We start from the raw sequence: 55,150 nt of genomic DNA, 5'->3' as shown, positions 1-55,150 counted from the left end.
CGACAGCTGGTCGGGGAGCAGGGCGGCTCCAGAATCCCCCTCCCGCTTGTGGGGAGGGGTTAGGGGTGGGGGTAATACCGGAGGTGACGAACGAACTAGAGCGCATCGAAGGCTCCCATGCGTTTGGCGCCCCAGAGGTAGAAGCCCATGATGACGATGGGGACCACCGTGAAGGCGGCGGCGAGCGGGATGTTGCCGGCGGTGCCCTGCTGGGCATAGACGGCCTGGCCGATGAACAGCCGCGACGTGCCGATGATCTGCGGGATGATGTAGTCGCCGAGCGTCAGCGAGAAGGTGAAGATCGAGCCGGCGACGATGCCCGGCAGGGCGAGCGGGAAGATGACGTTCCTGAAGGTCTGGCCGGGCGAGGCGCCGAGGTCGGACGAGGCCTCGACGAGATTGCCGGGCACGCGCTCCAGCGCCGCCTGGATCGGCAGGATCATGAAGGGCAGCCAGACATAGACGAAGACGATGAAGGTGCCGGTGAAGGAGACCGACAGCGAGTTGCCGCCGACGATCGGCAGCGACAGCCAGCCGTCGAGCAGCCACGACAATTGCAGCTTGGCGAACAGCCAGGTGAGGATGCCTTCCTTGGCGAGGATCAGCTTCCAGGCATAGACCTTGACCAGGTAGCTCGACCACAGGGGCAGCATGACGCCGAGATAGAACAGCGCCTTCCAGGTGCCGCGGGCATAGCGCGCCGCGTAGTAGGCGATGGGGAAGGCGAGGGCCGCCGAGGCGAGCGTGACCAGAACGGCCATCGTCACGGTGCGGACGATGATGTCGACATTGGCCGCCTGCAGCAGGTCGCCGTAGGTCTTGAGGGTGAACTCGCGGTTGATCAGGCCGGAGTACTCGTCGATCGAGAAGAAGCTCTGCGCCAGCAGCGCCAGAAGCGAGCCGATATAGACGATGCCGAGCCAGAGCAGCGGCGGCGCGAGCATGAGCAGCAGGAGCAGCTTCGGCCGGCGCCACAGCAGGTCCGACAGCGCCCCGGCGATGCCGCCCCGCTTGGGCAGGATCGCCGCAGAGCCCGTCGCACCGGTCACGGCCTGGACGCTCATGCCTGCTCCTCCATCAGGTGGAGCTGGTCGCGGCTGAAGGCGAGCACGACGTGCTCGCCGTCGTCGGGGACGGAAGTCCCGGCGGGGAGGGAGGCATGCAGCCTGAGGCCGTCGGCTTCCAGCGCGAGCTTGGTCGCGGCGCCCAGATAGTGGCGCGACAGCACGCGGGCGGCAACGCCGTCGCCGCTCGCCTGGCGCAGCACGCGGATTGATTCCGGACGCAGGCTGCCCCAGCGGCGCTGGCCCGAGTGGCGCTGCACGAAATCCGGCGGCAGCACGTTGGACGAGCCAACGAAGTCGGCGACGAAACGCGAGGCCGGGCGCTGGTAGATCTCCTCGGGCGTGCCGACCTGCATGATGCGGCCGTCGTTGAAGACGGCGACGCGGTCGGCCATCGACAGCGCCTCGCCCTGGTCGTGGGTGACGAAGACGAAGGTGATGCCGAGCGCCTTCTGCAGCGCCTTGAGCTCTTCCTGCATGTTCTCGCGCAGCTTGAGGTCCAGCGCCCCGAGCGGTTCGTCGAGGAGCAGCACCTTGGGCTTGTTGACGAGCGCGCGGGCGAGCGCCACGCGCTGCCGCTGGCCGCCCGAAAGCTGCCCCGGCTTGCGGCCGCCGTAGCCGGGCAGCTGCACCAGCTTGAGCGCGTCTTCGGCCTCGCTCAGGCGCCGTTCCTTGCCGACGCCCTTGACCATCAGCCCGTAGGCGACGTTGTCGAGCACGTTGAGATGCGGGAACAGCGCGTAGTCCTGGAACACGGTGTTGACGTTGCGACGGTAGGGCGGCACGCCCTCGGCGCGGTCGCCGAAGATCGAGATGCTGCCCGACGTCGGCTGCTCGAAGCCGGCGATGAGCCTGAGGCAGGTGGTCTTGCCGGACCCCGACGGCCCCAGCATGGCGAAGAACTCGCCCGGCTTGATTTCGAGGTCGACCGCGTCCACGGCGCGCACGGCGCCGAAGTGACGCGAGACTTTCTGGAATGAGACAGCTGGGGTCATGTCGTTGTCCGACTCTTCAGATGCAGAGGGGCGCCGCCCCTCATCCGCCTGCCGGCACCTTCTCCCCGTAAACGGGAGAAGGACGAGGCGGGCGACGCTCACGCCCGCCTCTCCCCGTTTACGGGGAGAGGTTAAGGGTGAGGGGCAGCGCCGCGCGGTGGAAGGTGAGCGTTACCGCCCGCCGATCACGCCGATATAGTCCGACACCCAGCGGTAATAGGGCACGCACTGGTCGTTCTGGCTGGCGCATTTCGACACCGGCGTCTTCCAGAACCTGATCTTGGCGAAGTCCTCGAAGCCGTTGGTCTTGCAGCCTTCCCCGCCGAGCAGCTCGTTGTCCTTGCAGGCTGCCGGCACGGCCGGGTTCGAGCCGAACCAGGAGGCGAGGTCGCCCTGCAGCTTCGGATTGAGCGAATGCTCCAGCCACATATAGGCGCAGTTCGGATTGGCGGCCTCGGCATGCATCATGGTGGTGTCCGCCCATCCGGTGGCGCCTTCTTCCGGGATGGTCGAGCCGATGGGCTGCTTTTCGGTGCCGAGCAGGTTGACCTGGAACGGCCAGGAACTCGACGCCACCACGCCCTCGTTCTTGAAGTCGTCGATCTGGATCATGGCGTCGTGCCAGTAGCGGCCCACCAGCGTGCGCTGCTGGCGCAGGAGGTCGAGCGCCGCCTTGTACTGGTCCTCGTTGAGCTCGTAGGGATCCTTGATGCCGAGCTCGGGCTTGTGCGCCATCAGGTAGTTGGCGGCGTCGGCGATGTAGATCGGGCCGTCGTAGGCCTGGACGCGGCCCTTGTTGGACTTGCCGTCCGGAAGCGTCGTTTCCTCGAAGACCACGCTCCAGCTCTTGGGCGCTTCCTTGAAGACGTCCTTGTTGTACATCAGCACGTTCGGCCCCCACTGATAGGGCACGCCATAGTGCTTGCCGTCGACGGTGAACCAGGGCGCGTCCTTGAGGCGCTCGTCGACCGTCGACCAGCTCTTGATGAGGTCGAGATTGATGGGCTGGACGCGCTTGCCGGCGACGAGCCGCAGCGATGCGTCGCCCGAGGCGGTGACGAGATCGAAGCCGCCCTCGTTCATCAGCGCCACCATTTCGTCCGAGGTGGCAGCCGTCTTGACGTTGACCTTGCAGCCGGTCTGCTTCTCGAATTCCGTGACCCAGTCGTAGTTCTTGTCGGTCTCGCCGCGCTCGATATAGCCGGGCCATGCGATGATGTTGAGCTGGCCTTCGCCCTTGCCAACCTCCTTCATCATCTCCTGCGCCAAGGCCTGACCGGAAAAGCTGCACGCCAACGCAATGGCCGTGCAGGATTTCAGAAATGATTTCATGTCGATCCTCCCATCAGGGACCGCTTCCATCGGCGGTGTTGCCCTGGATGAAGGGTGCTGCGAAAGCGCCGGTTTCGCAAATTCATTTGAAAGAAAGTCGATATCGGTTTTTCCGATAGCTGTACGATGTCGTCTACGGGTGGCGAGCACCACTTTAGATGGCGCCTGTTGTCACGGCCCTGCTGCGTCAAGCCGAAAGCAGTAGACCCTTGGTTGCCGCAGTATCCCTTTGCGTCAATTCTCAACTTCCGGCGCCAGAGCTATCGTGTTGCCGCGATACCCCTGTCGGAGCGCAGAAATCGGCGTCTCCGGACGCCGCTATTTGCGACTGCAACGGGCCGAACTGCAGGCGCATGCAATGAGGGCAGTTTCGACGCTTGGTGCCCTTGGGCTGGTGGCATTGGCTGCGAGCCTGCTTTGTGCGTGCCTGTGGCGCGGCGCCTCCCGCATCGGCGCCAAAGGGGCGTGGGGCTCGGCAGCTACCTCTCCAGCACGTTGGGCAAACGTCGCAACGGCCTTCGTGCGTCCGACATCCGGCCCCATTGGCCGGGAATACGAGCTGACGGCGAAGCAGCTTGCCGCGTCCGGCGATCGGCTGTTCTGGAACAACATCCAGATCCTGCGGCTGATCGGCGCCTACGGCATCGTCTACGTCCATCTCGACCTAATCTTCGCCGACCTCGGCGCCGGCACGCGCATCGTCGAGGTCCTCCGCTTCGGAACCGATCTCTTCCTCGTCGTCTCCGGCTTCCTCTCTGCGCATGTGCTGGGTCGCTCCGGCAAGCCGGCCGGGATCTATCTTCGCGACAGGGCCATCCGCATCCTGCCGCTGTACTGGCTTTTCACCGTACTCGCCTATTTCGCCAAGAACACGGCGACCAGCTATGGTGCCCCCACCCTGAGGGAGCTGGCCATGTCGCTGGCCTTCATCCCCTACGGCCCGTATCCGATCCTGCATCCCACCTGGACGCTCGTCGTCATCGTCGAGTTCAGCCTCGTCATCGCCGCCTTCCAGCTGGCGAGCGTCAGGCATGGCGTCTATCTGGCGTCGGTCTTCGTGGTCGCGCTGGTGCTCGTCGGAGAGGCGTGGCCACCCGAGAGTCCCGCCCTCGTCGCCTACACCAATCCGATCCTCATCGACTTCGCCTTCGGCGTGATCATCTACCGGCTCACCTCCGTTGGTGCCGTCGCCTTGCTGCCGGGGCGAAGGGGCCTCGCCGTCGGCGCCGCGATCATCCTGGCGAGCGCTGCCGCCGTCCTGGCGCGGCCGTTCCTGTGGCCGGACCTGCCGCGGCTGATCGCCCTGGGCGTGCCGGCATCGGGCATCCTGCTGGGCACCGTCGTGCTCGAAAGGGCAGGCTATCTGGTGCGATCGGTGCCGGTGAACTTCGTCGCCAAGGCGACCTTTGCGATCTATCTCTGCCACCAGTTCGTCAACGGCGCATCGGCGAAGATCGTTGCCATGCAGCCGTCGTCGCGCGCGTTTCCGATCTTCGTGCTGGTTGCGGCCCCGTTCATCGTCACGGCCGTCGCCATATTCGTCTTTGCCTATGTCGAAGCGCCGATGACGCGGTTCCTGAAAGCGAGGCTCACCTGACTGCCCGGCGGCTTGTCGGCGGTGGTCGTCAAAGCCGCTGGCGGACCGTGCGCTGGGCCTGGGCGATGCCGATGAAATCGCGCGCGGCGGCCGGCAGCGACGAGCCGCGCCGCCACACCATGCCGACTTGCACGACCGGGAGCGAGCCCGACACGTCGCGGGATTCGATGCGGTCCCCTTCGAGCGACCACGGCCTGTAGACGAGGTCGGGCAGCAGTGCCACGCCCGCGCCGGTCGCCACCAGCGAGCGCACCGCCTCGACCGAGCGGGTGCGGAAGGCGACATGCGGCTTGGCGCCGATGGCCGAAAGCAGCTTGCCGGTGTTCTCCTCGATCTCATCGACCGACAGCATGATCAGCGGCTCGGTGGCGATGTCGCCGACGCTGATGATCTCGGCGGAGGCCAGCGGATGGCCGAGCGGCAGCCAGAGCCGATAGGCCGAGACCTCGAGGATCTCCGACTGCAGCGCCATGCGGTCGCGCAGATTGGAGGTCACCATGACGGCGACGTCGAGCTTACCGCCGACCAGCAGGTGCTCGAGATAGTCGCCATTGTCCTCGATGGCCGAAATGTCGACTGCCGGATGGGCGCGGCGGTAGCGGGCGAGCAGGTCGGACAGCACGTAACCCGCGACCAGCGATGTGACGCCGAGCTTGAGCTGGCCGGTGGTCGCGGCCTGGCCGCCGAAGAAGGTGCGCCGCGCGTCGGACACGTCGGCCAGGATCTTGGTGGCGTGGCGCAGGAACTGGTGGCCCTTGTGGGTGATGTTGAGGCCGCGCGGATGGCGCTCGAACAGCTCGACGCCGAGATCGGCCTCCAGTTCCTTGATCGCCTCGGTGACCGACGACTGCGAAATCGACAGGTTATGCGCCGCGCGCGAGATCGTGCCCTGTTCGGCGACGGCGACGAAGAACTGCAACTGGCGAAGCGTGAAGGCCATGGCGCGGACTAAACAGGGCGGCAGGGGTTTTGGGAAGAGGGCAGGCCATTCCCTCGCGCCTCCATCAGCAGTAAGACTATGTGCTGGAAACGAATGGAGGATTGCAATGCATCGCCGCCAGTTTCTCGCATCCGCGGCCGCGACCGCCGTACTTGTCGCCGCGACACCAAGCTGGGCCCAGGACACGCCGCAGGCCGTCGTCGAGGCCTATCTCGCCGCCTGGAACGCGCATGACTCGGCCAAGGCGGCCGCGCACTTCGCCGACAACATCGTCTATTACGACGCCTCGGTCGGCAAGCCCGTCGAGGGCAAGGAGGCGGCCAAGACCGGCGTGATCGACAATTTCCTGAAAGCCGTGCCGGACGCCGTCTGGAAGATGAAGGGCAAGCCCGTCGCGCAGGACGACCGGGTGTCGTTCGAGTGGGAGTTCTCGGGCACCAACTCGGGTGACTGGTCCGACGGCACCAAGGCGACCGGCAAGACGTTCTCCATCACCGGTGCCTCGATGTTCTCGGTCAAGGACGGCAAGATCGCCAGCCAGAGCGACTACTACGACGCGCTCGGTTTCTACAAGCAGCTCGGGCTGATGTAGCCGCTCAGGCGATGCCGTACTGCGTCATCAGCGCCGCCATGCGTTCGGCGGCGAGGTCGGGCCGGTCGAGCACGTTGGCCCGGTCGGCGAGGCGGAAGATGTCGGCGTAGTGGACGGCACCTCGCGCGGACTGCATGCCGGCCGGCATGGTGAAATGGCTCTGGTGGCCGTTGAGCCAGGCGAGGAAGACGACGCCGGCCTTGTAGTACTGCGTCGGCGCCTCGAAGATTTTCCGCGATAGCGGCACCGTCGGCTCGATGCTGGCGCGGAAGGTGGCGAGGTCGCCTTTTGCCAGGGCCGACAGCGCCTTTGAGGCCTGCGGGGCGACCGCGTCGAAGATGCCGAGCAAAGCGTGGCTGTGGCGGGTGCCGTCGCCCTCGATCAGGGCGGCGTAGTTGAAATCGTCGCCGGTGAAGCAGATCACGCCGTCGGGCAGGCGGCGGCGCAGCTCGACCTCATAGGCCTGGTCGAGCAGCGAGATCTTGATGCCTTCGACCTTGTGCTCGTGGTCGGCGATGATCGAAAGCACCGTCTCCAGCGTGTCCTCGAAGCGGTCGCCGCCCCAGTAGCCCTCGAGCTCGGGATCGAACATGTCGCCCAGCCAGTGCAGGACGACCTTGTCCCTGGCCTGGCCGAGGATGCGGCCGTAGACCTTGCGATAGTCGTCGGGCGACTGCGCCACATGCGCCAGCGCCCGGCTGGCCATCAGAACCGCGCGGCCGCCGTGCTTTTCGATGAAGCCGAGCTGTTCCTCATAGGCGGCGACCACGTCGTCGAGCGAACGCGCGTCGCGCCTGTCGAGCTGGTCGGTGCCTGCGCCGCAGGCGAGATCGGCGCCGGGTACGGTGCGCGCTTCTGCCAGTGAGCGGCGGATCAGGTCCTGCGCGCCGGCCCAGTCGAGCCCCATGCCGCGCTGCGAGGTGTCCATCGCCTCGGCGATCCTGAAGCCGAGCGACCAGAGATGATGGCGGAAGGCCATGGTCGCATCCCAGTCGATGGCCGGGCTGTTCCACGGTGTGGCATCAGTCCATGGGTCGGAGACGACATGGGCGGCTGCATAGGCGATGCGGTTGAAGACGGGGGCGGTCGCCGGCCGCTCGGTGGGAGTGCCGACAAGAGCGTAGGTCTCGATCGAGCGGTCGGCTCGCGGAAGCTTCACTGGCCTGGCCATGGGTTCCTCCCTGATCGGCTGCATCTCGTAATTTAGAACGTTCCAAATTTCAAGTTGGAATTTTGCGCCTGTCTTTGCGGGGATGGCGCGCCCGGCTCGAATCCTGACAGGCGTGAGCGGTCGTGTCCTTGCACGATGCGATAAATCGTTTGAAACTCGACATTGTGCACAATTTGAGCATTTCGGAGGCCGTGCATCGACACGTGCAGCTTGCGGGAAAACGACCATGCAAGAGGGCTTCCGTGCTTGACAGTTTGGAACGTTCCAATTATTGGACTCGCAAAACGGGCCGGAGATGCCCGACCTGCAAGCCCTTCTGGGAGGATGGCGTTGAAGCAGCCGAAGGTGACAGTCGTCGATGTTGCGCGCGCCGCCGGCGTGTCGAAGTCGACCGTGTCGCTGGTTCTCCAGGGCAGTTCGCTGGTCAACGAGGCGACCCGCGCCAGGGTGGGCGCCGTCATCCGCGAGCTCGGTTATGTCTACAACCGCAGCGCCGCCAACCTGCGCCAGTCGAAATCCAAGATCGTCGGCATCGTCGTCAACGACCTGACCAACAGCTTCTTCGCCGAACTCGCCGTCGGCATGGACATGGTGGTGCAGTCGGCCGGCTACATCCAGTTCATGGCCAATTCGGCCGAGAATGCCGACCGTCAGGCCGAGGTGATCGCCTCGATGCGCGAGCACGGCATGGCCGGGCTGATCCTGTCGCCGGCGCGCGGCACGACGGCCGCCGACCTCCGGCCGCTGGTCGACAGCGGCATCCCGGTCGTGCTGGTGGCGCGCAACGTGCCCGGTCTCAAGGTTTCCTCCGTCGTGTCGGACGGGCATGCGGGTGCGGCGGCAGCCGTCCGCCACCTGATCGAGCTCGGCCATCGGCGCATAGCCTTCCTCGGCGGCTTCAACGACACTGCCGTGTTCGACGAGCGCATGCGCGGATTCCGCGAGGCGCTGGTGGAGGCGGGGCTCGACGCTTCGGACGACCTCGTCATCAGCTCTGCACCTTCCCGTGCTGGCGGCGTTGCGGCGGTGGAACGGCTGCTTGCCATGGCTGACCGGCCGACGGCGGCTCTGTGCTTCAACGATGCCGTGGCCTTCGGCGCCTGCGACGGGCTGCGTAGCGCCCGCATCGAGCCGGGCGTCGATTTCGGCGTCATCGGCTTCGACGACGTGATCGAGGCGAAGACGGCGGTGCCGGCGCTGACGACGGTTTCGGTCGACCCGCAGGGCATGGGCCGGCGGGCGGCGCAGCTTCTGCTCAAGCAGATCAATTCCGGGAGTTTCGAGCCCGAGGCGCTGGTCGCCTCGGTGCGGCTGGTGGTGCGCGAGAGCTGCGGCGCGGCACTGCGGATGAAGCGAGAGGCGGTGACGGCATGACGCGCTGGGGTCTGATCGGGGCGAGCACCATCGCCAGGGAGTGGGTGATCGGCGCGATCCGCGCGACCGGCGGCGAGGTGGTGTCGGTGATGAGCACCAATGCCGAGCGCGGCCGGGCCTATGCCGAGGCGAACGGCATCGCGAAGTCGGTGACCTCGCTCGAGGAGATCGTCGGCGATGCCGGCATCGACGCCGTCTACATCTCGACCACCAACGAGCTGCATGTGGAACAAGCGATTGCCGCGGCTAAGGCGGGCAAGCATGTGCTGTGCGAGAAACCACTGGCGCTGACGCTCGACGATGCGTTGGCGATGGTGAAGGCCGCGCGTGAAGCCGGCGTAATCCTCGGCACCAACCACCATCTGCGCAATGCCGCGAGCCACCGGGCGATGCGCGAGGCGATTTTGGCCGGCAGGATCGGCAAGCCGCTGGCGGCGCGGGTGTTCCACGCCGTCTACCTGCCGCCGCACCTGCAGGGCTGGCGGCTGGACAAGCCGCAAGCCGGCGGCGGGGTCATCCTCGACATCACCGTGCACGACGCCGACACGCTGCGCTTCGTTCTCAACGACGATCCGGTCGAGGCCGTGGCCTTCAGCCAGAGCGGCGGCATGGGGCAGGCGGGGCTGGAAGACGCCGTGATGGGCGTGCTGCGCTTCAGGTCGGGCGTCATCGCCCAGTTCCACGATGCGTTCACCACCAAATTCGCCGAGACGGGTTTCGAGGTGCACGGCACCGAGGGTTCGCTGATCGCCCGCAACGTGATGACGCAACGGCCCGTCGGTTCGGTGGTTCTGCGCAACGCCGAGGGCGAACACGAGCTCAAGCTCGACCAGCGCAATCTCTACGAGGCGGGGCTTCAGACTTTTCATGACGCCATCGCGGGCAAGGGCAAGCCTGCGGCGACGGGCGAGGACGGCGTGTGGTCGCTGGCAACGGGGCTGGCGGTGGTCAAGGCTGCCGCGACCGGCAAGGCCGTCGCCATCGAGGCTGGGCTCTGAGCATGGGCAAGCACATCACCCCGGCACAGGCAGCGGCGCTCATTCCCGACAATGCCGTCGTCTCGGTGTCGTCGTCGAGCGGGCTCGGCTGCCCGGACCTGATGCTGAAGGCGATCGGCGAGCGTTTTGACGCGACCGGCCATCCGCGCGATCTCACCACGCTGCACCCCATTGCCGCCGGCGACATGAGCGGCATCAAGGGCGTCGACCACATCGCCAGGAAGGGCCTTTTGAAAAAGATCATCGGCGGCTCCTATCCGTCGGGGCCGTCGAGCGCCGAGCCGCCGCTGATCTGGCAGATGATCGGCAACGAGGAGGTGGCGGCCTACAACGTGCCCTCGGGCATCATGTTCGACCTGCATCGCGAGGCGGCGGCCAAGCGGCCGGGCGTGATGACCAAGGTCGGGCTCGACACCTTCGTCGACCCCGAGCGTCAGGGCTGCGCCATGAACGCGCGCGCCGCGGCCGAGCCGCTGGTCAGGAAGGTGAGCTTCGAGGGCGAGGACTGGCTCTTCTTCCCCGCGATCAAGCCGCAAGTGGCGATCATCCGGGCGACGACGGCCGACGAGCGCGGCAACCTGACCTACGAGCACGAGGGCGCCTATCTCGGCGGGCTCGACCAGGCGCTCGCCGCCCGCAACAATGGCGGCATCGTCATCGCGCAGGTGAAACGCATCACCAAGGACGGGTCGCTGCGCCCGCACGACGTGCGCGTGCCCGGCATGCTGGTCGACTACATCGTCGTCGATCCCGAGCAGAAGCAGACGACGCAGACGCTCTACGACCCGGCGATCTCGGGCGAGATCATGCGACCGCTCGACAGCTTCCGGGTGCCCGAGTTCAACATCCAGAAGGTGATCGCGCGCCGCGTGGCGCAGGAGCTGGAGGCGGGCAGCGCGGTCAATCTCGGCTTCGGCATCTCGGCCAACGTGCCGCGCATCCTGCTCGAGGAAGGGCTGCACGGCGAGGTCACCTGGGTGATCGAGCAGGGGGCCGTCGGCGGCGTGCCGCTGCTCGACTTCGCCTTCGGCTGCGCGTCGAACGCCGATGCGTTCATGCCGTCGCCCTACCAGTTCACCTATTTCCAGGGCGCGGGCTTCGACGCTTCGCTTTTGTCGTTCCTCGAGATCGACAAGAGCGGCTCGGTCAATGTCTCCAAGCTCAGCTTCCGGCCGCATGTGACGGCGGGTGCGGGCGGCTTCGTCGACATCACGGCGCGGGCGAAGAAGATCGTCTTCTCCGGCATGTTCAACGCCGGCGCCAAGCTCGGCATCGAGGCCGGCCGGCTGGTGGTGGAGAAGGAAGGCAAGCTCAAGAAGCTGGTCAACGAGGTCGAGCACGTCACCTTCTCGGGCCGCCGCGGCGTCGAGCAGGGCCAGGACATCACCTATGTCACCGAGCGCTGCGTCATGAAGCTGACGGCTCAAGGCATCGTGCTGACCGAGATCGCGCCGGGCGTCGAGTTGCAGGCGCATATCCTCGACCAGGCGGAGTTCCCGCTGATCGTCTCGGACAAGCTCAAAGAGATGGACGCAGCACTGTTTGCCGAAGCGCCCATCGGGCTGAAGCTGCCGCGCAAGCCGGTGCGCAAGCTGGAGGCCGTCCATGGCTGACCGGCGCATCAAGGTCGAGTTCCAGGGTGCGGTCGCGGTCATCACGGCGGCCCGGCCGGACAAGCTCAACGCCTTCGACATCGACATGCTGAAGGCGCTGTCTCAGGCCTGCGACGAGGTCGAGGCCAATGCCGATGTGCGCGTTGCGATCCTCACTGGCGAGGGCAAGGCGTTTTCGGCCGGGGGCGACATCAAGGCCTGGGGCGGCATGACGGCCAACGAGTTCGGCCATGCCTGGGTGCGCTTCGGCCATCGCGTGTTCGAGCGGCTGGCGACGCTGCGCGTGCCGCTGATCGCCGCCATCAACGGCCATGCGCTGGGCGGCGGGCTGGAACTCGCCATTGCCGCCGACATCCGCATCGCCGAGCGTCACGTGAAGATCGGCCTGCCGGAAACCGGGCTCGGAATGGTGCCGGGCTGGTCGGGCACGCAGCGGCTGGTGCGCCGCGCCGGCGCCCAGGTGGTGCGGCGCATGGCGCTGGGCGGCGAGGTGTTTTCGGCCGACGAAGCGGCAGCGCTCGGGCTGGTCGACCATGTGGTCGAGACCGGCGGGGCGGTGGCTGCCGCGCACGACTACGCGGCGCGGATCGCGGCGCGAGGCCCGGCGGCGGTCGAGGTCGCAAAACTGATGATCGCCACCGCGAATGGCGAAGACAACGGAACCGCCGTCGAGGCGCTGGGCTCGATCCTCGTGGCCAAGACCGGCGACCTCAAGGAGGGGCTGGCGGCCTTCAGCGAGAAGCGTGCGGCCAAATTTTCGGGAGAATGGTGATGACGGTCCTGATGCGTCCCAAGCCGCTCGACGGCTTCAAGGTCCGCGAGTTCAAGATGCTGATCGACGGCAATTGGACCGGCGGTGCCGAGGGCAAGACCATCGAGCGCGCCAGCCCCGGCCACGGTGCCGTGGTGAGCCGCTATGAGGCTGCGACCGCCGTCGATGCGAACCGCGCCATCGCGGCCGCGCGCAAGGCCTTCGACGACGGCCACTGGCCGCGCATGACCGGCGCCGAGCGCTCGCGCATCCTCTTGCGCGCCGCCGACATCATCGATGAGCGCACCGACGAACTCGCCTTCCTCGACTGCATCGAATCCGGCAAGCCGATCTCGCAGGCCAAGGGCGAACTCGGCGGCGCCGCCGACATCTGGCGCTATGCGGCGGCGCTCGCCCGCGACCTGCACGGAGAGAGCTACAACACGCTGGGCGACGGCACGCTGGGCATGGTGTTGCGCGAGGCGATCGGCGTCGTCTCGATCATTACGCCGTGGAATTTCCCGTTCCTGATCGTCAGCCAGAAACTGCCCTTCGCGCTGGCCGCCGGCTGCACGGCGGTGGTCAAGCCGTCGGAGCTGACGTCGGGCTCGACGCTGGTGCTGGGCGAGATACTCGAGGCCGCGGGCGTGCCTGCGGGCGTGGTCAACATCATCGTCGGGACCGGCCCGGAGGCGGGCGCGCCGCTGACCAGCCACCCCGACGTCGACATGGTGTCGTTCACCGGCTCGACCGGCATCGGCCGGCTGACCATGGCGAATGCCGCGCAGACCCTGAAGAAGGTGTCGCTGGAACTCGGCGGCAAGAACCCGCAGATCGTGTTCCCCGACGCCAATCTCGACGACTTCATCGATGCGGCGGTGTTCGGCGCCTATTTCAACGCCGGCGAATGCTGCAACGCCGGCTCGCGCCTGATCGTGCATCGCGACATCGCCGACGAGGTGACGGCGCGGGTGGCAGCCCTTTCGGCCAAGGTGAAGGTCGGCGATCCGCTGGACCCTTCGACCCAGGTTGGTGCTATCATCACCCCGCAGCATCTTGCGAAGATCGTCACTTACGTGAAAGGTGCGAGCGAACATGGCGCGAATGTCGCCGTCGGTGGCGCAGCCGCCGATCTCGGCCTCGGCCAGTTCATGGAACCGACGATCCTTTCGTCGGTCGCGCCCGACATGGCGGTGGCGCGCGAGGAGGTGTTCGGACCGGTGCTTTCGGTGCTTGCCTTCGAGACGACGGACGAGGCGATCCGCATCGCCAATTCGATCGACTATGGCCTCTCGGCCGGGGTGTGGAGCCGCGACTTCGACACCTGCCTGACGGTCGGCCGTCGCGTGCGGGCCGGCACCGTCTGGATGAACACTTTCATGGACGGCGCGTCGGAACTGCCCTTCGGCGGCTACCGGCAGTCGGGCATCGGCCGCGAACTCGGCCGCCATGCGGTGGAGGACTACACCGAGACCAAGACACTGAACATGCATATCGGCCCGCGGACGGGGCACTGGATGCCCAAGGAGGCACGAGCCTGACGCGGCCAAGGAGGAATTCCCTGCGGCGGGGCCAATGGGAACTTGTGTCACGCAATCACGCGTGAGTTAGCTTGCAACCCGGGAGGAACTGGAATGCGTAAGTTTCTGATGAGTACCGCAGCCATTGCGACGCTGTTTGCGGCGCCGGTGCCGCTGGCGTTCGCCGACGAAAGCGTCGAAGTGCTGCACTGGTGGACCTCGGGCGGCGAGGCGGCGGCGCTCGACGTTCTCAAGAAGAACCTCGAAAGCCAGGGCGTCACCTGGAAGGACATGCCGGTGGCCGGCGGCGGCGGCGAAGCCGCGATGACGGCGCTGCGCGCCCGCGTCACGGCCGGCGATCCGCCCACCGCCGTGCAGGCGCTGGGCTTCGACATCACCGACTGGGCCAAGCAGGGCGTAGTCGGCGACCTCGGCGAAGTGGCCGACAAGGAAGGCTGGGACAAGGTCGTTCCGGCGGCGCTGCAGAACTTCGCCAAATATGACGGCAAGTGGATCGCAGCACCCGTGAACGTGCACTCGACCAACTGGGTGTGGATCAACAAGAAGGCGCTCGACGCGGCCGGCGGCAAGGTGCCCGAGACCTGGGACGAGCTCGTCGCCGTGCTCGACAAGATGAAGGCCAACGGCATCACCCCGCTCGGCCATGGCGGCCAGGCCTGGCAGGACGCCACCATCTTCGACGCGGTCGTGCTGTCGCTCGGCACCGATTTCTATAAGTCGGCGATGATCGACCTCGACCCGGCGGCACTTGGCGGCGACAAGATGGTCGAGGCCTTCGACCGCATGGCCAAGCTCAAGAGCTATGTCGACAAGGACTTCTCCGGCCGCGACTGGAACCTGGCTTCGGCCATGGTCATCGAAGGCAAGGCCGGCATGCAGATGATGGGCGACTGGGCCAAGGGCGAGTTCCTCAAGGCCGGCCAGAAGCCGGGCACCGACTTCGTCTGCATCCGCTTCCCCGGCACCCAGGGCGCGGTGACCTTCAACTCCGACATGTTCATGATGTTCAAGGTCGGCGACGACAAGAAGGCGGCGCAGATGAAGATGGCCTCGGACATCGAGGATCCTGCCTTCCAGTCGTCCTTCAACGTGGTCAAGGGCTCGGTGCCGGCGCGTACCGACGTGCCGGACACCGCCTTCGACGATTGCGGCAAGAAGGGCATCAAGGACCTGGCCGAAGCCAATACGAGCGGCAAGCTGTTCGGCTCGATGGCGCATGGCTATGCAGCACCTGCCGCGGTGAAGAACGCGCTCTACGACGTCGTGACCCGCCACTTCAACGGCGAGCTCGACTCCAAGGCCGCCGCCGCCGCGCTGGTCGAGGCGATCGCCGCCGCCAAGGGCTAGGCCATAGCATGACGTGCCCCGGCTTCGGCCGGGGCACCATTTTTCGAGATCAGCAGAGGCTGGAACCATGGCAGACCTCACGACGACCGCTGTGCCGCGCACGGCGACGGATACGCGCGCAACGCTGCAGGAGTGGCTGCCGAAGATCGTGCTTGCGCCGAGCTTCGCGATCATCCTCCTCTTCGTCTACGGCTTCATCATCTTCACGGCCTTCCTGTCCTTCTCGGGCTCGAAGCTGTTGCCCGACTTTTCGACCTGGGTCGGCTTCGGCAACTATGTGAGGCTGTTCAACCATCCGAACTGGATCACCGCGCTCAAGAACCTGGCGATCTTCTCGATCCTCTACATCGTCGTCTGCAGCGTGATCGGGCTGGGGCTCGCGATCTTCCTCGACCAGAAGATCCGCGGCGAGGGCGTGCTGAGGCCGATCTACCTCTACCCGATGGCGCTGTCCTTCATCGTCACCGGCGTGGCCTGGAAGTGGTTCCTCGACCCCGGCATCGGCCTCGAGCACGTCATGCAGACGTGGGGCTGGGAGAGCTTCTCGTTCCGTTGGATCAAGGAAGGCCGGATGGCGATCTACACCATCGTCATCGCCGCGGTCTGGCAGTCGTCGGGCTTCGTCATGGCGATGTTCCTCGCCGGCCTGCGCGGCGTCGACAACGAGATCATCAAGGCGGCCCAGATCGACGGCGCCTCGACCATGACCATCTACCGGCGGATCATCATCCCCTTGATGCGGCCGGTGTTCCTGTCGGCCTTCGTGGTGCTCGCGCACCTCGCCATCAAGTCATACGACCTGGTGGTGGCGATGACCGACGGCGGCCCGGGCACGGCGACCTGGACCCCGGCGCTGTTCATGCAGAAGTTCACCTTCGGCCGCAACGAGATGGGCATGGGTGCCGCGTCAGCCATGGTGATGATGATGATGATCTTCGCGATCATCGTGCCCTATCTCTATTCCGAGCTCGGGGGGAAGAAGAAATGAGCGCACCCTCGCAAGACGTGGCGACCCGCAACGGCGTCATCGCCCGGGCCTTCATCTACGCGATCCTGATCCTGTTCGCGGTCTACTACCTGCTGCCGCTCTACGTCATGGTGGTCAACTCGCTGAAGCCGCTCGACGAGATCCGCCAGGGCAACATGCTGGCGCTGCCGCAGCAATGGACCATCGCGCCCTGGCTGTCGGCCTGGTCGACGGCGCAGATCGGCGTGCAGCCAACGGGGCTCAGGCCCTACTTCCTCAACTCGGTGCTGATGGTGGTGCCGGCGGTGGCGATCTCGACCATCCTCGGCGCGCTCAACGGCTACGTGCTGACCAAGTGGCGCTTCCGGGGCGACAACGTCGTGTTCGGCATGATGCTGCTCGCCTGCTTCATCCCGTTCCAGATCGTGCTGATCCCGTCGGCGCGCATCCTCGGCCTGCTGGGCCTGGCGGGCTCCGTGCCCGGCCTGATCCTGATCCACGCGGTGTACGGGCTCGGCTTCACCACGCTGTTCTTCCGCAACTACTACGAGGCGTTCCCGACCGAACTGGTGCGGGCCGCGCAGATCGACGGCGCGAGCTTCTTCCAGATATTCCGGCGCATCCTCCTGCCGTCGTCGGGGCCGATCATCGTCGTCACCGTGATCTGGCAGTTCACCAACATCTGGAACGACTTCCTGTTCGGCTCGTCATTCTCCAGCGTCGACTCGATCCCCGTCACCGTCGCGCTGAACAACCTGGTGAACTCGTCGACCGGCGTGAAGGAATACAACGTCCACTTCGCCGGGGCGATCCTCGCAGCCCTGCCCACCCTCATCGTCTACATCGTCTCCGGACGCTACTTCGTGCGCGGCCTGATGGCCGGCGCGGTCAAGGGGTAAGCCCATGTCGTTTCTCAAGATCACCAATCTCTACAAGAACTACGGCCAGGTGGAGATCCTCAAGGACATCAACATCGAGATCGACAAGGGCGGCTTCCTGGTGCTCGTCGGCCCGTCCGGCTGCGGCAAGTCCACGCTGCTCAACACCATCGCCGGGCTGGAGCCGATCACCTCGGGCGACATCGCCATCAACGGCAAGTCGGTCAACGGGCTGCATCCCTCCAAGCGCGACATCGCCATGGTGTTCCAGTCCTACGCGCTCTATCCGAACATGACGGTGGCCGGGAACATCGCTTTCGGCATGGAGATCCGCGGCGTGCCGAAGGACGAGCGCGACAAGGCGATCAAGCAGGTGGCCGACATCCTGCAGATCGGCCACCTGCTCGACCGCAAGCCGAGCCAGCTTTCCGGCGGCCAGCGCCAGCGCGTCGCCATGGGCCGGGCGCTGGTGCGCAATCCGCAGGTGTTCCTGTTCGACGAGCCGCTGTCCAACCTCGACGCCAAGCTGCGCGTCGACATGCGCACCGAGATCAAGCGCCTGCACCAGCGCATGAAGACGACGATCGTCTACGTCACCCACGACCAGATCGAGGCGATGACACTGGCGACCAAGATCGCGGTGCTCAAGGACGGCGTGCTGCAGCAGTTCGGCACGCCGGCCGAGATCTACAACCGCCCGGCCAACATGTTCGTGGCCGACTTCATGGGCTCGCCGGCGATGAACCTTCTGTCGGCGCGGCTGGAAAGCGGCGAGGGCGGGCTCAACGTCGTGCTCGACCGGCCGAGCGAAAAGCCGCTGGCGCTGCCGATCAAGCTGGCCAACGGCGCGCTCGGCGCCTATTCGGGCAAGGAGGTGATCTTCGGGGTGCGGCCCGAAGCGCTGACCGATCCCGACGGTGCGGACCGCAACGCCAAGTCGCTGGCCGAAGGCGAATGCCTGATCGAGGTGGTCGAGCCGGCGGGTTCCGACACCTTCGCCGTCACCAAGCTAGGCGGCAAGGAAGTGGTGGCGCGGCTGCGCGCCGATGCGTCGATCCATGCGGGCCAGAAGACCAGGCTCGCCTTCAACCTGGACAAGGCGGTGTTCTTCGACCCCGAGAGCCAGCTGCGCATCGCCTGACATGTCCGGACAGCCTGACATCGTCATCATCGGCTCGGGGGTCGGCGGCGCTACCATCGCTGCGGGCCTGGCTGCGACCGGTGCGGAGATCCTCGTGCTCGAAGCCGGCGGCCATATCGCCGACCGGCCGGAGAACCGCGACCAGCGCGCCATCTTCCAGCGCGGCCATTTCCGCCCCAAGGAAACCTGGTACGAGGCCGGCGGCGCGGCCTTCAATCCCGGCAACTACTACAATGTCGGCGGCAATTCGAAGTTCTACGGTGCGGTGCTGACCCGCTACCGGCGCGAGGACTTCGCCGAGATGCAGCATCTCGACGGCGTCTCGCCGGCGTGGCCGTTTGCCTACGAGGAGCTGGAGCCCTGGTACGGCCTGGCGGAAGAACTCTACCAGGTGCGCGGCGCGCTCGGCGAGGACCCGACCGAGCCCGTGCATTCCAGGCCTTACGCCCACGGCCCGGTGGCGGACGAGCCGGCGATCGCCGGGGTTCGCGCCAGGCTCAAGGCGCAGGGCGTGCATCCCTTCTCGCTGCCGCTCGGCGTCGACATCGAGCGCTGGCTGGCCAAGGGCAAGACGCCGTGGGACGCCCACCCCAACAGCTTCGACGGCAAGATGGACGCCGAGACCGCGGCACTCGCCGCAGCCCTCAGCCACGACAACGTTCGCCTCGAGACCGGATCGCGGGTGACGCGGCTCGAAACCGCGCCCGACGGCCGGCGGATCGCCGCCGTGCATTGCGAGCGCAGCGGCGAAAGCCATGTCGTGAGACCGAAGCTGGTGATCCTTGCGGCAGGTGCGGTGCAGTCGGCGGTGCTGCTCCTGCGCTCGGCCAACGACGCCCATCCGACCGGGCTCGCCAACCGCTCCGACCAGGTCGGCCGCAATTTCATGAACCACAACTCGTCGGCGGTGATCGCGCTCAGCCCGTGGTACCGCAACGACTCGATCTACCAGAAGACCTTCGGCTTCAACGATTTCTATCTGTCCGACGGCGAGGGCGGGCCGCCGCTCGGCAACGTGCAGCTGCTCGGGCGCATCTCCGGCGCGATCCTCAAGGCCAACATGCGCTCGGTGCCGGAATGGCTGCTCAACCGGGTGTCGGCGCATTCGATCGACTTCTACGCCATGAGCGAGGACCTGCCGTCGCCGGAAAGCCGCGTCATGGTCGACGGCGAGCGCATCGTGCTGAAATGGGTGCGCAGCAACTGGGAGGCACATGAGCGGCTGGTGGCAAAGCTCAAGCAGGTGCTGCGTAGCGCCGGCTTTCCCGTGGTCGTATCGCGCGCGTTCGACAAGCGCACGCCGTCGCATCAATGCGGCACGGTGCGCATCGGCAACGATCCGAAGGACGCGCCGCTCGACGTCTGGTGCCGCGCCTTCGACCACCCCAATTTGTTCGTGGTCGACGCGGGCTTCCTGCCGACCTCGGCGGCGGTCAATCCGGCGCTGACGATTGCGGCCCAGGCGCTGCGCGTCGCCGACCACATTGCCAGGAAGGACCTCGCGGCATGAGCGCCAATGCCAAGCCCGTGGCCATCGTGACCGGCGCGCGCCGCGGCATCGGGCTGGCGGTGGCCAAGGCGCTGGCCGAAGCAGGCTTCGATCTCGCCATCACCGATCGCGAGAAGGACAAGGCAGCGGCGGACGCCGTGTCGGGGCTCGAAAAGCATGGCGCCAAGGTGCTGTTCGTCGCCTCCGACCTCGCCGAGATCGAGGCGCATGCCGAGACGGTCGAGAAGATCGTAAAGCACTTCGGCCGGATCGATTGCCTCGTCAACAATGCCGGCATCGCCTCGAAGGTGCGCGGCGACTTCCTCGAGCTCACGCCCGAGAACTTCGATGCCATCATGGCGGTCAATCTGCGCGGCACGGTGTTCTTCACCCAGGCCGTGCTGCGCGCGATGCTCGGCCTGCCGCAGCCGGCCCAGCGGCGCTCGATCATCAACATCACCTCGATCTCGGCCGAGATGACCTCGCCCGAACGGCTCGACTATTGCATGTCGAAGGCCGGGCTCGCCGCCTTCACGCAGGGGCTGACGCTCAGGCTGGCAAGTGCGGGCATCGACGTGTTCGAGATCCGCCCCGGCATCATCCGCTCCGACATGACGGCGAAGGTCTCGGAAAAATACGACCGGCTGATCGGCGAGGGGCTGGTGCCGGCCGGGCGCTGGGGCGAGCCCGACGACATCGGCCGCATCGCGGCAGCTTTGGCCGGCGGCGGCTTCGGCTTTGCCACGGGCAGCATCATCAAGGCCGACGGCGCATTGTCCGTCGCGCGTCTCTGAGAGTTTCGAGATGACCTACGATTACATCATCACTGGCGCGGGTCCCGCCGGCTGCGTGCTCGCCAGCCGGCTGAGCGAGGACGCCGACGTGCGCGTGCTGTTGCTCGAAGCGGGCGGCGACGACTGGAACCCGCTGTTCCACATGCCGGCCGGTTTCGCCAAGATGACCAAGGGCGTGGCGAGCTGGGGCTGGGAGACCGTGCCGCAGAAGCACATGAAGGGGCGCGTGCTGCGCTACACCCAGGCCAAGGTGATCGGCGGCGGCTCCAGCATCAACGCCCAGCTCTACACGCGCGGCAATGCGGTGGACTACGACCTCTGGGCGAGCGAGGACGGCTGCACCGGCTGGGACTACCGCTCGGTGCTGCCCTATTTCAAGCGCTGCGAGGACAACCAGCGCTTCGCCGACGACTACCATTCCTATGGCGGGCCGCTGGGGGTTTCGATGCCGTCGGCGGCGCTGCCGATCTGCGACGCCTACATCCGCGCCGGCCAGGAGCTCGGCATTCCCTATAACCACGACTTCAACGGCCGCCAGCAGGCCGGCGTCGGCTTCTACCAGCTGACCCAGCGCAACAAGCGTCGCTCGTCGGCGGCGATGGCCTATCTCGACCCGATCAAGGCTAGGCGCAACCTGACCGTCCGGCTTGGGGCGCGGGTGACGCGCATCGTGGTGGAGAAGGGCAGGGCGGTCGGCGTCGAGGTGGCGCGCGGCAACGGCACGGAGTTCATCCGCGCCGAACGTGAGGTGCTCGTGTCCTCGGGCGCCATCGGCTCGCCCAAGCTGCTGCTGCAGTCCGGCATCGGCCCGGCCGATCATCTGAAGAGCGTCGGCGTGCCCGTGATCCACGACCTCAAGGGGGTGGGCGAGAACATGCAGGACCATCTCGACCTGTTCGTGATCTCGGAATGCACCGGCGACCACACCTACGACAATGTCGCCAAGCTGCACCGGACGCTGTGGGCCGGGCTGCAATATGTGCTGTTCCGCACCGGGCCGGTGACGTCGAGCCTCTTCGAGACGGGCGGCTTCTGGTATGCCGATCCCGATGCGCGCTCGCCCGACATCCAGTTCCACTTGGGCCTCGGCTCGGGCATCGAGGCGGGCGTTGCCAGGCTCAAGAACGCGGGTGTCACCCTGAACTCGGCCTATCTGCACCCGCGCTCGCGCGGCACGGTGCGTCTCGCCTCCAGCGACCCTGCGGCGGCGCCGCTGATCGACCCGAACTACTGGGCCGATCCGCACGACCGCAAGATGTCGATCGAGGGCCTCAGGGTCGCGCGCGAGATCATGCAGCAGGCTGCGCTCAAGCCCTTCGTAACGGCCGAGCGGCTGCCGGGGCCGGACAAGGTCACCGAGGAACAACTGTTCGACTATGGCTGCGCCAACGCCAAGACCGACCACCACCCGGTCGGCACCTGCAAGATGGGCACCGACGAGATGGCCGTGGTCGACCTCGAGCTCAAGGTGCATGGCCTAGACGGCCTGCGTGTCTGCGACAGCTCGGTGATGCCGCGCGTGCCGTCCTGCAACACCAACGGCCCGACGATCATGGTCGGCGAAAAGGGCGCCGACATCATCCGCAACCGCGAGCCGTTGCCGGCGGCGATCTTCGCGCACGAGCGCAACGACGCGCGGCCACGGGCGCGCGCCGAGGTGCGGTAGCCCGCCTCAGGCGACGCGGCGGCCTTCGCGCCAGACGGTGCGGACCACCGGCACATGCTCGTCGACGCGGACGCGGACCAGGTCGGCGCGGCGGCCGATCTCGATCATGCCGCGGTCGGCGAGGCCGACGGCCTCGGCCGGGTTCTTCGACACCATGGCAACCGCCTGCGGCAGGGTGATGCCTTCGACCACCTCGCCGAGGAAGAAGGCCGACTGGATCAGGCTGAAGGGGATGTAGTCCGACGACAGGATGTCGAGCAGGCCCTGCTCGGCCAGCGTGCGGGCCGAGACGTTGCCCGAATGGGAGACGCCGCGCATGACGTTGGGCGCGCCCATCAGCACGCCGAGGCCGGCGGCCTTCGAGGCGCCGGCGGCCTCGACCGTGGTCGGGAACTCGGCGACGCGGATGCCTTGCGCGATGGCCTCGTCGACATGGGCGACGGTCGCGTCGTCATGGCTCGCCAGCACGATGCCGCGCGCGTGGCAGGCAGTGGAGATGGCGTCACGGTTGGGGCGCGAGTTCCTGGCCGAGTCGCCCATGCGCTGGTCGCAGAAGGCCTTGAACTCGACGTCATTGAGCTTGAGCTTGCGCTGGTAGTAATAGGCGTAGGTGTCGAAATCGACGAACTGGCGCTGGCCCGGCGCATGGTCCATCAGCGAGGCGAGCTTCACCCGGTCGTCGCCGTCGAAATAGGCAAAGCCGTCCTGGCAGTCGGGCGCCGAGACCTCGCAGCGCAGGTGGATGAAGTGGTCTGCGCGGACGCGGTCGGCGCGCACGCTGTCCTCGATGGCGTCGGCCAGCTTGCGCATGTCGGTGGCGGTCATGTCGGCATCCTCGTCCATGCCGACGCGCAGCGCGTCGAAGACGGTGGTGATGCCGGCGGACGCCACCTGGGCGTCATGGGCGAGGACGGCCGCGATGGGGTTCCAGCGCACGCGCGGGCGCGGCGCGTAGTGGCCTTCGAGATGGTCGGTATGCAGCTCGACGAGTCCGGGGATGACGAAGTCGCCGCCCATGTCCTCGCCGACGGCGCTCGGACCGGTCGAGATTTCGGCGATCCTGCCATCGCGGACGACGATGGTGCCGTCGATCACCTCGTCGGCAAGGACGATGCGGGCATTGTTCAGGACAAGGTCGGTCATCTCAGGCGGTCTTTCTCTCGGCTTGCCTGCCCAGGGCGTGGTAGCTCAGCACCTCGAAGGGGGCACCGGCGGCCGGTTCGACGAAGACGGCGAGGCCGGCGACGGGCACCGGCCTGTCGAGCACGTTGCCCAGGCATTGTTCGATGGCAGCGCGGACGCGCAGCACCTCCTCGGTGGCGACGCGACCGGTCAGGGTCATGTGGAAGCGGAAGGCGTCGAAGACGTAAGGGTAACCCCACTGGCTGAGGTAGCGGCACTCCTGCGGGCTCAGCGCGTCGGGGTTGCGGCGGGCGAGCTCTGCGTCGGTCAGCGGTGCGCGATGCGGTTCGAAGGCTCCGACCACGTCGCCGGCAAAACGGTCGAGCTCGGGCAGGGTCTCCGTCGGGACGAGGGCGAAGAAGCCGTCGATCTGGGCGAGCTTCAGGCGCGGAATGTCGAAGGGAACGGTTTCCGCCGCAAAGGCGTCGACGGCGTCGACCAGCATCTGTTCGCTCACGCCGTCGGCGAGCCGGAACGGCGCCTTCAGCGTGGCATGGAAGCCGTAGCGGCGGGCGGCGGCGGTGTGGAAGGCGACTTCGGCCGCCGACAATTCGCCATGGGCCTTCGCCGGAAGGGACGCGCCGCCAAAGGCATCGCGCCCGAGCCAGCCGGCCGCGATGCGGCACAGCGGATCGTCATGCTCGGGCGTGAAATAGATGGCGTAGCGCATGGCGCGATTCTTCCTTGGAGATGAAGGCCCGATAGATGATTTGCGTGACAGTTTGACGAAGTAGTGGCCGACTTCCTTGGCTTTGCAAGGGCCGGCCCAAAAAGTTCAGTGGCTGGACTTGCCCCCGATCAGGCGGTGGCGCAACGCGGTCGAGATGTTGTCGAAAATGAACACCACGACCAGGATGAGCAGCACCATGTAGGCGACGTTCTCCCAGTCGGAATTGGTGCGCATGGCTTCCCACAGCTTGAGGCCGATGCCGCCGGCGCCGACGGCGCCGATGATGGTGGCCGAGCGGGTGTTCGATTCCCAGAAATAGAGCGACTGGCTGACCAGCACCGGCAGCACCTGCGGGACCACGCCGTAGCGCTGCACCGAGGCCGGCGAGGCGCCGACCGAGCGCATGCCCTCGCGCTGCTTGTCGTCGATGTTCTCCAGCGCCTCGGAGTAGAGCTTGCCGAAGGTGCCGGTGTCGGTGAAGAAGATCGCCGACATGCCGGCGATGGGGCCGGGGCCGAAGGCGCGGGTGAAGAACAGCGCCCAGATCAGCATGTCGACCGAGCGCAGGAAGTCGAAGAAGCGCTTGGTGACCTGGTTGACCAGACGGTTTCGCGTGATGTTGCGGGCCGCCATGAAGGCCAGCGGGAAGGCGAGCAGGCTGGCGAACAGCGTGCCGACGAAGGCCATGACGATGGTCTGGGCGAGCTTCAGCCAGACGTCGCCATGCTGCCATTCGGAATTGTTGACGATGTTGTTCCAGGCAAGTGCTGCATTCGACATGCCGGGATCGAGCCGTTCGCCGGAGACGACCAGCGAGGCGACCTCGGCGAAGGACTTGCCCCAGAAGGGCGAGTTGGCGTCGAAGAAGAAGTTTTCCCAGCCGAGGAAGCGGCGGCGGATCTTGACGTCGTCCCGGTCGACCTGGACGCTGCCGGCAAAGCCGAAATCGGCGACGATCTTCTCGCCGGCCGCCTTCTGCGTCGCCCAGGCGGGCAGGGCCCCGACGATCGAAATGCTCTGGCGCGGCACGACGGTCACGTCGAGCGTTTCGCCGCCATGGGTGACGACGACGCGCTCGGGCGCGATGTCGATTGCCGTGCTCGAGCCGATATGGGCGACGACCCGGTTGGCCGGGGCCTTGTTGGCGGCAACAGTGGCGCCGGCCGGCTGGGCGATGTCGAGCCAGTCTGGATGGCGGTCGGCGCGATAGGACGAAAAGCGTGGATAGCCGACGTCGAGGCGGCCGTCCTTGAAGGCGACCTGCGGCCGGACCTCGTAGGAGACCCAGTCGGCCAGGTAGGTTCCGGCGATGCCCCAGTTGCCGCCGGCGAGCACGGCGCCGACCGCGAAGAACCACCAGGCGAAGGCGACATAGGCGACGATACCGGCGCCGACTGCCCAGCCGGTCAGGCTCTTGCGCCAGGAGCCCCGGAAGACGCCGGGATGGCGGTCGGCGATTGCCTGCATTTCGGCCAGGGAAAGGGTGGTCATGATTAATCTCCGCGACCGGAGGCGAAGGCCTGTTCGCCGACCAGCTTCTTGCGCAGCCAGGCCGAAAACTGGTCGACCGCGACGATGGTGCAGAACAGGAGGAGGATGATGGCGAGCGTCTTGGCCTCGTGGTTGCGGCTGATCGACAGGCGCAGCGCCTCGCCGATGCCGCCGCCGCCGACCGCGCCGATGATGGTCGAGGCGCGGACGTTGATCTCGAGCCGCAGCAGCGCGTAGCTCAGGAAGTTGGGCATGACCTGCGGCACGATGCCGAACCAGACGCGCTCGGGCCAGTTGCCGCCGACGGCGCGCAGGCCTTCGTCGGCCTTCATGTCGGCGTTCTCGACCACTTCGAAAAACAGCTTTCCGAGCGCGCCGATGGTGTGCAGCGAGACCGCGATGATCGCCGGGATCGCGCCCATGGAGAGCACCGCCAGGAAGAAGCCGGCGATGACGATCTCGGGGAAGGCGCGCAGGATTTCGAGGAAGCGGCGGACGAAGAAGCGCAGCCAGCGCCGGGTGACCAGGTTGGACGCCGCGAGGAAGCAGAGCAGGAAGCCGAAGGCGAAACCGATCAGCGTCGAGACGAGCGCGATGTTGATCGTCTCCAGCATCTTGTAGACGTATTCGGGCAGGTAGAACGAGCCGACCAGGTACATCCGGCCCTCGGGGTAGTCGAACTTCAGGCTGCCGTCGGCATAGGGCGAGGGCAGGTCGAACAGCGCTCGCCAGATCTCGTAGCCGTCGCGCGGTATCAACTGGTCGGCGAAATCGAAGAAATGCGGCAGCCGGTCGAAGAATTTGCCGGCATTGGTGTCGTTGGCGAACCAGAGCGAGCCGGAAAGGGCGAGGAACAGCAGGATGAGGCCGCCGATGGTGTGCAGGCGGCGACGGCTGGCGAGTTCGCGCCAGTGGCGCTCGACCGCGAGGCCGGCTTCCGTGAGGGGCATTGTCATGAAGGTTCCGTCCGATCCCGGATGAAAAAAGGACGCGCCGCGATATGTGCGCGGCGCGTCCGTGTCGCCTTGCGGCTTAGCTGCCGATCTGCGCCTTGCGGGCGTCGATCACGGGCTGGTAGAACTCAGGCGTGACCTCGGTGTAGCCCTTGAAGTCGCCGCCCATGATGGCCGAGAAGCAGGCCGCATCGGTCTCGGGCAGCTTCATCATGAACTCCTTGAACTTGGTCTTGATGTCGGCATCGAGCGAAGTGCGTACGACGAGCGGGCCGTTCGGGATCAGCGGCGACTTCCAGACCTCGACCAGGTCGTCCATGTCGAGGATGCCCTTGTCGACCATCTTCTTGAGGTTGCCCGAGGTGTAGCCGTCCTTGAATTCGCCGACGCCCGAACCGAAGGTCGTGCCGGCGTCGAAGGTGCCCTTGAGCACTTCGAGGACGAGGTTCTCATGGCCGCCGCCGAAGCCGGTCTCAGCGACGAAATCCTTGACAGCCGTGCCGCCGAGGTCCTTGGGCAGCGATGTCACCGGGATCAGGTAGCCCGAGGTCGAGTCCGGATCGGCGAAGCCGAGCTTCTTGCCCTTGAGGTCTTCGAGCTTGGTGATGCCCGAGTCCTTCCTGGCGACCATGATAGAATAGTAGCCGGTGGCGCCGTCGGTCTGGACGGTGGTCAGGATCGGCTCGACCGCGTCCTTGTTCTGCAGGTAGATCTTGGCGTAGCCGGAAGCGCCGAGCTCGGCGTAGTCGAGGGTGCCGCCGAGCAGGCCCTGGATGGTGCCGTCATAGTCGGCGGCCGGGAACAGCGACACCTTCTCGACGCCGATGGCCTTGGGCAGCTGGTCGACCAGGCACTGGAAGTTGCGCAGGCGGTCGGCTTCGTTCTCGCCGCCGATCAGGCCGATGCGGAATTCCTTGAGGTCGGCGGCATGGGCCGAACCGATCGCCAGCACGGCGAGCGAAACGGCACTGAAAAGTGCTTTCTTGAACATCACATGTCTCCAGTTCGGCCCGGCGGCATGCCGGGTCATTTTCGGTTGCTGAATGCCGGCCCTTGACGCGGGCGAGACGACCGCGAACGGCCTCAGACCGGGGCGTATGCCGGTTCGAGAGGGGCGGCGGATGCGGGAACCTTGACCTTGGCCGGGCGGATGCTGGTCGAGGTGATGGCTTCGGAAATCTCGGCGCCGTCGGCGTCGGCACCGTAGACGAGACGGACGGCCTCGATGGTGAGGTCCTCGGGCGCGCCGTCGAAGACCACCGCGCCGCCCTGCATGCCGATGATGCGGTTGCAGTAGGTGCGGGCGGTGTCGAGTGTGTGCAGGTTGGTGATGACGGTGATGCCCTCGCGCAGGTTGATGTCCTGCAGCGCGTCCATCACCACCTTGGCGTTGAGCGGGTCGAGCGAGGCGATCGGCTCGTCGGCGAGGATCAGCTTCGGCTCCTGCATCAGGGCGCGCGCGATGGCGACGCGCTGCTGCTGGCCGCCCGACAGCGTGCCGGCGGGCTGGAGCGCGGTGCGGGCGATGTCGAGGCGCTCGAGCGCTGCGATCGCGCGGATGCGCTCCTCGCGGGAGAAGATGCCGAGCAGGTTGAGCCCGGTCGAACGATGGTTGAGGCGGCCGAGCAAGACGTTGGTAAGCACGTCGAGGCGCGGCACCAGGTTGAACTGCTGGAAGATCATGGCGCAGTCGCGCTGCCAACGGCGCAGCTGCGTGCCGCGCAGCGACGACACCTCGGTGCCGTCGAAGACGATCGAGCCCTGGCTCGGGTCGATCAGGCGGTTGATGGTCTTGAGCAGCGTCGACTTGCCGGCACCGGAGCGGCCGATGATGCCGACCATCTGGCCCTGCTGGATCTGGAGATTGACGCCGTTGACGGCGACATTCTTGCCGAAACGGCGGGTGACGTTGCGGATTTCGAGCATCTTGGCATCCCTGTCCCAGCGGGCTTTTTCGCCCTTGTCCGGGATCGGCCTAGACCCATCAGATGAAGCTGAAATGTCGGGATCATGTCAGTTCTGTTACGAGACACAGGGGCGAGGCCGAAAATGCGGGCCGGGAAGTCGGCGCGCGGCGACGGCGGGACATGCCGGTCCTCCCGCCGCTGGCGGCGAGGTGCGGCCTGCAAAGGCGGAGTCGTTTCAAGGTCTTGGACGAATTCGCCGAGACTTCGCAAAAACTTGAAGTGGCTGCCCTGTCACTACGTTTGTTAGTCATTATATGAGAGCGGACGTCACTTTGAGGATCCGCCGATGAAACTGTCCCGAACGACCCGCCTTGCCACCCTTTTCGCGGGCCTGTTCCTCGCCTTTTCCATGGTTGCGGTCGATCAGGCCGACGCCCGCCGCAACGGCAGCTTCGGCAGCCGCGGCACGCGCACCTTCCAGTCCGCGCCGCCCACCCGCACCGCGCCGCAGCCGACCGCGCCCATCGAGCGCTCGATGACGCCGAACACCGGCCAGGCGACGCCGAACAGTGCCGCGCGGCCGGGCACGGCCATGCAGCCGCAGCGGCCCGGCTTCATGAACGGCTTCGGCCGCTCGATGCTGGGCGGCCTGCTGATGGGTGGCCTGATCGGCATGCTGCTCGGCCAGGGCTTCGGCGGTCTCGCCGGCATGTTCGGCATGCTCTTGCAGGTGCTGCTCATCGGCGGCGCCATCTGGCTCGCCCTGCGCCTGTTCCGCTCTCAGCCGGCACGCAACTCCGGTCCGGCGATGGCCGGCGGGTCGGCCGGTGGCGGCAACTTCAACTATCGCGACGCTGCACCCCGCGAGGACGGCAAGCGCGCCTTCAGCATCCCCAACATCGGTGGCGGGCTGGGCTCGGCCGCGCAGCAGCCCGCGACGAGGGAGATCGAGCTCGGCCAGGGCGACCTCGACACCTTCCAGCGCATGCTGACCGAGGTGCAGGAAGCCTTCGGCCGCGAGGACCACAAGGCGCTGCGCCGCCTGGTGACGCCGGAAATGGTTTCGTACCTGTCCGAGGAATTGGCCGAGAACGCCCAGGACGGCCTGCGCAACGACGTGACCGACGTGCAGCTGCTGCAGGCCGACATCGCCGAGGCCTGGAACGAAGGCGACCGCGACTATGCGACGGCGGCGCTCAACTACCAGTCGATCGACGTGACCCGCAACCGGACGACCGGCGCGCTGGTGGACGGCGACGAAAACGAGCCGACGGAGACGACCGAACTCTGGACCTTCGTCCGCCAGAACGGCGGCGACTGGCAGCTCTCGGCGATCCAGCAGGCGTAGGGCTTGGGCGACTTGTACCCCCACCCCTAGCCCCTCCCCACAAGGGGGAGGGGGACAAGTTCTCCGCCGTCGCCGGCCAAAATCATCGACAGCATTTTGCAGCCAGACGGTCGTGTCTGGCGTCGCGAATGCGGCCAAGAAGAACAGCCGGAGCGGCGGCATTGCATTCGTCAGGATGCCCGCAGCTCCAAGTCTTGGCACCGGACGGTGGTGCGGCAAAGTACCCCTCCCCCTTGTGGGGAGGGGGTAGGGGTGGGGGTATCGGCGATTGCCCTGTCAGCCGCCGTGCTTTTCCAGAAATTCTTCGGCCGAGAGGTTGCGAAAATCGTCGAGCGCGGTGCGCAGCCTGGCATGGTCCCAGTCCCACCAGGCCAGCGCCTGGAAACGCTCGGCCGTCCTGCGGTCGAAGCGTTCGCGCAGCGGCTTGGCCGGCACGCCGGCGACGATGGTGTAGGGCGCGACGTCCTTGGTGACGACCGCGCCCGAGCCGACCGCAGCACCATCGCCGACGGTGACGCCGGGCAGCAACGTCGAGCCGTGGCCGAGCCAGGTGTCGTGGCCGATGGTCACGGCATTGGAGCGGCGCCATTCGAAGAAGTCGGTCTCGTGCTCGGCGTCGTCCCAATAGTCGGAGGCGCGATAGGTGAAGTGGTGCAGCGTCGGCCGCCAGGTCGGATGGTTGGTGGCGTTGCAGCGGACGGCGGCCGCGATGTTCGAGAACTTGCCGACAGTGGTGCACCACAGGCTGCAGTCCTGCATGACGTAGGAATAGTCGCCGAGCGAACTCTCGCTGATGCGGCTGCGCTCGGAGACCTCGGTCCAGCGGCCAAGCGTCGACTGCGTCACCTCGGCGCTCGGATGGATCCAGGGCTGTTCGGACAGCTTGCGGCTCATGCTGCGACCTTTCCGGCGGCGAAGGCGGTGACGTCGACGATGCGGTCGGCGACGGCCTCGCGCACGTCGGCGTCGTGGAAGATGCCGAGCAGGGCTACGCCCTTCAGCTTCTTCTCCTCGATCAGGCCGATCACCACCTCGCGGTTGGTGGCGTCGAGCGAGGCCGTCGGCTCGTCGAGCAGCAGCACCGGGTGATCGGTGATGAAGCCGCGGGCGATGTTGACGCGCTGCTGCTCGCCGCCCGAGAAGGTGGCGGGCGGCAGGCCCCACAGGCGCTCCGGCAGGTTCAGCCGGCCGAGCAGTTCGGATGCCCGTGCATGGGCCTCGTCGCGGGCGGTGCCACGGGCGACCAACGGCTCGGCGACGACGTCGAGCGCGGAGACGCGCGGCACCGTGCGCAGGAACTGGCTGACATAGCCGATGGTATCGCGGCGCACAGCCAGCACAGTGCGCGGGTTGGCGGTGGCGAGATCCACCAGCTGGCCGTGGTGTTCGACGATGATCTGGCCCTGGTCGACGCCATAGTTGCCGTAGACCATCTTGAGGATCGAGCTCTTGCCGGCGCCCGAGGGGCCGCCGAGCACGGCGCATTCGCCCGCACGGACCGAGAAGGAGACGTCGGCGACCACGGGCAGGCGGATGCCGCCGCGCAGGTGCATGGTGAAGGCCTTGGCGACCTCGGAGACGATGAGTGGCGTGGCCATGGTTACACCTGCAAGATGGAGGAAACGAGGAGCTGGGTGTAGGGCGCGCGCGGATCGTCGAGCACGCGGTCGGTGAGGCCGCTTTCCACGACATGGCCGTCCTTCATCACTATCATGCGCTGCGACAGGAGCCGGGCGACGGCGAGGTCGTGGGTGACGACGATGGCAGCCAGCCCGAGGTCGGTGACCAGCCCGCGCAACAGGTCGAGCAGGCGCGCCTGAACCGACACGTCGAGGCCGCCGGTCGGCTCGTCCATGAACACCAGCCTGGGGCCGGTGACGAGGTTGCGGGCGATCTGCAGGCGCTGGCGCATGCCGCCGGAGAAGGCGCGCGGCTCGTCGTCGATGCGCTCCTCGCCGATCTCGACGCGTGACAGCCAGTCGATGGCGGTTCCGCGGATGTTGCCGTAGTGGCGGTCGCCGATGGCCATCAGCCGCTCGCCGACATTGGCGCCGGCCGACACCGTCATGCGCAGGCCGTCGGCCGGGTTCTGGTGGACGAAGCCCCAGTCGGTGCGCATCAGGAAGCGGCGCTCGGCCTCGCTCATGCGGTAGAGGTCGCGCCACTGGCCGTCGCGCATGCGGTAGCTGGCGGTGCCCGACGTCGGCAGCAGCCGGGTTGCGAGACAGTTGAGCAGGGTGGTCTTGCCCGAACCGGACTCACCGACGATGGCCAGCACCTCGCCCGGCCAGAGGTCGAAGGAGATGTCCTCGCAGCCGATGCGCGAGCCGTAATATTTCGACAGCGCCGTGACGCGCAGAAGCGGTTCGTCGGTCACTTTGAAATCTCCTTTCTGGTCTCTTCGGCGCCGCGCCACCCCTCACCCTTACCCTCTCCCCGTGCAGAACGGGGAGAGGGGGGCATGGACGTTGGAGCCTCCTCCTTCTCCCCGTTCTTACGGGGAGAAGGTCCGGCAGGGGATGAGGGGCAGCTCGACGTTTCGGGATTCAGATGCCCGACATGCCCGTCCTTGCGGCGCGTCTCGCAATGGTCGGTGTCGGAACAGACGAACATGTGCCCGCCGTGATCGTCGAGGATGACCTCGTCGAGATAGACCTGCTCGGCACCGCACAAGGCGCAGGGCTGGTCGAAGCTCTGGATCTCGAAGGGATGGTCCTCGAAGTCGAGGCTGACGACCTCGGTGAAGGGCGGAACGGCGTAGATGCGCTTCTCGCGGCCGGCGCCGAACAACTGCAGTGCGGGCGACATGTGCATCTTCGGGTTGTCGAACTTCGGCGTCGGCGAGGGGTCCATCACGTAGCGGCCCTCGACCTTGACCGGATAGGCGTAGGTGGTGGCGATGCGGCCGTGCCTGGCGATGTCTTCGTAGAGCTTGACGTGCATCAGGCCGTATTCCTCGAGCGCGTGCATCTTGCGCGTCTCGGTCTCGCGCGGTTCGAGGAAACGCAGCGGCTCGGGGATCGGCACCTGGTAGACCAGCGTCTGGCCCTCGGCCAGCGGATGTTCCGGGATGCGGTGGCGCGTCTGGATGATGGTCGCCTTCGAGGTTTCAGTGGTGACCGCGACGTCGGCGACCTTCTGGAAGAAGGCGCGGATCGAGACCGCGTTGGTGGTGTCGTCGGCGCCCTGGTCGATGACTTTCAGCACGTCGTCGGGGCCGATGATCGCGGCCGTCACCTGCACGCCGCCGGTGCCCCAGCCATAGGGCATCGGCATTTCGCGGGATGCGAACGGCACCTGGTAGCCGGGGATGGCGATGCCCTTGAGGATCGCCCGGCGGATCATCCGCTTGGTCTGCTCGTCGAGATAGGCGAAGTTGTAGGTTGCGATGTCAGTCATGATCTGGACTTCCTGGCCGTTGCCCTTCGCCTCTCAGCGTTGCGACTCTCTTGCGCTTGTGATCCGTACAAAAATGTGCGAATTTACTTGCGGCGAGGGGATGCGGCAGATGAAACGGGAGGCTCTTATCCGGGAGCTTCGAGCTTTGGCGCGTAAGACCGGAAAGCATTTCGAAGTGCTTCAGGATCATGGCAAGGGATCCCACTACCGAGTTGTCTTTGGCGACCGTTTCACCATGATCAAATCGGGTAAGTCGGGAGAGCTCAAGCCCGGTTACGTGGCGCTCGTGAAGGGGCAACTCGGTATCGAATGACGGCTCGATTTGTCTCTTGTACTGCCCACGGTTGCTGCAGCTAAGGAAGCGGACATGGAATACGTCTTTGCAGCCGATTTTCAGGCGGATCCCGATGGGGGGTACATTGTAACCTTCCCGGACGTCCCGGAGGCGATCACCTTCGGTGACGATTTGACCGACGCGCGCTCCAGTGCGGCAGAAGCGCTTGGTTTCGCCCTGCGCGGCTATCTGGCTCTCGATCGGCCGCTTCCGACGCCGATCACCAAACGCAAGGGACTGGTGGCAATTCCGGTCAGCGCTACCACGGCGTTGAAGCTGGCCGTGGTCGAAGCGTTTCGTGCCAGTGGCATGTCGAAGTCGGACTTTGGACGCCTGCTGGGCAAGGCCGAGGGAGAGGCCCGCCGCATCCTTGACCCTGATCATCCGACCAAGGTCCAGGCGCTCGAAGCGGCGCTGGCCGTGCTCGGCAAGGACATCGTGATCTCGGTGCGCGATGCCGCGTAGCACATTCCGGGAGGCGCTCATTCCGCCGCCTCCCGCTGTTCGGTTTCGTTGGTCTGGTTGCGCTTCTCATGCTCGCCGCGCATGCGGCGGACGAGGTCGAGTTCGGCCTGGAAGTCGACATAGTGCGGCAGCTTCAGGTGCTCGACGAAGCCGGTGGCCTGGACGTTGTCGGAGTGCGAGATCACGAACTCCTCGTCCTGGGCGGGAGCGGTGATGTCCTCGCCCAACTCGCCGGCGCGCAGGGCGCGGTCGCACAGCGACATGACCATGGCCTTGCGCTCGGACTGGCCGAAAACCAGCCCGTAGCCGCGGGTGAACTGCGGCGGCGCCTTGGCCGAGCCCTTGAACTGGTTGACCATCTGGCACTCGGTGACGCGGATGCGGCCAAGCGTGACGGGGAAGGGCAGTTCCGGCACGTCGAGTTCCAGCTCGACCTCGCCGATGCGGACCTCGCCGACGAAGGGATGGCTGCGGCCATAGCCGCGCTGGGTCGAATAGCCCAGGGCCAGCAGGAATCCTTCATCACCGCGCGACAGCGCCTGCAGGCGGATGTCGCGTTCCATCGGGAATTCCAGCGGCTCGCGGGTGATGTCGCCGGTGGCATGATCCTCCGGCAGCTCGCCGTCGGCTTCGATCAGGCCCTCATGGGCAAGGATCTCGGAGACGCGCGCCATGCGCTGGCTGTCACCCTCGCGCTGTTCGGGCTCGGCAATGGCAGGGTCATGCGCGAGTTCGGGGTCGAGCAGGCGGTGGGTATAGTCGAAGGTCGGGCCGAGCAGCTGGCCGCCGGGCAGGTCCTTGTAGGTGGCCGAGACGCGGCGCTCGACCTGCATGGCGGCGGTTTCGATCGGCCGGGTGTAGCCGAAGCGCGGCAGAGTGGTGCGGTAGGCGCGGACGAGGAAGATCGCCTCGATCAGGTCGCCGCGCGACTGCATGATGGCAAGCGCCGCCAGCTCGCGGTCGTGGAGCGAGCCTTCCGACATGACGCGGTCGACGCCGAGCGCCAGCTGCTCGACGATCTGGTCGATGCGCAGCGCCGGCACCGAGCGGTCGCCGCGGCGGCGGTCGGCGAGCAGGCGGTGCGCATTGGCGATGGCTGCTTCGCCGCCTTTGACTGCAACATACATGTCAGGCCTCCATCGTCTTGATGCGGGTGGTGCGGGGCAGGCAGGCGACCGCACCGGGCGCTGCCAGGATGACGTCTGTGCCGCGCGGGAAGCGCGCGCCGTTCTGCTTCCACTGCTCGACGAAGTGGCGCGGCAGCGGCGACGGCGCGATTGTCGCGGTCGTCTCGATGCCGGGACCCTTGAGTTCGAGCGGCTCGCCCGCCGTCAGGCTTTCGACCTGCAGGATCAGCGTGGTCGAACGATCCGGATATTCCTGCGTGCCCTGGGCGAAGTTCTCGAGCGCGATCAGCGTCGCCGGATTGGCGACGAGGGCGAAATGGGCGTCGGCGGGCGTCGTCGCCAGCTGTGCGCCGCTGTGGAAGGCGAGCCAGGACTTGGCTGCGGCCGATACCTGGAGCGGAGTGTCGAGCCAGAGCGGCGTGTCGTGGTCGCACAGGGTGAGGGCCACCGCACCTGCTGTTGCCGACAGCGGCGCGGGCGGCTGGGCGAATGCGGCGACGGGCTGGACCGTGCCGGGGCGCGCCATGGCGTCCATGACGGCGCGGAACACCGTCTGGGCGTCGAACACGGGAGCGGCGAAACCGCCGTCGATGACATCGAGCTGTTCCATCAGTCCTCTCCGCGAACCATGGTGAAGAAGTCGACCTTGGTGGCCGCCGTCTCGGCGCGCCTGGTGGCGTCGGCCTCGACCTGGGCGGCGCGCAGGGGGGCAAGGATCTTGTCCTCGACCTCGGCGCGGCGAGCCGGGTTCTGCCAGACCGCATCGGCGATTGCCGAAAGCCTTGCCTTCTCCTTGTCGCGGCCGAGCGCATAGGAGTGGCCGATTTCGCCCGAGGGCAGGCGCACCGTGGCGCGGGTCACCGTCGCCTCGCCGAAGTTGAACGGTGCGCCGCCGCCGCCGATGCGGCCGCGCACCGACACCAGGCCGGTCTCGGGTCCGCGCAGCATCTCGGCCTCACTGGTTATGCCGGCAGCCGCGCACAGCCGCTTCAACTCTTCCGTGGAAGCCAAGGCGAGGGCCGCCATGGCCGCCTTCCGCGCCGCTTCCAGTTCTCTCTCCTGCCGTCGGTCCATCTCGATTGCCGCTCCACTTCATATTTGTCTATTGTTCTATACAATCGAACAACATACAATGGGCTTGTAGAGAGGCTCCGTGACGAGCGCATGACAGGGACGGTGGATTTGAGCGGGCAAGAACAGGCGGTGACGCGCAAGAGCGGGGTGGCGCTGTGGCGCCAGATCGCCGACCAGATCAGGCAGGCGATATCAGCCGGAACGCTGGGCGCCGACGGCAAGCTGCCGCCGGAAATGGTCCTGTCCGAGCGTTTCGGCGTCAATCGCCACACGCTGCGCAGCGCCATCGCAGCGCTCGTGCAGGAGGGCGTGCTGAGAGCCGAACAGGGGCGCGGCACCTTCGTCGAAAGCCGGCAGAAGCTGTCCTACCCGATCTCGGCGCGGACGCGCTTCTCCACCGGGCTACGCAGCCAGACGCGCGACCGGCGTAGCCTGTTGCTCTCCCATGCGGTGGAGGCGGCGACCAAGCGCGTGGCCGAAGGCCTCGGTCTTTCAGAGGGCGCGCCCGTGGTCAGGCTGGAGACGCTGAGCGAGGCCGACGATCGCCCGGTGTCGCGCGCAACCGGCTGGTTCGACGCCGAACGCTTCCCCGGCTATGCCGATGCCTATGCCGAGACGGGCTCGATCACGCTCGCCTTCCAGCGCTATGGCATCGAGGACTATTTCCGCAAGGCGACCCTGGTCTCGGCCCGCCATGCGGATGCCGCCGACCTCGCCGACCTCAGGCTTTCGGCCGGTGCCATCGTGCTGGTCGCAGTCGCCGTCAACGTCGATGCCCAGGGCGTGCCGATCCAGTATGCCGAAACGCGCTTCGTCGCCGACCGGGTCGAGCTCAGCGTCTCGACCGAGGCCTAGCGCACTCGGCTCTGGGTTGTCATGGAATCGTCGTGCAACCGTCATCGCGCTGAAATCTCACTCGCCCAAACGGAATCCGCAAAATCCGTTCAGGCAAAGAGGTTTCCCATGTCAGGCGACATTTCGGGCAAGATGCCCCGCAAGCTCCTGCTTCTGACCGCCGCGCTCGCGGCGTCGGCGGCGATCCCGGCACATGCGGCCGAGGTGTTCAACCGTATCGCCACCTTCCCGGTCGCGCGGAACCTGCCGGCCGACATCGACCCGGCGACGCCGACCTCGTCCGAGATCGTCACGGTCAGCGAAGACGGCATGACGCTGGTCTATTCCGACAGCCCGCTCGGCGCGGTCGGCTTCATCGACATCACCGACGCCAAGGCGCCGAAGGCCGCCGGCATCGTCAAGATCGAGGGCGAGCCGACGTCGGTCGTCGTCGCCGGCGCCAAGGTTCTCGCCGGCGTCAACACCTCGAAGAGCAAGCAGCAGCCGTCGGGCAACCTGACCGTCATCGACCTCGCCGCGAAGAAAATCGAGGCCAGCTGCGACCTCGGCGGCCAGCCCGATTCGGTGGCGCTCAGCAAGGACGGCAAGTACCTTGCCATCGCCATCGAGAACGAGCGCGACGAGGAGCTCAATGACGGCGAGCTGCCGCAGCTGCCGGCGGGCAACCTGAAGATCGTCGCGCTCACGGACGGCACGCCCGACTGCGCGACGATCAAGACCGTGGATCTGACCGGCATCGCCAAGGTAGCGCCGGAGGATCCGGAGCCGGAATTCGTTTCCTTCAACGACAAGGGCGAGATCGCCGTCACGCTGCAGGAGAACAACCACGTCGCCATCGTCGACGCAGCGACTGCAAGGATCGTCACGCATTTTGCAGCCGGCGAAGTGACGCTCGAGAACGTCGACACCAAGAAGGACGGGGCGATCAGCTTCACCGGCAAGGTCGAGAATTCTCCACGCGAGCCCGATGCCGTGAAGTGGCTGGACGACGACCGCCTCGTGGTCGCCAACGAGGGCGACTACAAGGGCGGCGCCCGCGGCTTCACCATCTTCTCCAAGGCGGGCGAGGTCCTCTACGAATCCGGTCCGGCCTTCGAGTACCAGGCTGCCGCCGCCGGCCACTATCCGGACCACCGCAACAAGAAGGGCATCGAGCCGGAAGGCATCGAGGTCGCGAGCTTCGGTGACCAGAAGCTGATCTTCGTCGCGGCCGAGCGCGCCTCGCTGGTCGGCGTCTACAAGGACACCGGCAAGGAGCCGGAGTTCCTGCAGCTGCTGCCCTCGGGCGTCGGCCCGGAAGGGCTGGTGGCGATCCCGCAGCGCAACCTGCTCGTCACCGCCAACGAGACCGACCTGGTAGAGGACGGCCTCGCCCGCTCGCATGTGATGGTCTATGAGCGCGGCGAAGGCGATGCCGCCTATCCGCAGATCGTGTCGAGCTTCGGCGAGGATGGCACGCCGCTCGGCTGGGGCGCCCTTTCCGGCCTCGCCGCGGATCCCAAGGAAGCCGGCAAGCTCTATGCCGTGTCGGACTCGGTCTACCGCTCGCAGCCGTCGATCTTCACCATCGACACGACCAAGACCCCGGCCTTGATCTCGGCCAGGACGGTGGTCACCCGCGACGGTGCCCCGGCACAGAAGCTCGACCTCGAAGGCATCGTCTCCGACGGCAAGGACGGCTTCTGGCTGGTCTCTGAAGGCCGCAGCGACAAGCTCGTGCCGCACGCCGTCTACAGGGTCGACGCCAAGGGCGCGATCAAGGAAGAGATCGCCTTCCCGGCGGAACTGCTCGCCGGCGAGACCCGCTATGGCCTCGAAGGCATCACCACCATCGGCGAAGGCGACGAGCTCATGCTCGTCATGGCCGTGCAGCGCGAATGGGGCGACGATCCCAAGGGCCGGGTCAAGCTCGTCGCCTACAAGCCCAAGGACAAGGAGTGGTCGGCGGTGCGCTATCCGCTCGACGCCACCGAGAAGGGCTGGGTCGGCCTGTCGGAGATCACCGCCCATGATGGCAAGCTCTACGTCGTCGAGCGCGACAACCTGATCGGCCAGGAAGCCGGGATCAAGCGCCTCTATGCGGTGGCGCTCGACGGCTTCAAGCCGGTCAAGCTCGGCGGCGAGCTGCCGGTGGTCGCAAAGACGCTGGTGCGCGACCTCGTGCCCGACCTCAAGGCGGCGACCAATGGTTACGTCGTCGACAAGGTCGAGGGTTTTGCCATCGACAAGGACGGCCAGGCCTTCGTGGCGACGGACAATGACGGCGTCGACGACTCCTCGGGCGAGACGCTGTTCATCCGCCTGGGCAACATCGCCGCGGTCAACTGACCGGATGAAAGTGGAAAGCCGCGGCACGAGGTGCCGCGGCTTTTTCATGCGAGGGGTTCAGCGCACCGGCGGGGCGTACATCAACCCGCCGGCATTCCACTGGGCGTTGATGCCGCGGTCGATCTTGAGCTCGCTCGACTGGCCGAGATTGCGCTCGAAGATCTCGCCGTAGTTGCCGACCCTGGAGACGACATTGTAGGCCCAGCGCGGGTCGAGGCCGAGCTGCTGGCCGCTGTCGCCCTCGGCGCCGAGGAAGCGCTTGATCGCCGGGTTGGCGGAGGTGAGGCCGGCTTCGGCGTTGTCCTTGGTGATGCCGAGCTCTTCGGCCTCGATCAGCGCGAACAACGTCCAGCGCACGATGCTGAACCACTTGTCGTCGCCCTGGCGCACGGCCGGTCCGAGCGGCTCCTTGGAGATGATCTCGGGCAGCACGGTGTAGCTGGCCGGGTTGGCGAGCTTGAGGCGCTGCGCATAGAGCGCCGAGGCGTCGGTGGTGTAGACGTCGCAGCGGCCGGTGTCGAAAGCCTTGATGATGCCGTCGGCTGAATCGATGACGACGGGCTCGTATTTCAGCTTGTTGGCGCTGAAATAGTCGGCGACGTTCTGCTCGGTCGTCGTGCCCTGCTCGGTGCAGACGGTAGCGCCCGAAAGCTTAAGGGCGTTGTCGACGCCGAGGTCCTTGCGCACCATGAAGCCCTGGCCGTCATAATAGGCGGTGCCGACGAAACGCAGGCCGAGGCTGGAATCGCGCGACAGCGTCCAGGTGGTCTGGCGCGACAAGAGGTCGACGGTGCCCGACTGTACGGCGGTGAAACGCTCCTTGGTCGACAGCGGCACGTAGCTGACCTTCTCGGGGTCGCCGAGCACGGCCGCCGCCACGGCGCGGCAGATGTCGATGTCGAAGCCCGACCACTTGCCGGCGTCGTCAGGCGCCGAGAAGCCGGCGACGCCCTGGCTGACGCCGCAGGTGACGGTGCCGCGCTGCTTGACGATGTCGAGCGTGTCGGCCTTGGCCGGCACGGCAAGTGCCGCCGTGCCGAGCAGAAGTGCTGAGACCAGATGTTTCATTGGGTTCCTCCTCCCTGTGTTCGAGGCAAAGCCTCTTCGTGCCGCCGGCGCGTTGCGCCGGAAGTTGCCGTTGGTCGCCGTGTCGAATGCCGCCGCGCTAGTCGCGCGGATATTGCCTATTGCCTACTGACCGCCGGCCTCCACGGCGGCGAAGGTTTCCTCCAGTACGCCGACGAGATGGTCGGCATCGTGCCGGGTGAAGATCATCGGCGGGCGCATCTTGAGCACGTTGTCGTGCGGGCCTTCGGTGCCGATGAGCACGCCGCGGGCACGCGCGCCGTCATTGACCTTGCGGGCGAATGCGGTGGCCGGCTCCTTGGTCTTGCGGTCGGTCACCAGCTCGATGCCGAGGAACAGGCCCATGCCCCTGACGTCGCCGATGACCTCGTAGCGCTCCTGCATGTCGCGGAAACGCTCGACGAGATAGGTGCCGACATCGGCGGCGTTGTCACGCAGGCGGTCGCGCTCGATGACGTCGAGCACCGCGAGGCCGGCCGCGCAGGACACCGGGTTGCCGCCGAAGGTGTTGAAATACTCCATGCCGTTGTTGAAGCGGTCGGCGATGTCGCGCGTGGTGACCAGCGCCGACATCGGGTGGCCGTTGCCGATGGGCTTGCCCATGGTGACGATGTCGGGGATGACGCCCTGCGTCTCGAAGGCCCACCAGTGGCTGCCGACACGGCCGAAGCCGACCTGCACCTCGTCGGCGATGCACAGGCCGCCGGCGGCACGCACCATGGCGTAGACTTCTTCCAGATAGCCCTCGGGGAGAAAAACCTGGCCGGCGACGCTGGGGATGGATTCGGCGATGAAGAAGGCCGGCGCGCGACCCTCTCTGCGCATCGCCTCGATCTGCTCGGCGATGCTCTCGGCGAAGCGACTTGCATGTTCCTCGACGGGCCAGTCCGCAGGTGCGCGGTAGCTATCGGGGATGGTTGCCTCGAAGACATGCGCCGGCCGGCCCTTGCCGCCCTTGCGCTTGTATTTGTAGGGGCTGAGGTCGATCAGCTCCTGGGTGGTGCCGTGATAGGCCCAGTCGAGCACCAGCGCATCGTTGCGGCCGGTGAGCGTGCGCGACATGCGCAGCGCCAGCGAATTGGCCTCGCTGCCGGAGCAGGCGAAGGAGGCGACCGACAGGCCGTCGGGCAAGGTCGCGGTCAGCCGCTCGGCATAGGTGACGATGGTGTCGTGCAGGTAGCGCGTGTTGGTGTTGAGCCTGGCCGCCTGGGCAGCGATGGCTTCTACGACGTCTGGATGGGCGTGGCCGAGATGGCAGACATTGTTGAAGCAGTCGAGATAGGCGCGGCCGCGGTCGTCGATCAGCCAGGCGCCTTCGCCACGCACGAACTTGATCGGCTCGGAATAGGAGATCGACAGGTTGGGCAGCAGCGAGGCTTTCCGCGCCGCGACGATCTCCGGCCGGGTGCGGCCCGACTGGTGGAAGGTCTCGGGCGGAATGCCGGCGAGCGCTGCCGCATCCGGGAACAGCTCGGCCCAGACGTCGAGATAACGCGCCTCGCCGACGCCGAGGATGTCGCGGGCGGCGAGATCGGGGTCGGTCGAGATCTGGAAATGCAGATGCGGGGCCCAGCCGCCGTTCTCGGCGGGCGCGCCCATTTCGCCGACGAGCGCGCCGGCGGCGAGCTTGTCGCCCGGCTTGAGGCGCGCCATCGCCTCATGCGCCATGTGGCCCCACAGCGTGACGAAGGGCGGGCAGCCCTCGGGCGCATGTTCGAGCGCGATCAGGCAGCCATAGCCGAGCGGGTCTTCCTCGATCTCGACGCTTTTCACGGTGGCCGCCAGCGGCGTGTAGACCCGGGTAGCCGCCGGCATGAACAGGTCGAGACCGAGGTGATGGATACGGCGGGCACCCTCGACGAAGCGCGACCAGAAGATGTCGGAGGTGTAGACGGTGCGCGCCTCGCCCCACGGGCCGATGCCGAGGGCGATGCCGTTTTCGGCGCACCACGCGTCCCACCAGGCCGTGGCCTTCTCCGGCTGCTGCCCGGCCGAGGTGACCGTCATCGGATGGGCCGGATCGCCATAGGGTACCAGCGCCTTGGCGAGCGTCGCCGGATGCTGGTCGAGCACGGGCGCGAAGCTCTTGCGGTTGGCTTCGATCCAGGCGGTGACGGCCCTCGCGCCGGGTGCCGCGTCGAAGCCGCAGGCATGGCGCAGGATCGCGGTGGCGAAACGACGGTTCATGGCGTCGAGGCGGCGCAGCAGGCGCCAGGCGGGCGCCTCGGAAATGGCGAGATAGGGATTGTCGCCGACCTGCGCCTTGCGCACCGCCGACAGGGAGACGGAGATGACCAGCCGCATGGCGATGAGGTCGAACAACAGGTCGACCTCGTCCTCGTGCAGCGGATATTCGGCATGGAAACCGGCGGCGAGTGCTGCTGCGGCGCCGATCGGGTCCTCGACGTCGAGTATCGAGTAGGCGCAGGCAACCGCCACCTCGGCGACTAGGGGCGAGTGGAGCGCGTCGCCGAAGTCGATGATGCCGGCGATGCGGCCGTAATCGTTTTCGTCGACCAGCACGTTCCAGTCATTGGCGTCGTTGTGGATGACCTGGGCGCGCAGGGCAGGCAGCCTGGGCGCGACCTCGGCATCGAAACGGTCGAGGAAGCGTTCGAGCAAAGCGCGGTCGGCATCGTCGGCGACATGGGCAAGGCGGCCGCGCGCGGCACCTGCCTGGCGGATGTCCCAGTCGAAGCTCCTCAGCGCGCCGGGGTGGATGAAGCCCTGCAGGGCACGGTCGAGCCGGCCGAGGGCACGGCCAAGGTTTTCGAGCAGCGCCGGGGTCCGCGCGGCCTCGGCCAGTGGCAGGCCGGGCAGCCAGGAGACGAGGCGCAGCGCGTGCTCGCCGCCGCCTGTGGCCGGTGCGTGGGCGAGCCAGGCTCCGTCGCGATTGCGCTTGAGGCGAGGGGCGCCGAGGCTCGGGCTCGTGCTTGCCAGGTGATCGAGCAGCGCCACCTGGAACGCGCTTTCCTGGCGCGGCTCGGAGGCATTGACGATCTTGAAGATCCAGTCGCCCTCGGCCGACATCAGGCGAAAATTCTGGTCGCGCTCGCTGTCGAGCGGGGTGGCGACGCCGCCGATGCCGAAGTGGCCGGCGGCGAGTGCAGCCGCCTCTTCGCGGGAGAATTGCGGCGCGGGGTGGTTTACGTCGGTCATCGGCATTCCGGATTTTCTGATGCCGGAGCTTGGCACGGGCGCAAAAATCGGGCATCCGGCAATGTGACGGTTACACCGGCACTTCGCGTGCATCGACCGGCACATTCACGGCGACCGACGGAAGCGGACGATGAAGGAACTCGACGCCAGGGACAGGGACATTCTCGGCATCCTGTCGAAGGAGGCGCGCATCCCGATGAAGGCGCTTGCGGCGCGCATCGGGCTGTCGCGAAGTGCCACCACCGAGCGCGTGGCGATGCTGGAAAAGAGCGGCGTCATCCGCGGCTATCGCGCCGATATCGGCCAGATGGACCAGGGGCTGGTGTCGGCCTTCCTGATGGTGACATTGGCCCGCACTCCGGCCATCGGCGTGCTCGACCAGCTGGCGCGGCATTCGGAGGTGCGGCGGGTCTCCTCGGTCTCCGGCCAGCTCGACCTCATCGTCGAGGTCGAGGTGCCCTCCATCGACAGGCTGAACACGCTGCGCGACGTGATCGCCACCCATCCGAGCGTCGACGACCTGACGACGCTGATCGTCCTGCGCCGGGACATCGACCGGGCCGAGTGAGGGAAGCTGGTCAGGCCATTTCCGGCCGGGGGTGGGCGAAGCCGTGGCGCGTTCGCCGCGTCTCGCGGGGAAGCTCGCCGAACTCATGCCGGTATTCGGCGGCGAAGCGGCCGAAATGGGTGAAGCCCCATTTGAGCGCGACGTCGGTGACGCTTGCATCGCTCGCCACCAGGTCGAAACGGGCGCGCCGCATGCGTTCCCGGGTGAGCGCCCGCATCGGCGAGAAGCCGAAGGCATTCCTGTAGGCCAGCTGCAGCGTCCTGGGCGCCACGCCGGCGGCCTCGGCGATCTCGAGCAGCCCGATGGGCGAGGCGACGTTGGCGCGGATGAACTCCTCGGCGCGCTTGAGGTGGCGGGGCGCCGCACCTTGCCTGCGGTCGTCGAAGAACAGGCTCATATTGTTGGGCTGGCTGCGCAGGAACAGCTCCAGGAGGTGCTGCTCATGCATCGCCTGCCGGATGCCCGCAGCGGGCGAGGGCGCCTTCATGTCGGCGGCGTGGAAGAGCGAGTTCGCCAGGCGCCGCCATGCCTGCATCTCGGGCCGGGAAAAATCGATCAGCGGGTCGAAGATCAGCGGCCCGGGGATGTCGCGGTCGAGCAGGCGCATGGCGAAGGCATGCAGCGGCGCCTTGCGCACCTGGATGTGCAACTGGGCGCAGCCCTGCCACCACTTCATCCTGGTCGCCAGGTCGGCGTTGAGGACGGAAGCGACGTTGCGGTTGGTCAGGAATTCGCGCGTGCCGTTGCGGATGGTCGCGGTGCCGGCAGTCGGCATCTGGATCAGATAGAAGTCGCCGAGTTCGCCCGGGTCGATCAGCACGTCGGCGCCATAGCTGATGTAGTTGAGCGAGATCATCTCGCCGGGCACGTAGTTGTGCGTGACCCGAAACGGCTTTCGATCACCGATGATGTCCAGCCGGTGGTCGCAGAATTTCTGGGCGACGCGCTCCCTCGCGTAGTCGAGATCGCTCGACTGAAACAAGACATGGTTTGAAAGCGGTACCATCCGACCGGACGCCTCCTCCATCGGCATCGGGCGAGACTAGCACCGATCCTCCGACTGCCAATGAAAATGCGTGGCAGCGTCCGCGCCCCGCAGCATTTTTGCGTTTTCTGGATAGTCGTCGCGCTTTCCGGCTAGTGCCTCGACCAGGCCTGCCGCAGTCTTCGGCCTGGAACAAATGAAAGGGCCGCGTTTGGCAGGCCCTTCGAACAGAGGGAGCATTCGATGAGCAAGGAACTCGCCAAGGGCATCACCCGCAAGGGCGACGGTTATGCCGGCAAGACATGGAACATCCTTGGACAGGTCTATTTCCCGAAGGCGGTGTGCGATTCCACCTTCGCCTTCGAGACCAACAGCGAGCCGGGCCAGTTCGTGCCCGTGCACATCCACCCGACCCAGGAAGAGTTCATCCTGGTGCAGGAAGGCGAACTCGATCTCAAGCTCGACGGCGAATGGGTGAAGGCCCGGGCAGGCGACCTGGTGCGCATGCCGCGCGGCATCCCGCACGGCTACTTCAACAAGTCGGACAAGCCAGCCAAGGCGCTGTTCTGGGTGTCGCCGGCGCGCATGCTGGAGGAGCTGTTCAACAGGCTCGACAACCTCGCCGACCCGGCCGAAGTGGTGAAGATCTCGGCCCAGCACGAGGTCGAGTTCCTGCCGCCCGAGGCGAACGCCTAAGCCACCGGATAAAGACCGCCGCCCGCCACGGCGCACGCGACCTCGTCGCGTGCGAGGGCGAGCTTGCGTTCTGGAGGAAAGCAAAATGGTCGAGAAGAAGAAAGTCTGCGTCATTGGCGCGGGCGTGAGCGGGCTCGCGGCTGCGAACGCCTTCAGGGAACGCGGCCACGAGGTGCATGTCGTCGAGCGCGGCGCCGACCTGGGCGGCGTGTGGGAGCCGTCGCGCTCCTATCCCGACGTGCAGACGCAAAGCCCGAAGGATCTCTATCGCTACACCTCGATGGCGATGCCGGACGACTATCCGGAATGGCCGAAAGGCACGCAGGTCCACGCCTATCTGAAGACCTATGCCGGGCGGAACGGACTCGTGCCGCTGATCCGCTACGGCACCAAGGTCGTTTCGATGCGGCGGCGGGACGGGGCGAAGGGCTGGAGCGTCGGGTTCGCCGCCGGCGACGGACAGACAGTGAGCGAGGACTTCGATTTCGTTGCGGTCTGCACCGGCAATTTCAGCGAAAAGCGCGAGCTGGTGCATCCGGGCCAGGATGCTTTTACAGCGGCCGGCGGCCAGGTGCTGCATTCCTCGGAATACAACGATCCCGCGACCGTGAAGGGCAAGCGCGTGGTCGTGCTCGGCTTCTCGAAGTCCGCCACCGACATCGCCGTCAACGCGGTCAATTCGGGTGCAGCCGGCGTCACCATCGTCTATCTCGAACCGGTCTGGCGCATTCCGTATTTCATCGGCGGCCTGATCAACTTCAAGCGCATCCTCTATGTCCGCGCCCAGGAGGTGATGTTCCCGAGCTGGAACCAGCCGCTTGTGGCGCGGCTCGCGCACGCTCTCGCCAAGCCGCTGGTTTGGGCCAACTGGCGGGCGCTGGAAAGCCTGCTCTCGGTCCAGCTCAAGCTGAAGAAGACCGGGCTCAGGCCGACGAAGCCGATCGAAACCACCATCAACTGCTCGGTTCCGATCGTCACGCCGGGGTTCTTCGACATGGTGGCGGACGGACGCATCACGGCGATCAAGGGAACGATCTCGGGCTACGAACGGGGCACCGTGCTGCTGTCGGGCGGGGAGCGCGTGGCGGCCGACATGGCCATCCTCGCCGTCGGCTGGAAATCCGGCGTGCCGTTCCTGCCGGAGGAGTACCAGCGCAAGCTGGTCGAACCGGACGGGCAATACCGGCTCTACAGGGTCATCGCCAATCCCGACCTGCCCGACATGGGCTTCGTCGGCTTCAACTCGTCCTTCTGCACGGTGCTGAGCGCCGAACTCGCCGCCAACTGGCTGGTGCGCTATGCCGACGGCAAGCTGGGGCGCCAGCCCTCGCGCCAGGAAATGGCCGACAACATCGAGATGATGCTGCACTGGAAACGCAACGAGCGGCCGGCGGCGGGGGTCTATGGCGGCCTGTGCGTGGCGCCGTATCATTTCAAGCATTTTGACGAACTGCTGGCCGACATCGGCGCAAGGAAGCGACGGCGCAATGCGATTGCCGAAAACTTCGCGCCGCCGAATGCCGACGCCTACGCGGCCTATCTGGCGAGCGCGCCTGACTATCGCGCGGCATAGGCGGCCTGGGGCCCTGCCCGACGATTCCAGGGGGAAGGCTATTCCCGGAAGGGCCCCGCCCTGGCCATCAGATCGATCGCCCGCACGTGCTCGGCTTCATCGAGGCTGGCAAAACCAAGGCGGAAGGCTTCCGGTGGCCTCGCGGCATCGAGGGCGAAACGAATGCCGGGAAGAATGGCGAGGCCGAGGCCCTCGGCCCGCGCCGCCCAGGTTTCGGCGCTGACCGCGCCATTGAGCTGCAGCCAGATCGCCAGTCCGCCGGCCGGCAGGGCAAAGGAAGCGACATCGCCGAAACGTTCGTTCAACAGCCCGGCCAGATGGTCGCGGCGCGCCTGGTAGACGCGGCGCGCCTTGCGGCCATGTCGGCGCAGCGTACCGTCCAGGATCAGGTTGGCGATCGCGTTTTCCAGAGGCAGGTCGCCCTGCCTGTCGATCGCCTCGCGTCGGTCGGCCATGCGCTGGAGCAAGCCGCGTTCGGCGACCGCATAACCGACGCGGATGCCGGGTGCGAGCAGCTTGGAGAGCGAGCCGACATAGACGATGCGATGGCCAGCCGCTGCCCGCGCCGCCATCGGCAGCACCGGCCTGCCGTCGAAGCGGTACTCGTGGTCGTAGTCGTCCTCGATGATTGCCAGACCGAAGCGGCGGGCGAGATCGAGAAGCCTCAGGCGGCGCGCGGCCCCCAGCGTCACCGTCGTCGGGTATTGATGATGCGGGGTGAGGTAGACGGCCTTCAGCCCCTTCTCGCGCACCGCCAGGCGTTGGAGCGCGTCGACGTCGAGCCCGCCGCCATCGACCGGCACGCCGACGACGCGCGCGCCGGCGGCGCGGAAGGCCGCCCAGGCCAGCGGATAGCCGGGGGTTTCGACGGCGATGGCTTCGCCCGATGACAGCACCGCCGAGGCGGCGAGGAACAGCGCCATCTGGCTGCCGCGGGCGACGAGAATGTCGTCGGGCGCTGCGGTCAGTCCACGCTCTTCCTTGAGATGCGCGGCCAGCGCCTCGCGCAGCATCGGGCTGCCGCGCGGGTCGCCATGGGCGCAGGCCGTCAGGAAGGAGGGGCCTGCCAGCGCATTGCGAAAGGCCCTCGCGAATTCCGCCGCCGGCAGGAGGCGCGCATCGGGCGCGCCGTCGGACAGTCTGAGCATCGGCCGTCGCGCCGTGGCAGCGGCGGGCGCAGCTTTCGAGACGGTGCCTGGGCGCGTTTGCGCCGGGCCGAAATCCGGCAGGTCATGTGCGACGAAGGTGCCACGCGAGGGCTCGGCCGTGAGCCAGCCCTGCATGGTCAGCTCGTGATAGGCGGCGTCGACCGTGTTGCGGTTGAGCTTGAGGCTTCTCGCCAGCGCCCGCGTTCCCGGCAGAGGATCGCCCGGCCTGAACCGGCCACGCTCGATTTCCGAGGTGATCGAAGCGGCCAAGGCGAGGAAGACCGGCCGGCCGTCTTCGGCGCCAAGCTCGATGGCGATTTCTTTTCGCCTTCCCATCCGGCCTATCCATCTTCTTAAAACCGGACCTTCTGGCTAGGCCGGATGGGAGATATCGCATGGCAACGCGATTGCGGCAATCCCGCCGCTCCGAAGCTGAGAGGACAAGGCCATGGCCGAGAAAGCCGTCTTCTATCACGCCGGATGCTCCGTCTGCGTCGACGCAGAGCGCCAGTTCGCCGCAGCGCTCGACGGAGCGCGCTACAAGGTGGAGATCGTTCATCTCGGCGAGGACAAATCGCGTCTCGGCGAGGCCGAGGCAGCCGGCGTCAGGTCGGTCCCGGCCTTCGTCATCGGCGGCGCCGTCTATCACATCAACCATGGCGCCGACGTCTCGGCCCTGCGCTGAGCGGACACGGAAACGGCCATGCTGAAGACCGCGATCGCCATACGGCACATCCATTTCGAGAATTCGGGCACGTTCGAGGCCGTGTTGGCGGGCGCCGGCTACAAGCTTCATTACCACGACATCGGGGTCGACTATCCGTCGATGCTCGACCCCCTGCAGCCCGACCTTCTGGTCGTGCTCGGCGGCCCCGTGGGCGTCTACGAAACCGACGCCTATCCGTTCCTGGCCTGGGAACGGGCGCTGCTTGCCCCTCGTCTCGCGGCCGGCCGGCCGACGCTGGGCATCTGCCTGGGCGCGCAGCAGATAGCAGCCACGCTCGGCGCCAGGGTGGCGCCGACCGGCATCAAGGAAATCGGCTTTGCGCCGCTGACGCTGACCGAGGCAGGCCGGGCGAGCCCGCTGCGCCATCTCGACGGCGTCGAGGTGCTGCACTGGCACGGCGATTCTTTCGAGACGCCTTCGGGCGCGCAGAACCTGGCCACCACCCAGCTATGCGGCCGGCAGGCCTTCGCGCTTGGCCGCAACGTCCTTGGCGTGCAATTCCATCCCGAAGCGGAGGCCTGCGACGGCCTCGAGCCATGGCTGGTCGGCCACGCCGCCGAGCTGGCGGCTGCCGGCATCGACCCGCGCATCATCAGGGGCGACGCCACGCGCTTTGGTCCGCGCCTGCGCGAGGCCGGGCGGGCGATGTTCGCCGAATGGCTGGCGGGGCTGGAGGCATGAGCGCCGATGTCGCCGCCAATCTCGCAACGGTCCGCGAAAAGATCCGCGATGCGGCCGTGCGTTCCGGGCGGGGGGCCGATGCCGTCCGCCTGGTGCTGGTGACCAAGACGGTCGACGCCGAACGCGTTCGCGCCGCCGTGCGCGCCGGCCAGATCGACCTCGGCGAAAACAAGGTGCAGGAGGGCCGGCGCAAGGCCGGCGAACTCGCCGGAGAGACGGTCCGCTGGAGCATGATCGGCCATCTCCAGAGCAACAAGGTCAAGGACGTTCTGCGCTTCGCCTGCGAGGTGCAGTCGCTCGACCGGCTGTCGCTGGCATCGGCGCTGGAGAAGCGCCTGCAGCATCTGGGCCAGGGACTCGACGTGCTGGTACAGGTCAACACGTCCAATGAAGCGAGCAAGTACGGCCTCGCGCCGGAAGACGTGCCTGCTTTCCTGAGCGAACTGCGGGCCTTCGATGCGTTGCGCCCGCGCGGGTTCATGACGCTGGCGCGGTTCACGCCCGATGTGGCGGAGGTGCGCCGCTGCTTCCGCGTGCTGCGGACGATCCGCGACCGGGCAACACTCGACGCGCCGCAGGGCGCCGGGCTCGCGGAGCTTTCCATGGGCATGTCCGGCGACTACGAGGTCGCCATAGAGGAAGGTGCGACCATCGTGCGCGTGGGACAGGCGGTGTTCGGGCCACGGCCGCTGCCGGATTCTCACTATTGGCCGGATCTGGCCGCGGCGTCCGGAGGACGCTGAAGCCGGTTCCGGCGCGCTTCGATTCAAAGTATTCGGGAGTTCGGATGGTGGGCGTGACAGGGATTGAACCTGTGACCCCTACGATGTCAACGTAGTGCTCTCCCGCTGAGCTACACGCCCATCCGACGGGGGCGGATACACCACTTTTGATCCGGCGCGTCAATAGCGCCCGTGGTGGATTTTTGCGCCTTTTGTCAAAACCCCCGAAGACGCTGGGGAAACCGCGGCCGCCCCATGCAGCCGGCGGGGCGCGAAAGGCCCCGTACGGCGCCGGCAAACCGAAATGCCGTCTTGGGGGCGAATCTTCTTCTTCGCCACACGCCTCAGGCGGCGTGCAGCATCTTCTCGACCTCGTTGACGAGATCGCGCAGGTGGAACGGCTTGGAAAGCACCTTGGCGTCGCGCGGCGCCTTCGAATCGGGGTTGAGCGCCACCGCCGCGAAGCCGGTGATGAACATCACCTTGAGGTCGGGATCGATCTCGGTAGCGCGGCGGGCGAGCTCGATGCCGTCCATCTCCGGCATGACGATGTCCGTCAGGAGCAGCGAAAAAGGTTCCTCGCGCAGCCGCTCGTAAGCGCTCGCGCCATTGTCGAAGTCGCTCACCTGGTAGCCGGCGCGCTCCAGCGCCTTGACCAGGAAGCGGCGCATGTCGTCGTCGTCTTCTGCCAGAAGAATGCGTGCCATCAGTATCCCGTCCGAATCAGCGGTCGAAGCCGTCCCCCAAAGGGGCTTCGTTAACCATCTTCTATATGAGTTCCGGACGGTAAACATCAAGTGAATGCCGCGCCCGAAACGTGACGCCGCGAGGCCCGCCGCCACGGGCTTTCCGAGCGGCGAGATGCTGGACACCGGCGCGCGCAGATGGCACCTTCCAGCGATGAGTGAGCGTATCCCGCAGGTCCATCAGATCCGATGACCCCAGCCGAAGATTTCTCGGTGCTGCCGCCGTTCGAAGTGAGGACGAGTGCCGAGCAGCGCGTGCCCTTCGTGTTCAATTCGCCGCACAGCGGGCGCTGCTATCCCAAACGCTTCCTGGCCATGACGAGGCTCGACGCCAGCGCCATCCGGCGCTCGGAGGACTGCTACGTCGACGAACTCTTCGGCACCGCCGTGATGCTCGGCGCACCGATGCTGACGGCGCATTTCCCGCGCGCCTATCTCGACGTCAACCGCGAGCCGTGGGAACTCGACCCGCGCATGTTCGCCGAGCCGGTGCCGCCCTTCGCCAACATCCGCTCGGCCCGCGTCGCCGGCGGCCTCGGCACCGTTCCGAAGCTGGTGGGCGAGGGGCTCGACATCTATCCCGGCCGGCTGCCGCTGTCGGAGGCGGTCGGCCGTATCGAATGCGTCTACAAGCCCTATCACGAGACGCTGAAGCGGCTGGTCACCCGCACGCATGCCCGCTTCGGCTATGCGGTGCTCATCGACTGCCATTCGATGCCCGCTTCCGTCCGTGTCGGCGACAACGGCGTGCGGCCCGATTTCATCGTCGGCGACCGCTTCGGCACCTCGGCCGCGCCGGCGCTCTCCGAGCGGGCCATCGGCCTGCTGACGGCGATGGGCTATACCGTGGCGCACAATAAGCCCTATGCCGGCGGGTTCATCACCGAGCACTACGGCCGGCCGGCGCGCAACCTCCACGCCTTGCAGATCGAGATCAATCGCGGGCTGTACATGGACGAGCGGACGCTGGAGAAGTTGGCCGGCTTCGACGCCCTGCTCGACGATCTGGCGCGATTTTCGGCGGATTTGATGGCGGTTCCGGACCACCATTTCCTCGACCTGCCGCTGGCTGCGGAATAGGGACGGCCACCGGCGACTAAAAAAAGACCGCTCCGGAGAGCGGTCGAAGTCTAGGGAGGAAACGCCCAAGGAGGGCATGGACAGGTCGCCCTGTCCGAGGATCAGATTATTGTGCGCTGCACAAAAGTCAAGGCGCTTTGGGCTTTTTTAATTCAGGTTGATGTGGCTATTGCCGCTGGCCGGGCGGCGTGGCATCCACGCAACGGTCAGACATGGGGTGAATGATGGTCGATGCCGAGTTCATGCGACGGATCGCAAGTGCCGCAGCCGCGCAGACCCTGCCGCGCTTCCGCCAGCAGGGCGCGGTGGCCAACAAGCTCGCCGGCGGCTTCGATCCGGTGACCGAGGCCGACCAGGAGGCCGAGCGCGCCATCCGCGCGCTGATCAACGCCGAGTTCCCCGGCCATGGCATCCTGGGCGAGGAGCACGGCAGCGAGAATACCGGGAGCAGCCATGTCTGGGTCATCGACCCGATCGACGGCACGCGCGCCTTCATCTCCGGGCTGCCTGTGTGGGGGACGCTGGTCGGGCTGACGGTCGACGGCGACGCGGTCGCCGGGCTGATGTCGCAGCCCTTCACCGGCGAGCTGTTCTATGCCGACGGCAAGGGCGCGCATTACGAAGGGCCGGGCGGGCCGCGCCGGCTTGCGGTGCGCAGGACGACGTCGCTGTCGGAGGCGACCATCTTCACCACCACGCCGGCGCTGTTCCGCGGCGAGATGCGCAAGCGCTACGACGAACTCGAGGCCAGGGTGCGGCTCGCGCGCTACGGCACCGATTGCTACGCCTTCGCCATGGTCGCCGCGGGCCAGGTCGACATCGTCGTCGACCCCGGCCTCAAGCCCTACGACATCGTCGCGCTGATCCCGATCATCGAGCAGGCCGGGGGCATCGTCACCACCTTCGATGGCGGGCCGGCGGAAAATGGCGGCGACGTCATCGCCGCCGCGACGCCCGAGCTGCACAGGGCGGCGATGGCGGTTCTGGCCGGATAACCGGCCTTCGCGCAGCCTGAGGGGCAGGGCGTTTCGCCGGTGTCAGTCGACCGCCGTCGCGGTGCCGGGAACGAAGGCATCGATGCCGGCCAGCAGCTGCTCGCGATAGATGTCGGCTTCCTGCAGGATCTCGTGGCGGGCGCCGTCGATGGTGAGCAGCGAGGCGAGCCGGGCGCGGGCGGCGAAATCCTCGGCCGCGGCCCTCGACACGACCTCGTCGGCCCCGGCGGTAACGACCAGCATCGGCACCCTGAGCGCCGCCATGAAGGCAGGGTCGCGCACCGCCCGCGACGCCTTGGCCGCCGCGGTGAGCCAGGAGATGGTCGGCCCGCCGACCGCGAGCTCTGGATAGGTCTCGTAGAGCAGCTGGTTGCGGCGGTAGCGCCGCGCGTCGCTGGTCAGCTTGTTGGTCTCGAACGGCGTGCTCTGGCGCGACCGCGGGCCCCAGGCGGCGTAGAGGCGGCCGAGGCCCAGGCAGCGCAGCACGGTGCCGATGCGGGCGATCGCCTTCATCGACAGGGGCACGCCGACGACCTCCAGGAACGGCGCGATCAGCACCATGCGCTGGATGCGGTTGACCATCGAGGGGGCCGACAGCAGCGCGATGAGCGCCCCGCTGGAATGGGCGATCAGGAAATAGGGGCCGCGGCAGTCGGGCAGCACGATCTGCTCGAAGAAGGCCTCGAGGTCGCGCACATAGTGATCGAAGCTCCCGACGTAGCCGCGATGGCCGTCCTTGAGCAGCCGCTCCGAGGCGCCCTGGCCGCGCCAGTCGAAGGTGGCGGTGGCGAGGCCGCGAACAGAGAGGTCGCGGGCGGTCTCGAAATATTTCTCGATGCACTCGTTGCGGCCCGGCAGCAGCACCACCGTGCCCTTGAACGGATGCGAGGTCGTGGGAAACACCGCATAGCGCAGGCGCTTGCCGTCATGGGCGGCGAAACTGCCGCCCTTGGCCCGCTCCGGAACAGGATTGCCGGGGATCTCGTGGAACTGGTCCGTCATCAGGCGATTCGGCTCGGAATTGGTTGCCGGGGATCCGGCCACGACTGAGGGTGATAGAAAGGGCGGGGCCGAAAATCAAAGGAATTCCGCGAAAAGCCGCCGTCAGCAAACGTATGAGGCCGGAGGCAGCTTGCGGGATGCCTCCGGCCTCTGTCGATCCGGGAGGAAGGGACGTTACACCCGGTTCGGCCTCGCTGGCGGCTGGCGCCGCCTGTCTCTGAACTTGCGAACACCTTACGAGGCCGGGCCTGAACGGAGGCCGAAGGCGCGGTTCATCTGCGGTTCATCAAACCGGCGGCGAGAGCCCTTCCCGAGGCGTCTTGAAATGCCGTCGGGCCACCCCCAAATGTCTTCTGCGGCGCCCAGAAGGGGCCGCTGAACCACCGCCGGAACGCCAGAAGGGTTCCGCCCCGGATCAAACGCAAACCTTGTTGCTCAATGGAGAACACCCATGCGTCACGTTGATTTTTCCTCGCTCCACCGCTCGACCGTCGGCTTCGACCGGCTGTTCAACATGCTGGACGGCCTCGGCCAGCCGGAAGGCGGCACGAGCTATCCGCCCTACAACATCGAGCGCACCGGTGAGGACGCCTACCGCA

General features: G+C 66.7%; 52 protein-coding genes and 1 tRNA gene (1 of these 53 only partly in view). 28 read left to right on the top strand and 25 right to left on the bottom strand.

Features of this window, described 5'->3' with window-relative positions; translation table 11 throughout:
* Positions 1–95: 95 nt before the first annotated feature.
* The 3 genes from J2X50_RS05385 to J2X50_RS05375 all read right to left on the bottom strand — a co-directional run bounded on the left by J2X50_RS05385 (position 96) and on the right by J2X50_RS05375 (position 3,391).
* On the bottom strand, positions 96–1,064 hold the full coding sequence (locus J2X50_RS05385; protein WP_429092494.1) for an ABC transporter permease: 969 nt from the start codon (positions 1,062–1,064) through the stop codon (positions 96–98).
* A complete protein-coding gene (locus J2X50_RS05380; RefSeq protein WP_429092491.1) occupies positions 1,061–2,059 on the bottom strand; it encodes an ABC transporter ATP-binding protein in 999 nt (332 codons plus the stop codon). The genes J2X50_RS05385 and J2X50_RS05380 overlap by 4 nt, the downstream gene beginning before the upstream one ends.
* Before the next feature lie 171 nt (positions 2,060–2,230).
* Complete coding sequence (locus tag J2X50_RS05375) at positions 2,231–3,391, bottom strand: ABC transporter substrate-binding protein (protein ID WP_429092488.1); 1,161 nt, start codon at positions 3,389–3,391, stop codon at positions 2,231–2,233.
* 358 nt (positions 3,392–3,749) lie between these two features.
* Here J2X50_RS05375 and J2X50_RS05370 point away from each other — a divergent pair, with 358 nt between their 5' ends.
* On the top strand, positions 3,750–4,988 hold the full coding sequence (locus tag J2X50_RS05370) for an acyltransferase family protein (protein ID WP_429092487.1): 1,239 nt from the start codon (positions 3,750–3,752) through the stop codon (positions 4,986–4,988).
* A 28-nt stretch (positions 4,989–5,016) separates the two neighbouring features.
* Here J2X50_RS05370 and J2X50_RS05365 read toward each other — a convergent pair whose 3' ends face one another.
* Entirely contained in the window at positions 5,017–5,928 is a 912-nt protein-coding gene (locus J2X50_RS05365; protein ID WP_429092484.1) for a LysR family transcriptional regulator, read from the bottom strand.
* Between the two features lie 106 nt (positions 5,929–6,034).
* On the opposite strand from J2X50_RS05365, the gene J2X50_RS05360 reads away from it, so the two are divergent.
* A complete protein-coding gene (locus tag J2X50_RS05360) occupies positions 6,035–6,520 on the top strand; it encodes an ester cyclase (protein ID WP_429092482.1) in 486 nt (161 codons plus the stop codon).
* Positions 6,521–6,524: 4 nt separating this feature from the next.
* Here J2X50_RS05360 and J2X50_RS05355 read toward each other — a convergent pair whose 3' ends face one another.
* Positions 6,525–7,691, bottom strand: a complete 1,167-nt coding sequence (locus tag J2X50_RS05355) for a dihydrodipicolinate synthase family protein (protein WP_429092478.1) — start codon at positions 7,689–7,691, stop codon at positions 6,525–6,527.
* A 324-nt stretch (positions 7,692–8,015) separates the two neighbouring features.
* Here J2X50_RS05355 and J2X50_RS05350 point away from each other — a divergent pair, with 324 nt between their 5' ends.
* The 12 genes from J2X50_RS05350 to J2X50_RS05295 all read left to right on the top strand — a co-directional run bounded on the left by J2X50_RS05350 (position 8,016) and on the right by J2X50_RS05295 (position 22,250).
* The gene (locus J2X50_RS05350; protein ID WP_429092475.1) at positions 8,016–9,065 is read left to right on the top strand and encodes a LacI family DNA-binding transcriptional regulator; all 1,050 of its coding nucleotides are present in this window, start codon (positions 8,016–8,018) and stop codon (positions 9,063–9,065) included.
* Entirely contained in the window at positions 9,062–10,063 is a 1,002-nt protein-coding gene (locus J2X50_RS05345) for a Gfo/Idh/MocA family protein (protein WP_429092472.1), read from the top strand. Before J2X50_RS05350 ends, J2X50_RS05345 begins: the two co-directional genes overlap by 4 nt.
* 2 nt (positions 10,064–10,065) lie before the next feature.
* The gene (locus J2X50_RS05340; RefSeq protein ID WP_429092469.1) at positions 10,066–11,676 is read left to right on the top strand and encodes an acyl CoA:acetate/3-ketoacid CoA transferase; all 1,611 of its coding nucleotides are present in this window, start codon (positions 10,066–10,068) and stop codon (positions 11,674–11,676) included.
* A complete protein-coding gene (locus J2X50_RS05335) occupies positions 11,669–12,448 on the top strand; it encodes an enoyl-CoA hydratase/isomerase family protein (RefSeq protein WP_429092466.1) in 780 nt (259 codons plus the stop codon). Before J2X50_RS05340 ends, J2X50_RS05335 begins: the two co-directional genes overlap by 8 nt.
* Positions 12,448–13,968: an aldehyde dehydrogenase family protein gene (locus tag J2X50_RS05330; RefSeq protein WP_429092463.1), complete on the top strand. Its 1,521-nt coding sequence runs from the start codon at positions 12,448–12,450 to the stop codon at positions 13,966–13,968. The genes J2X50_RS05335 and J2X50_RS05330 overlap by 1 nt, the downstream gene beginning before the upstream one ends.
* A gap of 93 nt (positions 13,969–14,061) precedes the next feature.
* A complete protein-coding gene (locus tag J2X50_RS05325; RefSeq protein ID WP_429092460.1) occupies positions 14,062–15,315 on the top strand; it encodes an ABC transporter substrate-binding protein in 1,254 nt (417 codons plus the stop codon).
* Positions 15,316–15,382: 67 nt separating this feature from the next.
* Entirely contained in the window at positions 15,383–16,303 is a 921-nt protein-coding gene (locus tag J2X50_RS05320) for a carbohydrate ABC transporter permease (RefSeq protein ID WP_429092456.1), read from the top strand.
* Positions 16,300–17,181, top strand: coding sequence for a carbohydrate ABC transporter permease (locus J2X50_RS05315; RefSeq protein WP_429092454.1), 882 nt, complete (start codon positions 16,300–16,302; stop codon positions 17,179–17,181). Before J2X50_RS05320 ends, J2X50_RS05315 begins: the two co-directional genes overlap by 4 nt.
* A 4-nt stretch (positions 17,182–17,185) precedes the next feature.
* Complete coding sequence (locus tag J2X50_RS05310; protein WP_429092451.1) at positions 17,186–18,301, top strand: ABC transporter ATP-binding protein; 1,116 nt, start codon at positions 17,186–17,188, stop codon at positions 18,299–18,301.
* 1 nt (position 18,302) lies between these two features.
* Positions 18,303–19,811 (top strand): FAD-dependent oxidoreductase, encoded by a 1,509-nt coding sequence (locus tag J2X50_RS05305; protein WP_429092448.1) that lies wholly within the window; start codon positions 18,303–18,305, stop codon positions 19,809–19,811.
* Entirely contained in the window at positions 19,808–20,584 is a 777-nt protein-coding gene (locus tag J2X50_RS05300; RefSeq protein ID WP_429092446.1) for a 3-ketoacyl-ACP reductase, read from the top strand. The genes J2X50_RS05305 and J2X50_RS05300 overlap by 4 nt, the downstream gene beginning before the upstream one ends.
* Before the next feature lie 10 nt (positions 20,585–20,594).
* Entirely contained in the window at positions 20,595–22,250 is a 1,656-nt protein-coding gene (locus J2X50_RS05295) for a GMC family oxidoreductase (protein WP_429092443.1), read from the top strand.
* Between the two features lie 6 nt (positions 22,251–22,256).
* Here the strand turns inward: J2X50_RS05295 and J2X50_RS05290 are convergent, their stop codons facing one another.
* The 6 genes from J2X50_RS05290 to phnC form a co-directional block, all read right to left on the bottom strand.
* Positions 22,257–23,393 carry an alpha-D-ribose 1-methylphosphonate 5-triphosphate diphosphatase gene (locus J2X50_RS05290; RefSeq protein WP_429092441.1) on the bottom strand — a complete coding sequence of 379 codons (1,137 nt, stop codon included), beginning with the start codon at positions 23,391–23,393 and terminating at the stop codon, positions 22,257–22,259.
* A gap of 1 nt (position 23,394) precedes the next feature.
* Entirely contained in the window at positions 23,395–24,102 is a 708-nt protein-coding gene (locus J2X50_RS05285) for a DUF1045 domain-containing protein (RefSeq protein ID WP_429092438.1), read from the bottom strand.
* A 105-nt stretch (positions 24,103–24,207) separates the two neighbouring features.
* Complete coding sequence (gene phnE, locus J2X50_RS05280; protein WP_429092435.1) at positions 24,208–25,593, bottom strand: phosphonate ABC transporter, permease protein PhnE; 1,386 nt, start codon at positions 25,591–25,593, stop codon at positions 24,208–24,210.
* A gap of 2 nt (positions 25,594–25,595) precedes the next feature.
* Positions 25,596–26,543, bottom strand: a complete 948-nt coding sequence (phnE, locus tag J2X50_RS05275) for a phosphonate ABC transporter, permease protein PhnE (protein ID WP_429092839.1) — start codon at positions 26,541–26,543, stop codon at positions 25,596–25,598.
* Between the two features lie 82 nt (positions 26,544–26,625).
* Positions 26,626–27,537, bottom strand: coding sequence for a phosphonate ABC transporter substrate-binding protein (gene phnD, locus J2X50_RS05270; protein WP_429092433.1), 912 nt, complete (start codon positions 27,535–27,537; stop codon positions 26,626–26,628).
* A gap of 92 nt (positions 27,538–27,629) precedes the next feature.
* Entirely contained in the window at positions 27,630–28,472 is an 843-nt protein-coding gene (gene phnC / locus J2X50_RS05265; protein ID WP_429092430.1) for a phosphonate ABC transporter ATP-binding protein, read from the bottom strand.
* Between the two features lie 327 nt (positions 28,473–28,799).
* On the opposite strand from phnC, the gene J2X50_RS05260 reads away from it, so the two are divergent.
* On the top strand, positions 28,800–29,801 hold the full coding sequence (locus J2X50_RS05260) for a Tim44 domain-containing protein (protein WP_429092428.1): 1,002 nt from the start codon (positions 28,800–28,802) through the stop codon (positions 29,799–29,801).
* 276 nt (positions 29,802–30,077) lie between these two features.
* Here the strand turns inward: J2X50_RS05260 and J2X50_RS05255 are convergent, their stop codons facing one another.
* The 4 genes from J2X50_RS05255 to J2X50_RS05240 are packed head-to-tail and all read right to left on the bottom strand — an operon-like array spanning position 30,078 to position 33,200.
* Positions 30,078–30,695, bottom strand: a complete 618-nt coding sequence (locus tag J2X50_RS05255; protein ID WP_429092426.1) for a DapH/DapD/GlmU-related protein — start codon at positions 30,693–30,695, stop codon at positions 30,078–30,080.
* On the bottom strand, positions 30,692–31,399 hold the full coding sequence (gene phnL, locus J2X50_RS05250; protein WP_429092423.1) for a phosphonate C-P lyase system protein PhnL: 708 nt from the start codon (positions 31,397–31,399) through the stop codon (positions 30,692–30,694). Before phnL ends, J2X50_RS05255 begins: the two co-directional genes overlap by 4 nt.
* Before the next feature lie 2 nt (positions 31,400–31,401).
* The gene (phnK, locus tag J2X50_RS05245) at positions 31,402–32,178 is read right to left on the bottom strand and encodes a phosphonate C-P lyase system protein PhnK (protein WP_429092420.1); all 777 of its coding nucleotides are present in this window, start codon (positions 32,176–32,178) and stop codon (positions 31,402–31,404) included.
* Positions 32,175–33,200, bottom strand: a complete 1,026-nt coding sequence (locus J2X50_RS05240; RefSeq protein ID WP_429092418.1) for an alpha-D-ribose 1-methylphosphonate 5-phosphate C-P-lyase PhnJ — start codon at positions 33,198–33,200, stop codon at positions 32,175–32,177. The genes phnK and J2X50_RS05240 overlap by 4 nt, the downstream gene beginning before the upstream one ends.
* On the opposite strand from J2X50_RS05240, the gene J2X50_RS05235 reads away from it, so the two are divergent.
* Entirely contained in the window at positions 33,199–33,513 is a 315-nt protein-coding gene (locus J2X50_RS05235; protein WP_429092415.1) for a hypothetical protein, read from the top strand. The genes J2X50_RS05240 and J2X50_RS05235 overlap by 2 nt on opposite strands.
* Before the next feature lie 54 nt (positions 33,514–33,567).
* Entirely contained in the window at positions 33,568–33,999 is a 432-nt protein-coding gene (locus J2X50_RS05230) for a type II toxin-antitoxin system HicB family antitoxin (RefSeq protein ID WP_429092412.1), read from the top strand.
* 17 nt (positions 34,000–34,016) lie between these two features.
* On the opposite strand, the gene J2X50_RS05225 is transcribed toward J2X50_RS05230, so the two are convergent.
* The 3 genes from J2X50_RS05225 to phnG are packed head-to-tail and all read right to left on the bottom strand — an operon-like array spanning position 34,017 to position 36,200.
* The gene (locus J2X50_RS05225; RefSeq protein ID WP_429092410.1) at positions 34,017–35,126 is read right to left on the bottom strand and encodes a carbon-phosphorus lyase complex subunit PhnI; all 1,110 of its coding nucleotides are present in this window, start codon (positions 35,124–35,126) and stop codon (positions 34,017–34,019) included.
* A 1-nt stretch (position 35,127) separates the two neighbouring features.
* Positions 35,128–35,736 carry a phosphonate C-P lyase system protein PhnH gene (gene phnH / locus J2X50_RS05220; protein ID WP_429092408.1) on the bottom strand — a complete coding sequence of 203 codons (609 nt, stop codon included), beginning with the start codon at positions 35,734–35,736 and terminating at the stop codon, positions 35,128–35,130.
* Positions 35,736–36,200, bottom strand: a complete 465-nt coding sequence (phnG, locus tag J2X50_RS05215; RefSeq protein WP_429092405.1) for a phosphonate C-P lyase system protein PhnG — start codon at positions 36,198–36,200, stop codon at positions 35,736–35,738. The genes phnH and phnG overlap by 1 nt, the downstream gene beginning before the upstream one ends.
* Before the next feature lie 90 nt (positions 36,201–36,290).
* Between phnG and phnF the strand changes: the two genes are divergently transcribed.
* A complete protein-coding gene (gene phnF, locus J2X50_RS05210; RefSeq protein WP_429092402.1) occupies positions 36,291–37,055 on the top strand; it encodes a phosphonate metabolism transcriptional regulator PhnF in 765 nt (254 codons plus the stop codon).
* Between the two features lie 132 nt (positions 37,056–37,187).
* Entirely contained in the window at positions 37,188–39,383 is a 2,196-nt protein-coding gene (locus J2X50_RS05205) for an esterase-like activity of phytase family protein (RefSeq protein ID WP_429092836.1), read from the top strand.
* A 57-nt stretch (positions 39,384–39,440) separates the two neighbouring features.
* Here the strand turns inward: J2X50_RS05205 and J2X50_RS05200 are convergent, their stop codons facing one another.
* The gene (locus J2X50_RS05200) at positions 39,441–40,451 is read right to left on the bottom strand and encodes an amino acid ABC transporter substrate-binding protein (RefSeq protein WP_429092400.1); all 1,011 of its coding nucleotides are present in this window, start codon (positions 40,449–40,451) and stop codon (positions 39,441–39,443) included.
* Between the two features lie 123 nt (positions 40,452–40,574).
* Complete coding sequence (locus J2X50_RS05195; RefSeq protein WP_429092397.1) at positions 40,575–43,628, bottom strand: aminotransferase class III-fold pyridoxal phosphate-dependent enzyme; 3,054 nt, start codon at positions 43,626–43,628, stop codon at positions 40,575–40,577.
* Between the two features lie 130 nt (positions 43,629–43,758).
* Between J2X50_RS05195 and J2X50_RS05190 the strand changes: the two genes are divergently transcribed.
* Positions 43,759–44,196, top strand: coding sequence for an Lrp/AsnC family transcriptional regulator (locus tag J2X50_RS05190; protein WP_429092394.1), 438 nt, complete (start codon positions 43,759–43,761; stop codon positions 44,194–44,196).
* A 10-nt stretch (positions 44,197–44,206) separates the two neighbouring features.
* Here the strand turns inward: J2X50_RS05190 and J2X50_RS05185 are convergent, their stop codons facing one another.
* Positions 44,207–45,202, bottom strand: coding sequence for an AraC family transcriptional regulator (locus J2X50_RS05185; RefSeq protein ID WP_429092391.1), 996 nt, complete (start codon positions 45,200–45,202; stop codon positions 44,207–44,209).
* A 222-nt stretch (positions 45,203–45,424) separates the two neighbouring features.
* On the opposite strand from J2X50_RS05185, the gene J2X50_RS05180 reads away from it, so the two are divergent.
* Both J2X50_RS05180 and J2X50_RS05175 read left to right on the top strand, forming a co-directional pair.
* Complete coding sequence (locus J2X50_RS05180) at positions 45,425–45,877, top strand: cupin domain-containing protein (RefSeq protein WP_429092388.1); 453 nt, start codon at positions 45,425–45,427, stop codon at positions 45,875–45,877.
* 85 nt (positions 45,878–45,962) lie between these two features.
* Complete coding sequence (locus J2X50_RS05175; protein WP_429092385.1) at positions 45,963–47,450, top strand: flavin-containing monooxygenase; 1,488 nt, start codon at positions 45,963–45,965, stop codon at positions 47,448–47,450.
* Between the two features lie 38 nt (positions 47,451–47,488).
* On the opposite strand, the gene J2X50_RS05170 is transcribed toward J2X50_RS05175, so the two are convergent.
* The gene (locus J2X50_RS05170) at positions 47,489–48,934 is read right to left on the bottom strand and encodes a PLP-dependent aminotransferase family protein (RefSeq protein WP_429092384.1); all 1,446 of its coding nucleotides are present in this window, start codon (positions 48,932–48,934) and stop codon (positions 47,489–47,491) included.
* 112 nt (positions 48,935–49,046) lie between these two features.
* Between J2X50_RS05170 and J2X50_RS05165 the strand changes: the two genes are divergently transcribed.
* The 3 genes from J2X50_RS05165 to J2X50_RS05155 are packed head-to-tail and all read left to right on the top strand — an operon-like array spanning position 49,047 to position 50,749.
* A complete protein-coding gene (locus tag J2X50_RS05165; protein ID WP_429092382.1) occupies positions 49,047–49,283 on the top strand; it encodes a thioredoxin in 237 nt (78 codons plus the stop codon).
* 18 nt (positions 49,284–49,301) lie between these two features.
* Entirely contained in the window at positions 49,302–50,006 is a 705-nt protein-coding gene (locus J2X50_RS05160; protein ID WP_429092380.1) for a glutamine amidotransferase, read from the top strand.
* Positions 50,003–50,749 (top strand): YggS family pyridoxal phosphate-dependent enzyme, encoded by a 747-nt coding sequence (locus J2X50_RS05155; RefSeq protein ID WP_429092377.1) that lies wholly within the window; start codon positions 50,003–50,005, stop codon positions 50,747–50,749. Before J2X50_RS05160 ends, J2X50_RS05155 begins: the two co-directional genes overlap by 4 nt.
* A 45-nt stretch (positions 50,750–50,794) precedes the next feature.
* Here J2X50_RS05155 and J2X50_RS05150 read toward each other — a convergent pair.
* A tRNA-Val gene (locus J2X50_RS05150) sits at positions 50,795–50,869 on the bottom strand.
* A gap of 203 nt (positions 50,870–51,072) precedes the next feature.
* Entirely contained in the window at positions 51,073–51,435 is a 363-nt protein-coding gene (cpdR, locus tag J2X50_RS05145; protein WP_018429348.1) for a cell cycle two-component system response regulator CpdR, read from the bottom strand.
* Positions 51,436–51,663: 228 nt separating this feature from the next.
* Between cpdR and J2X50_RS05140 the strand changes: the two genes are divergently transcribed.
* Both J2X50_RS05140 and hisN read left to right on the top strand, forming a co-directional pair.
* Positions 51,664–52,554 carry an N-formylglutamate amidohydrolase gene (locus J2X50_RS05140; RefSeq protein ID WP_429092374.1) on the top strand — a complete coding sequence of 297 codons (891 nt, stop codon included), beginning with the start codon at positions 51,664–51,666 and terminating at the stop codon, positions 52,552–52,554.
* Between the two features lie 221 nt (positions 52,555–52,775).
* Positions 52,776–53,549, top strand: coding sequence for a histidinol-phosphatase (hisN, locus tag J2X50_RS05135; RefSeq protein WP_429092371.1), 774 nt, complete (start codon positions 52,776–52,778; stop codon positions 53,547–53,549).
* A 42-nt stretch (positions 53,550–53,591) separates the two neighbouring features.
* On the opposite strand, the gene J2X50_RS05130 is transcribed toward hisN, so the two are convergent.
* Positions 53,592–54,551, bottom strand: a complete 960-nt coding sequence (locus J2X50_RS05130) for an alpha/beta fold hydrolase (RefSeq protein ID WP_429092368.1) — start codon at positions 54,549–54,551, stop codon at positions 53,592–53,594.
* A 451-nt stretch (positions 54,552–55,002) separates the two neighbouring features.
* On the opposite strand from J2X50_RS05130, the gene J2X50_RS05125 reads away from it, so the two are divergent.
* On the top strand, positions 55,003–55,150 hold the 5' end (the start) of the coding sequence (locus J2X50_RS05125; protein ID WP_429092365.1) for an Hsp20 family protein. The gene runs 320 nt beyond the window's last position; 148 of the gene's 468 nt are visible here — the first part of the coding sequence; its start codon is at positions 55,003–55,005; its stop codon lies off the right edge, out of view.

It is taken from the genome of Aminobacter sp. BE322 (assembly GCF_050433525.1).
Classification (GTDB): Bacteria; Pseudomonadota; Alphaproteobacteria; order Rhizobiales; family Rhizobiaceae; genus Aminobacter.
This window is presented reverse-complemented; position numbering and strand designations above follow the sequence as displayed.

Bases quoted from the DNA above. Each gene is read 5' to 3' on its own strand.
- J2X50_RS05180 (WP_429092388.1), top strand. From the start codon at position 45,425: ATGAGCAAGGAACTCGCCAAGGGCATCACCCGCAAGGGCGACGGTTAT.
- phnL (WP_429092423.1), bottom strand. From the start codon at position 31,399: ATGGCCACGCCACTCATCGTCTCCGAGGTCGCCAAGGCCTTCACCATG.
- J2X50_RS05370 (WP_429092487.1), top strand. From the start codon at position 3,750: ATGAGGGCAGTTTCGACGCTTGGTGCCCTTGGGCTGGTGGCATTGGCT.
- J2X50_RS05240 (WP_429092418.1), bottom strand. From the start codon at position 33,200: ATGACTGACATCGCAACCTACAACTTCGCCTATCTCGACGAGCAGACC.
- J2X50_RS05310 (WP_429092451.1), top strand. From the start codon at position 17,186: ATGTCGTTTCTCAAGATCACCAATCTCTACAAGAACTACGGCCAGGTG.
- J2X50_RS05380 (WP_429092491.1), bottom strand. From the start codon at position 2,059: ATGACCCCAGCTGTCTCATTCCAGAAAGTCTCGCGTCACTTCGGCGCC.
- J2X50_RS05190 (WP_429092394.1), top strand. From the start codon at position 43,759: ATGAAGGAACTCGACGCCAGGGACAGGGACATTCTCGGCATCCTGTCG.
- J2X50_RS05230 (WP_429092412.1), top strand. From the start codon at position 33,568: ATGGAATACGTCTTTGCAGCCGATTTTCAGGCGGATCCCGATGGGGGG.
- J2X50_RS05385 (WP_429092494.1), bottom strand. From the start codon at position 1,064: ATGAGCGTCCAGGCCGTGACCGGTGCGACGGGCTCTGCGGCGATCCTG.
- J2X50_RS05330 (WP_429092463.1), top strand. From the start codon at position 12,448: ATGACGGTCCTGATGCGTCCCAAGCCGCTCGACGGCTTCAAGGTCCGC.
- J2X50_RS05235 (WP_429092415.1), top strand. From the start codon at position 33,199: ATGATCTGGACTTCCTGGCCGTTGCCCTTCGCCTCTCAGCGTTGCGAC.
- J2X50_RS05225 (WP_429092410.1), bottom strand. From the start codon at position 35,126: ATGTATGTTGCAGTCAAAGGCGGCGAAGCAGCCATCGCCAATGCGCAC.
- phnH (WP_429092408.1), bottom strand. From the start codon at position 35,736: ATGGAACAGCTCGATGTCATCGACGGCGGTTTCGCCGCTCCCGTGTTC.
- hisN (WP_429092371.1), top strand. From the start codon at position 52,776: ATGATGGTCGATGCCGAGTTCATGCGACGGATCGCAAGTGCCGCAGCC.
- phnC (WP_429092430.1), bottom strand. From the start codon at position 28,472: ATGCTCGAAATCCGCAACGTCACCCGCCGTTTCGGCAAGAATGTCGCC.
- J2X50_RS05155 (WP_429092377.1), top strand. From the start codon at position 50,003: ATGAGCGCCGATGTCGCCGCCAATCTCGCAACGGTCCGCGAAAAGATC.
- J2X50_RS05160 (WP_429092380.1), top strand. From the start codon at position 49,302: ATGCTGAAGACCGCGATCGCCATACGGCACATCCATTTCGAGAATTCG.
- J2X50_RS05335 (WP_429092466.1), top strand. From the start codon at position 11,669: ATGGCTGACCGGCGCATCAAGGTCGAGTTCCAGGGTGCGGTCGCGGTC.
- J2X50_RS05340 (WP_429092469.1), top strand. From the start codon at position 10,066: ATGGGCAAGCACATCACCCCGGCACAGGCAGCGGCGCTCATTCCCGAC.
- J2X50_RS05185 (WP_429092391.1), bottom strand. From the start codon at position 45,202: ATGGTACCGCTTTCAAACCATGTCTTGTTTCAGTCGAGCGATCTCGAC.
- J2X50_RS05130 (WP_429092368.1), bottom strand. From the start codon at position 54,551: ATGACGGACCAGTTCCACGAGATCCCCGGCAATCCTGTTCCGGAGCGG.
- J2X50_RS05260 (WP_429092428.1), top strand. From the start codon at position 28,800: ATGAAACTGTCCCGAACGACCCGCCTTGCCACCCTTTTCGCGGGCCTG.
- J2X50_RS05325 (WP_429092460.1), top strand. From the start codon at position 14,062: ATGCGTAAGTTTCTGATGAGTACCGCAGCCATTGCGACGCTGTTTGCG.
- phnF (WP_429092402.1), top strand. From the start codon at position 36,291: ATGACAGGGACGGTGGATTTGAGCGGGCAAGAACAGGCGGTGACGCGC.
- J2X50_RS05300 (WP_429092446.1), top strand. From the start codon at position 19,808: ATGAGCGCCAATGCCAAGCCCGTGGCCATCGTGACCGGCGCGCGCCGC.
- J2X50_RS05195 (WP_429092397.1), bottom strand. From the start codon at position 43,628: ATGACCGACGTAAACCACCCCGCGCCGCAATTCTCCCGCGAAGAGGCG.
- J2X50_RS05365 (WP_429092484.1), bottom strand. From the start codon at position 5,928: ATGGCCTTCACGCTTCGCCAGTTGCAGTTCTTCGTCGCCGTCGCCGAA.
- J2X50_RS05315 (WP_429092454.1), top strand. From the start codon at position 16,300: ATGAGCGCACCCTCGCAAGACGTGGCGACCCGCAACGGCGTCATCGCC.
- J2X50_RS05290 (WP_429092441.1), bottom strand. From the start codon at position 23,393: ATGACCGACCTTGTCCTGAACAATGCCCGCATCGTCCTTGCCGACGAG.
- J2X50_RS05295 (WP_429092443.1), top strand. From the start codon at position 20,595: ATGACCTACGATTACATCATCACTGGCGCGGGTCCCGCCGGCTGCGTG.
- J2X50_RS05175 (WP_429092385.1), top strand. From the start codon at position 45,963: ATGGTCGAGAAGAAGAAAGTCTGCGTCATTGGCGCGGGCGTGAGCGGG.
- J2X50_RS05205 (WP_429092836.1), top strand. From the start codon at position 37,188: ATGCCCCGCAAGCTCCTGCTTCTGACCGCCGCGCTCGCGGCGTCGGCG.
- J2X50_RS05285 (WP_429092438.1), bottom strand. From the start codon at position 24,102: ATGCGCTACGCCATCTATTTCACGCCCGAGCATGACGATCCGCTGTGC.
- J2X50_RS05305 (WP_429092448.1), top strand. From the start codon at position 18,303: ATGTCCGGACAGCCTGACATCGTCATCATCGGCTCGGGGGTCGGCGGC.
- cpdR (WP_018429348.1), bottom strand. From the start codon at position 51,435: ATGGCACGCATTCTTCTGGCAGAAGACGACGACGACATGCGCCGCTTC.
- J2X50_RS05345 (WP_429092472.1), top strand. From the start codon at position 9,062: ATGACGCGCTGGGGTCTGATCGGGGCGAGCACCATCGCCAGGGAGTGG.
- J2X50_RS05375 (WP_429092488.1), bottom strand. From the start codon at position 3,391: ATGAAATCATTTCTGAAATCCTGCACGGCCATTGCGTTGGCGTGCAGC.
- J2X50_RS05200 (WP_429092400.1), bottom strand. From the start codon at position 40,451: ATGAAACATCTGGTCTCAGCACTTCTGCTCGGCACGGCGGCACTTGCC.
- phnE (WP_429092435.1), bottom strand. From the start codon at position 25,593: ATGACCACCCTTTCCCTGGCCGAAATGCAGGCAATCGCCGACCGCCAT.
- J2X50_RS05350 (WP_429092475.1), top strand. From the start codon at position 8,016: ATGGCGTTGAAGCAGCCGAAGGTGACAGTCGTCGATGTTGCGCGCGCC.
- phnG (WP_429092405.1), bottom strand. From the start codon at position 36,200: ATGGACCGACGGCAGGAGAGAGAACTGGAAGCGGCGCGGAAGGCGGCC.
- J2X50_RS05255 (WP_429092426.1), bottom strand. From the start codon at position 30,695: ATGAGCCGCAAGCTGTCCGAACAGCCCTGGATCCATCCGAGCGCCGAG.
- phnD (WP_429092433.1), bottom strand. From the start codon at position 27,537: ATGTTCAAGAAAGCACTTTTCAGTGCCGTTTCGCTCGCCGTGCTGGCG.
- J2X50_RS05360 (WP_429092482.1), top strand. From the start codon at position 6,035: ATGCATCGCCGCCAGTTTCTCGCATCCGCGGCCGCGACCGCCGTACTT.
- J2X50_RS05165 (WP_429092382.1), top strand. From the start codon at position 49,047: ATGGCCGAGAAAGCCGTCTTCTATCACGCCGGATGCTCCGTCTGCGTC.
- phnE (WP_429092839.1), bottom strand. From the start codon at position 26,543: ATGCCCCTCACGGAAGCCGGCCTCGCGGTCGAGCGCCACTGGCGCGAA.
- J2X50_RS05170 (WP_429092384.1), bottom strand. From the start codon at position 48,934: ATGGGAAGGCGAAAAGAAATCGCCATCGAGCTTGGCGCCGAAGACGGC.
- J2X50_RS05140 (WP_429092374.1), top strand. From the start codon at position 51,664: ATGACCCCAGCCGAAGATTTCTCGGTGCTGCCGCCGTTCGAAGTGAGG.
- J2X50_RS05355 (WP_429092478.1), bottom strand. From the start codon at position 7,691: ATGGCCAGGCCAGTGAAGCTTCCGCGAGCCGACCGCTCGATCGAGACC.
- J2X50_RS05320 (WP_429092456.1), top strand. From the start codon at position 15,383: ATGGCAGACCTCACGACGACCGCTGTGCCGCGCACGGCGACGGATACG.